Source organism: Maribacter sp. 4G9, from assembly GCF_002742265.1.
Taxonomy (GTDB): Bacteria; Bacteroidota; Bacteroidia; order Flavobacteriales; family Flavobacteriaceae; genus Maribacter.
In genome coordinates, this window is the sequence record NZ_MDGL01000035.1 from 173,014 (window position 1) to 230,684 (window position 57,671).

Below are 57,671 nucleotides of genomic sequence, written 5' to 3' on the forward strand. Positions count from 1 at the left end.
ACTTGCTTCCTTGGGAAGCTACAAATATGTGAATATTCAATATACGGAGTTGGATACCACCATGACCGATGGCGATTACGGTTCCCTAGCGGCAGAAATCTATTTGGCACCGTTGACCAAACGTTCCCTTCGGGCAGAGGTACAGGCCGTTACAAAATCCAACGGATTTACAGGGCCCGGTGTGCAACTGACCTATAGCAATAGAAATTTGTTCAAAGGCGGAGAAACCTTGAGCCTATCCACCCATTTCTCCTATGAGTCACAGCTCTCCTCCGGGAATAATTCCAATTTAAGCAGCATTGCTTATGGTATAAAGGGCGATTTGATTTTTCCAAGAACCATCCCTTTTTCACCCAGAAATTTTAGGTATTCCGTCCCTAAAACCAAGATTTCCACGGGAATTGACTTCCTACGACGTAGTCAGCTTTTCACCTTGAGTTCCATTAACGGTTCCTTTGGATATACCTGGAAAGAGAATAAGTACGTATACCATCAACTGGATCCCATCAGCATCAACTACTCTCGTTTATCCAATGTAACCGATGAATTTCAAACCATTTTAGATGACAATCCGTTTCTAAGAAGAAGTTTTGAACAACGCTTTATAGCCGGACTTATGTATGGATTTACATACGATGAAGTATCCGATTTGGATAAGGATTATCCTATTTTCTTCTCCACGAACATGGATATTGCCGGTAACCTTTTTAGTTTGCTCGATGGTGGTTCTGGAACCATAATAGGTTCGGAATACGCACAATATGCCAAGGTAGATGCAGACTTTAGGTTTTATCTGCGTTGGGGCAAGGAACAGTCCTTGGTAACCAGGGTTTATGCCGGGTGGGGCGTGCCTTATGGAAATAGTGAGACCATGCCCTTTATAAAGCAGTTTTTTTCCGGCGGGCCTTATAGCGTCAGGGCTTTTGACATACGCTCCTTGGGTCCAGGTAATTTCAATGCCCAAGAAAATGAGTCCACTACAGACTATTTTGACCGTTCCGGTAATCTAAAACTGGAAGCCAACTTGGAATACCGATTTCCAATTTATTCCTATTTAAAAGGGGCCCTTTTTGTGGATGCGGGTAACGTTTGGCTTACGGGAAATTACGATGAATTGGAGGCCGACCAACAAAACAGTAATTTCTCCAATACCTTGTTCACCGACGGTAAGTTTGAATCGGATTGGATTCGTGAAGTTGCTGCTGGATTTGGTTTCGGTGCGCGTGTGGACATTCAAAATTTTGTGATTCGGTTGGACTTGGCCTCTCCGTTCCGTATTCCCTATCGCCCAGTAAATGACCGATGGAACATTCCGTTTTTTGGGGACAAAGCGAACAAAATGACCCTGAATTTTGCCATAGGCTATCCATTCTAATGGTACGGCAACTACCGCTCAAACATTGAATGAATCAAAATATTATTGGCTAACAACTTCAGGTCGTCTAATTTTCTGCTCCCAGTCCCATGCGGATTTCATAGCTTCATCCAGCGTAGATTGGGCCTTCCATCCCAAAACTTCATTTGCTTTGGTGGTATCTGCATAGGCCGTGATCACATCACCAGGGCGCCGATCTACCAATTTATAGTTCAACTTTTCCCCGGAAACCCTTTCAAAGCTTTCAATAACCTCCAAAACGGTACTTCCGGTTCCCGTGCCCAGGTTGAAAACATCAAAATTGGATTCATGACCCTCTTTCAACAGTCTTTGCAGGGCCACAACATGGGCCTTTGCAACGTCCACTACGTGAATGTAATCGCGGATGCAGGTACCATCTGAAGTAGGATAATCGCTACCAAAGACAGAAAGTTCCTTTCTAAGTCCTACGCCGGTTTGTGTAATAAAGGGCACCAAATTTTGGGGTACACCAAGTGGCAATTCACCAATATTGGCGGATGGGTGTGCACCCATAGGATTAAAATAGCGTAAGGCTATGGCCTGGAGATTAGGGGTAACCTTGCAGGTATCCCTGATGATTTCCTCTCCAATTTGCTTGGTATTGCCATAGGGCGATTCGGCAGCTTTTACAGGAGCGGATTCTGTAATCGGCATTTTATCGGCTTGCCCATAGACCGTACAGGAACTACTAAAAATAAAGCGGGCCCTTTGCATGGCACTCAGCTCCTGCAGCATGTATACGAGTGTATTCAGATTGTTTTCATAGTAATCCAACGGTTTGGCCACACTCTCACCAACCGCCTTGTAGGCCGCAAAGTGGATTACACCATCCAAATCTTTGTTTTGTGCAAAAAAACTTGAAACAGCGTTTCTGTCCCGAAGATCTAAACGAACAAATTCAGGTTTTTTGCCCGTTATAGATACAATACCTTCCAAGACATCTTCCGAGGAATTACTAAGGTCATCGATGATGACTACTTCAAAACCTTCATTTTGAAGTTCTACTACAGTGTGGGACCCTATAAAACCGAGTCCGCCGGTTACCAATACTTTCATGTACTATTATTTTTAGAGGTGCCCCGACTCCCTTTTTAAAATTTCAGAGACGGATACCAGACTTTCCCGCCAATGGGGAATGTCCATTTTTAATACCTGTTTAATTTTTGCCTTGTCCAACACACTATAGGACGGACGTTCTGCGGGCGTTGGATATTCTTTGGAGCGAATGGGACTTAAATCAACCTCAATTTGGTTGATTTCAAAGATGGCCGCTGCAAAGTCGTACCAACTGGCCACGCCTTCATTGCTAAAGTGATAGATTCCATAATTATCTATTTCCTCCGAAATGATTTTTAGGATTACTTTGGATAGATCATGTGCCGATGTGGGCGTGCCCACTTGATCGTATACCACCGATAATTGGTCCCGTTCCCTACCATATTTGAGCATGGACTTAAAGAAGTTATGACCGTATGCCGAATACAACCAAGAAGTACGTATGATGAAATATTGATCCATATTCCGTACCACCTCCTGTTCGCCCTTGAATTTGGAATGGCCGTAAATACCCAAGGGACTGGGTCTATCGGTTTCCTTATATGGCGAACTTTGGGTACCATCGAAAACAAAATCTGTGGAAATATGTATTAATTTTGCATTGGAACCGTGACAGGCCTTGGCCAGATTTTTTGCTCCTTGTTGGTTAATGAGCAATGCAGTTTCTGAATCCTCCTCGGCCTTGTCCACCTGGGTATAAGCTGCACAATTGACACAATAATCAAAGTTGCCCTTATTAAAAAATTCTGTGACCGCCCCTGGGTTCGTGATATCCATATCCTTTGAATTGGCGAATTCAAATTCAATGCTTTCTTCAATGGAGTGAACCGTTCTTTGCAAGGTAGTTGCCAATTGACCTGCGCCTCCGGTCACCAATACTCTTTTTTTACGCTGCATGAAAATTGCTTAATGAAGTATCAAATCCTTGAACCGTGGTAATACTTGGTCCTTCTCGGAAATGATGAGTTCGCTTTCATTTATTTCCCAATCGATGTTCAAATTGTGGTCGTTGTATATAATTCCCGCTTCTGCCTTGGGGTCGTAATAATTATCACATTTGTAGAAAAAGGTAGCCGTTTCGCTGAGGGTCACAAAGCCATGAGCACATCCCCTAGGGATAAAAAGTTGTCTATGGTTATCCGAGGATAAAATCGTTTTGAACACATTGCCATAGGTTGGGGAATCCTTTCGGATATCGACCGCAACGTCCAACACTTTGCCTTGAAGCACCCTAACCAATTTGGCCTGGGCACTTTCCCCTTCTTGATAATGAAGTCCCCGCAAAACACCTTTGGTGGAAAATGACTGGTTATCCTGAACAAAATTCACGTCCAAGCCCGTAAGTTCCTTAAACCGCTGCTCGTTAAAACTCTCAAAGAAATATCCCCTTTGGTCCTTGAAAACCTTTGGTTCAATCTCAAAACAATCCTTGATATTCGTTTTTGCAATCTCCATTTTTCTATGATATCACGGACCATAAGGTTTTACTGTAACCACTTTTTAGCAATGGCTCCGTAATCTTTTTAAATTGATTTTTAGTAATGTAACCCATTTTATAGGCGGCCGACTCTATAGAACCTATTTTCAAACCTTGTCTTTCCTCAATTACCTGTACAAACTGGGAAGCTTGCATCAAGGAATTGAAGGTTCCTGTGTCCAACCAGGCCGTTCCGGTATCCAAGATACTCACTTTTAATTTACCCCGTTTTAGATATTCTTTATTTACATCCGTAATTTCCAACTCGCCCCGTTTACTGGGCTTTATATTTTTCGCAATGGAAACCACCTCGTTATCATAAAAATAAATGCCAGGAACCGCATAATTTGATTTTGGTTTTGCCGGTTTTTCCTCAATGGAGAGTACGTTTCGTTTCTCATCAAAATGAACGACCCCATAACGCTCCGGATCGCTCACGTGATAGGCATAAATGATACCACCATCCGGATCATTATTGGCCTGAAGTAATTTTTCAAGGCCAGTTCCATAAAAGATGTTATCCCCCAAGATAAGGGCTACTTTGTCCAGGCCTATGAATTTCTCCCCAATGATAAAGGCTTCGGCCAAACCGTTGGGAGCTTCCTGCACCGCATATTCGAATTTACAGCCCAACTTACTGCCATCACCCAATAGTTTTTTGAAATGGGGCAAATCATGGGGCGTACTAATGATCAGAATTTCCCAGATTCCCGCTTCCATGAGCGTTGACAATGGGTAATAGATCATTGGTTTATCATACACCGGCATCAACTGTTTGCTTACGGCCAGCGTACATGGGTGCAGTCTAGTTCCGGATCCACCGGCCAATATTATTCCTTTCATCGGTTTATATGTTATGAGTTAATGGTGTCAAGCCCTAGACCAAGGTTTTTTCATATTTTTCAATATACCAGGAAATGGTCTTTTCAATGCCCGTTTCAAAGTTTTCATCGGCCTTCCAACCCAATTCCTTTTCTATTTTGGTTGCGTCAATCGCATACCTAAAGTCGTGCCCCGCCCTGTCCTTCACATACGTAATCAGCGAACGATAGGGGGTACCGTTGGCAGCGGGCCTGAATTGATCCAGCAGGTCACAAATGCGCTGTGCGATGTATAGATTGTTACGTTCGTTTCTACCCCCTATATTATACGTTTCTCCAGACCTGCCGTTTTCATAAGCTAAGGCGATTCCCTTACAGTGGTCCAAAACATATAACCAATCACGGATGTTGCTCCCATCGCCATAAATAGGAATGGGCTCTTGGTTAAAAGCCTTTCGTATAATGGTAGGAATCAGTTTTTCATTGTGTTGTTTGGGTCCATAGTTATTGGAACAGTTGGTAGTAACCACATCCATGCCATAGGTATGGTGGTAGCTTCGCACGATAAAATCCGATGAAGCCTTGGAAGCACTGTAGGGACTATTAGGCGCATAGGGCGTTGTTTCCATAAACAGGCCTTCCTTGCCCAAGGTTCCATATACCTCGTCTGTGGATACATGGTGAAACCTACAATCTTTATAAGCTTCCTTATATATTCCAGGTGCCACCATCCAATGCTTTTTGGCCACATCGATCAGGTTAAAGGTACCTATGATATTGGTCTGCATGAAGGCATCTGGGTTGGTAATGCTATTATCTACATGAGACTCTGCCGCAAAATGGACGACCCCCATAAAATCATATTCTTCAAACAAGGATTCGATCAGTTCGCGATTACATATATCCCCCTTTACAAAGGTATATCTGGTGTGGTTCTCCACTTCCTTTAGGTTATTCGAATCCCCTGCATAGGTTAAGGCATCCAAATTTACGATGTGTATCGAAGATCGCTCCCCAAGATAGTAGGGAATAAAATTGGAGCCTATGAATCCTGCCCCACCAGTAACCAAAATTGTTTTTTTCATGAATATCGGTTTATCCTATATTTTAACTTTTGTAAATATAATCCTACATTTATTTTTTTATCAACTATTTGTTGTGAAACGCAAAAAGCCTGTGGTAGAGAACCATTTTGTATAGACTAGCTACTTTTTATGAGTCTTAAACCAGGTTCAAGCACAAAGGCCCTATTACAGGCATAGGATATATTTTCCTACTTTTGAACGCCAAAACAGCCCAAAATATGACAGTAAAACCGGAAACAGCCCAGATCAACATCGCCATAATTGACGATGAATTGATGAACCTAGAAATGCTGGGCTTCCTCATCAGGCAGTTGGGTTTTGGCACTACGGCCATCCAGCATAGCTTAGAGGCCATGGAAATTTTGGAAAAATCGGTCCCCGACCTACTTCTTTTGGACGTAAAAATGCCCAAAATGGACGGTTTTGAACTATGTTCCAAAATTAAGGAACATAGAAAATTGAAGGAAGTGCCAATTATTTTTATTACCGGACTGGACCAAACGGAAAACAAGATCAAGGGATTGGAACTTGGCGGAGTGGATTATATTACCAAACCGTTCAACCCCTTGGAGTTAAAGGCGCGGGTAAAGACCCACATTGAACTTTCCTTGGCGAAACGAAAAGTAGATGAACAGGCAAAAAAGCTCCAAGAAGATATTGCCATAAAGAACAGGATGTTTTCCATTATAGGCCACGACCTCCGCTCCCCATTAAGTGCCGCCAAGCTTAAAATGGACTTTATACAGCGAGGAATAATAGACCATACCTCCCCAAATTTTATTAACGGAACCGTTTATGAAATTTCAAGGACCATGGACGAGGCCTTAAACCTATTACAAAACCTATTGGGGTGGGGAAGATCGGAAAGTGGGCAAATTGAAATTATACCAGAGAAATTGGTACTGCACGATATGGTAGAAGAGACTTTTAGGCTTCTTAAGCTGCCCAGCGAACATAAAGAGATAACACTTATCAATGAAATACCCGAGGACACTTATGCGCAGGCCGATATGAATACCACCAAAACGGTCCTGAGAAATCTAATCTCGAATGCCATAAAATTCACGCCCAAACAGGGGACCATCAAGGTTGAAGTCGAGAACAAAGGAAAGTCGGTCTATATATCGGTTACCGATAACGGCCAAGGAATCGCCAAGGAGGACATAAAAAAAATACTGAATCCCAAGAAGCATTTTAGCCAACTGGGCACCGAAAAAGAGCCCGGAACGGGATTGGGGCTTATCCTATGTCAAATCTTCATCAAAAAGAACGGAGGAAAACTCACCATTGATAGCGAACCTGGGAAAGGCAGCTCCTTTACCTTTAACCTCCCCTTGGACCAAAACCTGACCTAAGCTACGGGTTCTGCAGCGACACCGCCACGCTTGGCACGTTCCCAATTCACGGATTGACTACCTTTAAGATATCTTCCCAAACCGAGATACACCGAAAGGTTCATGATAAAGAAGTAATAGGGCACGAACAAAACCTTGACCTTGATCTGTCGGTTTTCCAAAAACCAGCCCAATAGGGCGGCAGCATAGAAAAGCACCTGCCCCCAAAATAAAAGGGAATAGATGCCCAAGGAAAAAATACCTTCATTCAACGCCAAAACCAAATTTATTGGAATTAACAATAAAAGAAAAAAGGGCGTCAAGGTCCATCGCAATACCCTGTGGGATATGTATTGAAACGATAACGTCCCGTATTTAAAAATATTCAATAAGGGCGCCAACCGCACGACGGACTGCAACCCACCCGCAGAAATTCGCACTTTCCGTTTCAATTCTTCCTTTACGTTGGCGGAAGCCTCTTCAATGGCGTACGCTTCCGGGTTGTATTGAATGGTGTAGCCGGACATAGCCACGCGTAACGAGATCATAAAATCATCCAACAAGGTATCCTTTTCAACCTCCTGCCAAAGTTCCGTTCTAATGGCAAAAAGCTCGCCCGCCGCACCTACAACGGAATATAGTTCGGCATCCCATTTTTTCAATTGCGATTCGTATTTCCAGTACAAGCCTTCACCCGCACCCGCGGCGGCATCGGCCTCTTTGGAGTATATCCGTTTTTCCCCGGAAACACATCCAACCTTAGGATTTCTGAACAACCTTATGATCTCCTTAATGGCATCCTTTCCCAAGGTGGTATTCCCATCGGAAAAAATTACAATGGGCGTGTCCACAAAGGCCATCCCCCGATTCATAGCAGCAATTTTCCCATTCCGTTCCGGCTGATGCAAAACCTGCACCCCGTCATATTTTTTCAATAATCCAGGTGTACCATCATCGGAACCATCGGTCACCCAGAGTTGTTTTATTTTGTTTTGTGGATAGTTCAAGCTTTTGGAATTGTTGACCTTGGCATCCAGATACTCCTTTTCATTATAGGCCGCCACGAACAAAGTCACCTCGGGCTCATAGTCCTCGTTCTCCTCAAACTTTTTGTCCATGCCCAAAAGTCGCCTTACCTTAATCATGGCGAACAGTAGGATACCGTACCCCAAGTAGGAATAGAAAATGACGAATAATGCAATCCAAAAAAGAACCTCCAATGCTAACATGTTCATAAACTTTAAATGGCTATAGATTGTTTTTTCACTACCGATTCCCACTCCCCGGTGAGATGGTTGTATTGTTTGATGACCCGTGCCGGGTTGCCCACAGCTACGGAAAAGGGAGGGATGTCCTTGGTGACCACGCTTCCTCCGGCGATGATACAGTGCCTTCCTACCGTTACGCCGGCCACTATAGTCACGTTCGCACCGATCCAGGAGGCCTCTTCTATGCGGATCAGCGAGGTGGAAACCCCCTGTTCATGAATGGGCCGTGTAACATCCTCATAATTATGGTTCAATCCGGAAAGCACCACATTCTGCGCCAATCGAACATCGTTGGCAATATTAACCGGACCAATAAGGGTATTCCCCAACCCGATACGGGTGTTGTCCCCAATGATAACATGCCCTACACCGTTGTTTATGGTGGTAAAATCCTCAACAGTGGAGTTTCTGCCCAACTCAAAACGGTTCCAGGGAAGTACGTCCATACGAGTTCGCCGTCGGATTTTGGCTTCCCTTCCCTTTTTGTGGTAAAAGGGGTTTACGAACCACTGCACCCATAATCGAGGTCTTGCCTGTCCCCTGGGCACAAGGGCCCAGTGCACTAATTTCTTCAATGATGTACTTTGTTTTATGCTGTCTTTTAGTCCCATAATCAAGCCGATTTTTGAATGGCCTCGTAGATGGCCCCTACATTATTTTCCCATGTATGGCTTTTGGCAAATTCTATTCTAGACTTCTCCAATTCCGATGAATTTTCCTTCAGAGCCCTTTGGGCCAAGGTGATATATTCCTCTTTTGATTCCGCCAGATAGACATGGTCCTGGAACATTTCCATCGCCTTGGTGCGGGTAGCCAATACCGGTTTCCCCATGGCCAGGTACTCATCAATCTTTCTAGGGTAGTTTCCAATAGTCCAATCGTTGACCACCTGTGGGTTCATGGCAATATCGAAACCTTTCACGTATGCAGGTAGTTCCTTGGAGTCCTTACTTCCCAGAAAATATACATTGTCCATTTCATGCAAGGCACTATTACGAAAGGCATCGTCCTCAGGCCCCACCAATACAATGCTCCAATCCTTTTTCTTTTGGGCCATATATTCCAACAAACCAATATCCAAGCGCATTCCAGTCAAATAGCCCACATAGCCAATAATAGGTCCGGGGATATTGGTGAACTCCGTTGGGATAGGTATGTTGTTTTCTTCATCGTTGAAGAGGGACACATCACACCCTTGTCCCACCATAAAACTGTTTTTGTTGAACTTGGCCCCATATTCCGCATAAAGCGTAGAATTGTTCACGACAACATCGGCCTTTGTTATCAGCTGGGGTTCAATACGCTCGCCATGCCTTTTCCAATAGGGTACTTTTATCAGATAATCGCGAATATAGTACGTATAGGAACTTATTGGCAATAGCTCCTTAAGGTGAAAGCCCAAGAACATGGAGCTGTCGTTGAAAAGCAAAACATCCTTAAAGTCGAGGCGTTCCATGGCGGAACGTATGTCCTCTGCAAACAATCTGTTGTTCCTCTTGTTCAAGACTTTGAACAGGGAATGAGAGGGTACCCAGTTTATGGATTCGACCAAATTTTTTGGGTAAAGGTTCCAAAGATTTTTTCCTAATGGGACCAAATCCTCTTGCAACCCTTTTCGTACCTGAATCCTTTTTAATATCCTTTCTGAATTGGCCTCCCTATTTAGAGTGGCACGGTCCAAGGGAGGATTTACATACAACACCCTATTAAATCGGGAAAACTCGCTCGCAATGTTCTTGCAATTACTACCGATTTCGATATCCCAGGCCTGTATGCCTATCACTACAATATCCCTTCCCTTGATCATTGCGCAATCACGTTTTTATTTTCTTGATATACTTCCTGATATACTTCGTGGTAAATGGCCAATACCTCCGCTGCCATGGTACGCCACGAGAATTTTGCGGCACGCTCAATGCCTTTTTCGGCCAACATTGCCGCCAACTGCCTATCTTGAACCAGCATTTCCATGGCTTCGGTAATTTCCCATGGATGCAAGGGGTTGACTATCATGGCCGCATCCTCCCCGGCAATTTCCGGCATGGATGAGGTATTGGAGGTAATTACGGGCACTCCGCAGGCCATCCCCTCCAAAATGGGAATTCCAAAACTCTCCCGTAACGACGGATATAAAAACACGGTACATTGGCTGATAAGTGCCGGTAATTTGTCGTTGGGAACATAACCGGTCAAATGGATTCTTTTGCGAAGTTCCGGCCTGCCAAGGGTATCCAATATTTTTTGCAAGGCACGCTCCTCGTAGTCCAACATTACCAAGGTATAGGTATTGGGGTATTGATCGTTAAAGTCGGAAAAAGCCTCAATAACCCCCGGCGTATTTTTTTTGGGGTCCGTATTGCCCAAAAAGAAAAAGAATCTATCGGGTAAACCGTAATCCATCTTTACCTGCTGCAGTTCCGAACCGTTGGTTATCTTTTTAAAATGTTGCCCTACCCCATTGTAAACGGCGCATAGCTTTCCGTCCTTAAATCCGAAATATTGCTGAATCCGTTTTTTTTCATAGTTGGAAACAGTTATGACTTTTTTGCTTTGTCTCACTACGGATGGCACCACAAAACGCCTATACATATTCCCCAACTTTTGATACCAGGTACCATCCTTTTTAAAGAGACTGATACTCTCCAAGTAGATGATATCATGCAGGGTAGTCACTACTGGAATAGTGCTGTTAATGGGCCCTGTATTGCTGGTGCAATGGAGGATATCACAGCCTTCTCGTTCCGCCGCTTTGCGCAATTCAATCTGTTCCCATCCTGGGTATCCAAACGGGGATTTGAGTTCCACGACCTTAAAATTGGGAGTTTCCGGAATACAGGTATGGTCCACATCAGGTTTTACGAAAATGACATATTCGTTCTCACTATCTATCCTCTGGAGATTTTTGATCAATTCCAAAGCCACCATGTCCATGCCATGTTTCTTTTCCCTAAAAAGTCGTTGGCCTTCAATACCTATTTTCATCTTTTCTTAATTACTTTTTATAGTCCCATGCTGGGTATGGATAAATTTCTTGTTGGCACCCTTTAGCTTAAAAAGCGAAAGGAACATAACCCCAAATGCCTTTGGCAAGGTCCAAATGGCCCGCAATGTGGCCCCGTTATAAAATTTTTGGGGTACGGCCAACAAAAATGAAAGAACCGTAATCCCAAAAATCAGGTACCACGCCAAGGGTGAGACCAACAATATTAAAGCCTCTGAAAACACATCGAATAACAAATAACCCATAGAGATGAGCACCACCATGCCCAATAAAAGAATACGTGGCGGGGAAACCATTTGATAAACCTTATCGGCAAAATCGACATTCCCCCTTAAGAACAATTCCTTTAGCCCCGAGGCGGCGAAACGCCCGAAATACACAAATTGTGCGGAAAGCCATCGCTTTCTTTGATTTGAGAAAACATCGGTCTTTTGGACTTTTTCGTCCAATACGTAGGCATCCGCCAAATATTCAATGGTATTTCTGTTCTTAAGTAACTTCAATTCCAGCTCCTTATCAAACCCGCCCACGGCATTTACCTGTGCCATGGTCCTTTTGAAAAAATGATAATCAAAGGCCATCCCTGACCCGATCAAGGCCGAGGAAAGTCCCATCACCCTATGCCCTTTTCGAAAAATGTGGTTGTTCACTTCCTCACTTATGGCGTCCAAAATGGCAAAGGCCGTGTTGGTGTTTTTGGCCACACGATGTCCTTGCACAACCTTAAATCCTTTATTGAAGGCATCGTTCACTTTAGCGATGAAATCCCTTGCCATGATGTTATCCGCATCCAATACAAGGGCCACCTGATAATCGTCTCCCAAGAGCTCCATGGCCTTGTTGAGTGCCTTGGACTTGGTGCTTTTGTCAAAAGATACTTCCAAAACGGTCAAGGGCAGTTTTCTTAGGGATTCCAAGGTGGACCTCTCAAAGGAATCCGCAATGACAACAACCTCGAACAAATCCTTTGGATACTCCTGTTCCAACGCCCTTTGTGCCACTTCTACGATGACATTGTCCTCCTTATACCCAGGAATGAGCACGGCAAACTTACGTTCCCTGTTCATGATTCTTGCCCGATTTGGCGCCTTAAAGACTCCGGCCAGGGCAAAGATGAACACGTAGAAGGCAGCAAAGCCGAAATAGGCGATCAAGAGCACCTCCAAAATGTACGCTATGATTCTAAGAACATCCATATTGAGGGGCTACTTAGGAATTCACCAATGCCTTTATGGATTGGTCCTGCAACATATTATCGAAATACTCGATCGTTTTGATCAAACCGGATTTTAGGTCGACAGAAGGTTCCCAGTCCTTTAGTTTTTCTTTGGCCAGGGAAATGTCTGGTTTGCGTTGCATGGGATCGTCCGATGGTAATGGCAGGTGAATGATCTTTGATTTTGAACCCGTAATTTCAATGATATTTTGGGCGAGTTCCAGCATGGTGAACTCACCGGGATTCCCAATGTTTATGGGCCCGATAAAATCGTCATCGGTATCCATCATTTTTATCATTCCATCAACCAGATCGCTTACATATTGAAAACTTCGGGTCTGGGTTCCCTCCCCAAATACGGTAATATCCTTTCCTTGAAGGGCTTGCATAATAAAGTTGGAAACAACCCTACCATCGTCCGGTTCCATTCTAGGTCCGTAGGTATTGAAGATGCGAATGATCTTTACCAAGACGTCATTGGAATGGTGGTAATTGATGAACAGGGACTCCGCACATCGTTTCCCTTCATCATAGCAGGAACGGATCCCTATTGGATTTACATGGCCCCAGTAGTTTTCTGGCTGCGGATGTATTTCCGGATCGCCATATACCTCACTAGTAGAAGCCTGTAATATTTTGGCATTGATACGTTTGGCCAAGCCCAACATATTGATAGCGCCCAATACCGAAGTTTTTATAGTCTTTATAGGATTATGCTGGTAATGGACCGGAGAAGCCGGACACGCCAAATTATAGATTTCATCCACCTCGATAAAATAGGGCAAGGTTACATCATGCCTTATAAGCTCAAAGTATGGATTGTCCATAAGGTGCACTATTTTACTCTTTCTACCCGTAAAATAGTTGTCCATACAGACTACTTCGTTGCCTTCGCTCAACAGACGTTCGCAAAGGTGTGAGCCTACAAAACCTGCACCACCGGTTACCAATATTCTTTTCATGTCTTTATGTTTAAATTATTATGGCCGCTTATATCGCCTTTTTTACCGGAACCCTGTTAGCATTTTCGACGTTGACAGCTTCCCTTCCAATACTGAAATATTGAAAACCAAGTTCCCGCATTTCCTCTGGGTCGTATACGTTTCTTCCGTCAAAAATGAGCTTTTGGTTCATGATCTTCTCCAAGATCCTAAAATTGGGCATCCTAAATTCTGACCATTCGGTCACCAAAATCAATGCATCCACTTCGATACAGGCATCGTATTCGTCCTTGGCATACACAACGGTTTCGCCCAAACTATGTTTGGCCTCCTCCATAGCAACCGGATCGTATACACGTACCTGGGCACCCATGGCCTTTAACTGTTCTATGATTACCAAGGATGGTGCTTCGCGCATATCATCCGTTTTTGGCTTAAAGGAAAGACCCCAAATTCCAAATTGCTTACCATTCAAATCGCTTCCAAAATGCCCTTTTATTTTTTCCACCAATTTGGATTTTTGTCTGTAGTTGACATTTTCAACGGCTTTTAGGACCTCTAGGGAATGCCCATGTTCATCGGCCGTTCTAATCAAAGCCTGAACATCCTTGGGGAAACAGCTACCGCCATATCCAGTACCCGGATAAATGAATTTATTGCCAATTCTGGCATCTGAACCAATTCCTTTGCGAACCAAGTCCACATTGGCCCCGACCAGTTCGCAAAGGTTGGCAATATCGTTCATGAAACTGATTTTGGTGGCCAGCATGGAGTTTGCGGCGTACTTTGTCATCTCCGATGAAAAAATATCCATAAACAACAAGGGGTGACCGTTCATCAAGAATGGTTTATATAACCTTTTCATGGTCTTTTGAGCGCGTTCGTTTTCTATTCCCACGACAATTCTGTCCGGTTTAAGGAAATCATCCACAGCGCTACCCTCTTTTAAGAATTCTGGATTGGAGGCCACATCAAAGGGTATGTCCACTTTACGCTTGTCCAATTCCTCCTTTACCGCTTTTTTCACTTTAAAGGAAGTTCCAACTGGAACGGTACTTTTTGTAATGATCACTTTGTAGTCGTCCATGTGCTGGCCAATTTCCCTGGCGACGCCAAGGACATATTTTAAGTCGGCACTTCCATCCTCATCCGGTGGTGTTCCCACCGCAATAAAAACGGCATCACTGCCCTGTATACCCTTAGCCAAATTGGTAGTAAAGGTTATCCTACCCTTTTCCAAGTTTCTTGCCAAAAAATTATCCAGACCCGGTTCATAAATGGGAACTTCTCCATTTAAAAGCATCTGTACTTTTCTTTTGTCGATGTCCACACAGGTAACATCGATTCCGGTTTCTGCAAAACAGGTACCCGTAACCAAACCTACGTACCCTGTACCAACTACTGTTATTTTCATTTTGTTTGAATTGATTATTTTTGTAAATATATTCTTACATTTATTGAGGAAATAAATTATGTTGTATAACTGCCACAATATGTGGTGTATACTTTTTTATTATCTATTAAGGATTTCAGGATTTTTATACCACCCAATGACTCCTATTTTGTTAACTTGAAATGTGTCAGATTCCAAAAAATAGCATTAGAAAATGCCTTCAAATGTTCAAATTGACCTTTTAAAAGAAATGTGATAAGATTTTTGGGTATGGACACCACGGTCTGAAACAGCATGCTGAACCATAGATATTTGAAAGAAAAATTTCTTCTGGCAAAGACTATCCTATTCCTTGCGATATAGTATGTTTTAAGTGGACTGTTCTTACCCGTGGACAATGACTCCTTGTGAAGGATATATGACTTTGGTTGATAATAAATGGAATATCCCGCCCTTTTTATCATTTCGGCCCAGTCATGTTCCTCATAGTACAGGAAATACATTTCGTTCATCATGCCTACTTCTTCGATCACGTGTCCGGGCACCATCATGGCCGCTCCGTGAATGGAGGCTGTCACTCCTTCGGTATCATAACTTCCGTCATCCATTTTATGGTACCCGATACTTTGGTTCCTAATGGTCCATTTGTTCATGGGCGTATATCCGGCATATTGTATCTTGCTGGGGTCCCAATGAAATTTTATTTTGGGACTGACCATACCAATGCCGGTATCCTTTTGTAACGTTTCCACCAAAGGCTCCAAAAAGTGTTCCGGTACAATAGTATCATTGTTGATGAACAAAAGATAGTCTCCTTTCGCCACTTTCACCCCTAGGTTATTTCCGCCCGCAAAACCTAGGTTTTCTTCGCTCGTGATCAACATAATTTCTGGGAAGGTCTCCTTGATTATGGACGGGTCATCATTGGGCGAAGCATTGTCCACCACAATCACCTCAACATTTTTGTAAGTAAGGTGCCTGAGTGAAGTCAAAAGATCGATGGTTACCTGTGATTCATTATAATTCACGGTAATAATAGATACGAGTGGTAGGTTATTGTTCATGGGGAAATTAGATTTGGTACATCCCTTTCTTTCCGGTATCGAAAATAAAGGGCTTTAGTTATTTTTTTAATTCACTGTCGACGAATGGTCGTTTGCCATATTTGAGCAATTCGTTTTACTGGTTAAGCCGCAAGGGCCTTTTTCTCTATATGTTCCTCGTTCTCCAACAACCCCTTCTCCTCCAGGATTTTTCTATCCAGTTTGGGGGCTATGAACATAAATACCATGCCCGTATACATCAGGATACATGTTGGAAACTGACCAAATACTCCGTTTCCATAAGATGCCAACATAATACCCGCCATTCCGCAGACCAAGGCCGTAATTTGACCTTTTAGCCAGACATCCCTAATCTTGTACATAACATTGTAGGCTCCGGTGACCAATATGAAAAATAATATGAAAAGATGGAGATAAAGCCCCACAATACCGGTATCCGCCCAAACAGCCACGAACCAGCTATCCGTTGCCGTGTTGGCCAAAAAGGTATTTGGGGAAAAGCGCTTGCCCCAATTTCCGGTGGAGCCAATACCCCCGCCCAAGGGTCTTGTGGCCAAATAGCCCCTGAGCTTTTCCTGATTTATCCTTCGCATTTCAAGGGATGCGTCATTGGGGTCGAAGGCCGTGCGCATACGTCTTATCTGATCATTGTCATTTCCTATGGTGGTATACTTAAAGAACACGAATATCCCAATCCCCATGAGCACCCCCATGATGATGCTGGGCATATGTTTTCGGACCAAAATGAACATGACGCCCCCCATGGCAGGAACTGCAATGGCACCCCTGGTTCCAGAAATCATCATTCCCAAGAGTCCGGCCATGGCCACGAGTCCACAAAAGACCTGAAACTTTCTATTTTTTGCGAACAGGGCCAAAATACCAAACACCACACCGGTATGACCTTGGGAGGCCCCAAATTGGCCAGCATCGGAATAAAAGGAAAAGATGCGCAATTTCCCGAAAAGGATATGGGTCACATCGCCACCGGCATCCAACCAGGCCTGTTCCCACTTATCCACCCCAAAGATGAGCTGTTGCATCCCTTTTAGGGTGGCCATAAATGAAAGTACGCCCCAGATGATAAAGAACAGATGCAAGTCCTTATGCTTGTTGAACAATATAAAGACCAAGGGAACGAACAACCATTGGTAAAGGGCCAAACCTCGCATGGCATAGAACCAGGCAGCCACACTTACGGCTTCGGGATTTACGATCTGTAGTACCGCGTAACCGAACCAAACAGAAACCAACAACGTCAGTTGTGAACTTGCCCTACTCCAAGGAACCTTGATTTTAAAGGCCTTAAAGAACAAGGAAAGGTACATGAGCACCATGATGCCATCCATGAGCAATCCCCAGGTCATGGGAATATACCTGCCGATACCCAATACAAAAAAGTTGAAAATAAGTATGGTAATAATGCCGATTCTAGGATTTATAAAAAGCGCACCCACATACATGGCGACCAAAGGAAGTACCAGAACGGCCAAAGCGGCCACGATACCCTTTGTTGCCGTAAGGTAGGAGGTTATCAATATCACGGACAGTAGCAATGCCACGGGCAAAGGCTTCCGTAAGTGATCGGGACCATGTGTAGTTAAAAACGGATTCATGGGGCCCAATTGGATTTTAAATTTTTTAGGAAAAGGATGCTTTCCAGAAACATTTCCCTGATTTGAATCTGAAGTTCCTTTCGTACATAAAAGAACCCGAGAAAGATTCCCAAGAGCGTAAAAAACACCGTGCCAATGGCAACAGCTATCAAGCTTTTGAAAACGAAAACGGCCAACAAATCCACCAAAATATTGGCCGAAGCCATGAACAATACTTTATAAAGGTTGTATTTGGGTTTGTTCAAACTGTCCAACAAAACCCCCGTAAAACGGTCAATGGGCAATAACAGGACATACACGGTAAATACCCTAAAAATAGCGGCCAATAAGGGAAGTGATTCCCGGTATTCCGTACCTCCCAGTAGCAAGATCAATTCTTCCGCGAATACGAAACTGACAAGTGCCACGGGAAGGAACAACAAGGTCACCGCCCCGGAATAGGTGTAAAAAATACTTCGGGCACCTAAAATATCGCCTTCCAAACATTTTTTGGACATCCTTGGATAGGCCGTCATGGAAAAACTATGCAGGGGAATACCCAGTAAATCTGTCAATTTAAGCGGGATGGCATACATGGCGATTCCGGCGGAGCCCAAAAAAGGACTAAGGCCGATAATAAAAGTATCCGCACTTTTTAATAGACTGGAACTGATCAGGGTTCCCATGGAATATTTACCAAAATTCACCAAGCGTCTTTCAACATCCCTCCGAGCATAGCCCAAGAAAAAGAGTCCATCCCACTTTTTTAGGGTACACGCCACGCCGGAAATAAAGTTCACCGCTATGTTCACCACAATAATGGCGGTAAGTCCATAATGGAAAAACCAATAGTTGAAAACAAGGAATATCAAGAACAGAACCACATTGGACAGACGTACGTACATCATCCTTCTAAAATTCTGTTCTGCCTGAAAAAGGGCCAAGGCATTGTTCCAACTTAAATTTGCCAAGGCCAATAAGGGATACCAAACAAGAAATAGATAGTAGCCCCGGGCAAGTTGAATTTGCCCTGTTTTCACAAGAAAAAGAAAGCCCCAGCATAGCACCGAAATACCGAGTACAAGTGCAAGATTTATCCTGAAGGTAGCGCCCAACAGCCGTTTTCTCAATAGTTCATCGGCACCGGAAAGCTCCCTAACCGCAGCGGTTCTGGTTAGACCAAACCGCAATAGATCCACGAAAGTCGCCAGGGTGATAAAAAGTACCCAATCCCCAAAGGACTCCTTAGGCAATTGCCGTGTCAACAATACAAAACTCAGAAGACCTGAAAAGGCCACGCTAACGTTGGACAACAACGAAGCAAGGTTTTTTTCCCTTCCCAATTTTAATAGTTTACGTATCATTAGGCAATGGATCTTTTATTGAAAAACCGGAATTGAACTACCTGTTTCATAAATTTTCTGAACAAGGACCGTTTTTTGGGCAGCTCCCCAAGGACGGTCTCCATTTCCAAGACCTTGACTCCGTTTAGAATGATGGTAGGCTCCGGCCCCGTGGTGGCCTCATTAAAGAGCCTAAGCGCATTTTTATCCGCTTCGCTCCATGCGCGGTTTGCGCGAGTAACCAAAAAAGTATAGTCCATGGTGGAAGCAAGCTTCACTGGAAACGGGTTCTTGATGATACCCGGAATCTCCAACACCACAAAATCGAACAGGGAATAATCCTGAATGGAATCACCGCTATCGAATTCATGGATTTCAGAAATCTTGTATAACCTGTCATTCACCGGATAGATGATTTTTTGGTAGTATTCGCTTTGAATTCCCAAGTCCTGTACATCGTACGTGATGTGCAACACCTTATAATCCAGTTCACAGAGCTTGGTAATCAAATTCTTGCAGATAAAGGACTTGCCTTCATTTTCTTGGGTGGAGAACAACATATTGACCACCGGCTTCTCCATATCGGATTTTTTGTACTGGTTCAATAAAACGTTCCGGGATATCGCATTTACGGCCTTGTTTTGAATAAACCCATAGTCAATACCTTTATCCTCCAAGTTGATGACCGGAAAGATGGAGGATACACTAAGTTCTATCTTATCCTCCGCCCTGGCCGCCGTATTGATATTGCTGTCCAAAAATTCCAACAGGAAGATGACGATAACGACCAGTAAAAAGCCCACAATTCCTGCAACCGCTACCAGCATCATTCGCTTGCTTGGTTTTGGGTTTATGGGATAGTAGGGAACTTCGGTAAGTTTTATATTGGATTTTAGTTCCACGTTCTGCTGTTTCAATTTGGCCAATCCCAAACTGTGCAACAAGCTTAGGTATTCCCGCTCCGCAATGTCGATTTTTCGCTCCAGGCGCTTCATGGTCGCTCCAAGGGGTGAAAATTTCTTGTAAAGCTCCTCAAACTCAAGGCGCTTTTGCTCCATTACCTGTAATTGTGCGTTATACCCTTCATATTCGATGGTATTCTGTAGCCAGGTTGCCAGAATGTTTGTGGATGCCACACTTTTATTATCGTAATCGGTTTGATAGAGATCTTCAACTTGCGTGGCTAGTTTTGCCTCAATTTCCGCAACCTCCTTCATTTTTTGAGTTATCCTATTGGAATCTGATGTAGCCAAGGTGGAATCCTTTTTCATGCCCAAACTTCCCATGGATATCTCAAAATTTAAAAGGGAGAGTTTCTTGCGGAGTTCCATGATGTTCTCACTGGCGATCCGCTTTTTTTCATGGGTGGCCAACTTCGACTCCAATTCATCCAAAATAGCCTTGGATGCATGGAACTTTCGATATATTTCAAAATACTTTATCTCAAATTCCTCCTTCTCCGCGGCTATATGCTTTGTCTGTTCGTTATAGTTGAAAATATTATGAGTCCTATTGAAATCCAGCAACTCATCCTCGGCTTCCTTTAAATGGGCGGTCGAATTGTTGAGTTGTCCCTCAAAGTATTTCACCACGGCATCGGATTGGTTTACCTTGATATCGGCATTTAGCTTAACGAACACCTCACATAGTATCAATAATGTGTTTTGACAAATTGCGGCATCATCGGATTCATATTGGATATCCACAAAATCGCTATTAGAAATTCTGTTGAGACCTATTTTCGCCGATATTTTTTCGATACTATAATCCGGATGGTCCAAATTTATTAGCTTGTAGATATAGTTGGAATGGCCGGAATCCTTCATGGCAACAAAGTTCTCCAAGGTCTTTTCCACGTCGCCCTTTACCACCAAGTCCTTTACTTGCTGCGGAACTTCCTCCAAAAGGGATTCATATTTTTCCGCGGAAATAATTTTGGGATTGGATTCACCCAAGGCCATATGCTGGGCAAAAAGATGGAGTCCTACCACTTCTATCGTGGTCCTTGCCTTGATGAGGTTCAACAAGTTGTCATAGGCGGTATTGGCCGCCCTAAAATCTATTTTGGTGTCCTCCAATTCTATGGTGGAACCCGATGCGATTCCCGTATATACCCTTGCCTTGGTATTATAGGTCTTGGGTTGGTCCATGGTCAAATAGAATACCATGGCCGCCAAAATAATGGGCATGCCGATCAGGAGGCCTATGTGCCTCATTAAAAGACGGACGAAAAAAAGTAGGTTAAACTTCATTATATATCAAAATCCGCGCCCGTAATATTTTCCAATGCCATGACCGCGGCCACAAAATCCGAGCGTTGTAGTTCGTAATTCATGGATGCCTGGTTCATCATCTGCTGTAAACGGGTGTACTCCGTAACCGAAATGACCCCGTTGGTAAAGTCTTTTTCCGCCCTTAGAGACTGTACCCTAAAAGTGTCCACAATTGCATTGGCCAAAAAGAACATGCGATGAACTTTCAACAGATCGTTATAAAGTATGGTGACCTGTTGTTCCAGTTCCATTTCTGCCACTTCGGTTTCATAGCGTGCTTTTTCAGCCTCGCCTTTGGCACTTAAGATTTTTGCCCTTCTGTTGATGATGGCCGATAGGGGTAAACGAACCGATACACCAAGCTGATACCTGCTCTGTTCCGTAGAGAACAAAGCCTGACTTTGGGGATCACCCGCAATTTGGGAATTGCTCAGGTTGTCAAAAATGCCGTAGTTGTATCCGGCCTCCAGATTGATATACTGTAACCAGGCACGTTGTTCAAAGGAAACAACGCCATCCCTATATTGCTGTTCGTTGAGAGTTACCTTTAAAAAAGGGGAATGCTCCTTGGCCATCACGACCAAAGAATCCAAAGGTGGCAGTTTTTTGCTGATATCGTTGACCTCAAGACCATTGGCAATGAAGTCGTTGATATCCTGGGCCATTGCCATCCTCGCGATCAATAAAAACATATAGGGAAGGGTACGGCGCAGAAACTGCGCGGTACACTTCCTATCAAAATCAGCAATTATATTATTATAGGGTATTTTCAATTTCCAACGCTTTTAGAGTGGTCTTTACTGTTTCGTCTTGGGGGTAAAATCTATCGTTACAAAATGGAAAGGGCCTACCCGGTTCCCTGGCCGGTGGTAAGGCCGTGTGGACCGATATGGGTACATATTTGAATTTTCCGGAGTTGTTCAGGGCGATGGCTACCATACCATCATCGCAACCGGATACTACTTTTAAATCTGTATTGTAGCCAAATTTTAGCATTGCTTCCCTTCGATACGCCATGGCCACCGCACGTATATGCTTTATCCGTGAGGAAAATCCAAGGGACAGTTTGGTCCTGAAATAGTGCACTTTTGCCCAATTCCTTAGCCGCATCTTCAAAGGGAGCTGGAAATCCTGTTGGTAGCTTTGTGATATGGAATAGCACAGTACCAACTTGGGATCTTTGTAAAAGGGCAATACCATCTTGTCAATATAATATGGATCATAAATACTATCCGGGTCCATGGTACAGACAATTTCTCCCTTCGCTTCCTCCAAACCCTTTTGTCTAGAATGCGTTATTCCCTGATTTTCTTCGTGGACTACCTTGGCCCCCACCATTTTCAAAATGTCCTTTGTGGCCACATCCGCATTGTTATCTATAAAAATGACCTCGTACGGCAAAATGGTCTTTAGGTTGGAAAGGGAAAACATATGGGCCAATATGGTTTCCTTGGCCCTAAAAACCGGTATCAAAAGACTGGCCATGGGTTGCTCCACCTTGCCCAAAAGCTCAAAGTAGCGGGTAATGTGATTCAAATCCGCTGGGGAAAGATCTTCTGGAAGCTTTCCAAAATATTTTTTATAATCCGTAACGTTCATGGGAATGACGGTTTTTAAACCCTATCCGTACTAAGAATATAGTCCGTTTTGGTGGCATGCATGATTTTTGAGATATTGGGATTATGCCGACCGATAATGTGTATCACCTTGTTATCACCGGCCACTTCCCTATAAAAACGCTCAAAGAAGTGTGCAGCGGAAGAATCCATTTCCGTTACCCTTTCGATACTTACAAAAAGGCTTTCGGTTTTCTCCAAAACAACTTGAAAGTAGGTTCTTAAAATGCCCAGATTTTGGGAAGTTACGCGACCGCTTATTTCAAAAAGTCCGTTTTTGTCTTCTATTCGTAATGCCATGGTTCTTTATTTTTGATTCATTTTGTTTGATTCCCATTTTTTGTAATAGGAAGTAAGCTTGTGGTCCGTTAATTATTTACACGTTTTCCTTTTGGAATACGGCCCTGAACGTTCTAAGTATGATCCACATATCATACAAGAATGCGCGCTTGCTATTGGCATATTCTACGTACTTAACATCCAGTTGTTTTCGTTCCTCCGGGGACATTTTAGAAGTTCTTCCCCGGGCCTCTACTTGCCATAGACCTGTAATTCCCGCTGGGCCATTGAAACGTTCCGTCCATTCGTCCGTAGTCAACATTTCTGCTTCGTACAGGGGCAAAGGCCTATTCCCAACAATGGACATATCGCCCTTGAGTACATTGATCAATTGGGGAAGTTCATCGATACTCAATTTCCTGATAACCTTTCCTACTTTGGTAATTCTGGGATCGTTATCGAACTTGACAAAAGCACTTTCCGTTTCCTTTCTTTTCTTCTCGTTAAAGGCAAGCTCTTCTATTTCAGTATCATCGCCATAAAGCTTGATGCCGTTGGAAAGGGTAATTTCCTCCAAGTAGGCATCTTCGCCCTTTGCATCCTCGTGTACATATTGGTTTAGGTGCTGGAATTCCTTCAAGCGCTTATCGGCATCCGGATACATAGACCTCAATTTTAGGAAATTGAAAATTCGATATCCTGTTCCCACCCGTTTTGAAATGTAGTATACCCTTCCTTTGGATTCCAACCGTATGGCCAAAATGACCAAAAGAAGAAATGGGGCCGCGATCAAGAGTACACCTCCGGCCAATACGATATCAAAACTGCGTTTCCAAAAGCCTATTTTATATCTTTTGGAGCTTTTATTGGTGGATATTTTATTTTGTAACAGATTTGACTTTAATTCCCTCAGGAAAGAAACCCTTTCCAAAATCTGTTGCATACCCACGGGATAGACGAAAAAATCATCGAAGCCATGTTCTATGGCCAACTGTTTTTCCTTTTTGCCCAGTGCCCTACCCAAAAGGATAAAGGGTATTTTCTGTTCAGGATCAAAAGTATCCGTAACGTATTCCTTAAAGGCGACCATACCATCGTCGTACAATCCAAAATCACAAAGAATGGCATCTAAGGCGTTATGGGAAAGGTTCCACTTTTTGTCCTTGTAGCTCCCTTGGCCATGGATCCACTTTATGGCCTTTTCAACATTATCTACCATATGTATGGAGGTACTTTCTTCCTTCTTATGGATTTCCTTCATCAACACCTCATAACTTCCTATGTATAGTAAAACCGTAGTCTTTTCCGTAGTCACCTCCATTCTTACTGCATTATGAGTTTGTCCACACGTATCAACAATTCCTCGGGATTAAAAGGTTTTACCATATAATCCTGAGCGCCCAGTTTAAGGCATTTTATTCTATCGGCACTGCTTTCACGACAACTGAGCACGATGATAGGAATGTCTGAAAATAACCCTGAGCCCTTTACCTTTTCAATAAACACGAAACCATCCATTTCTGGCATCTCCAGGTCCGTAATAATAAGGTCCGGCAAATTTCCCTTTTGCAACCAGGTAAGGGCTTCCAATCCATTTTCTTTGGTGGTAACTTGGTAGGATTGCCCCAAGAATTGTGCTACAAGCTCACTTAGAGACTGCTTGTCGTCTATGACTAAAATTTCCATAACATTACATTTGTAGGTTTATTAAATAACGAAATGTAGGATTTATATTACCTTTTAATTTTGGATTTGTTGTAAACCCATGGCATATAGTTGCCATTACCTATAAAGTAGTTGACAGTATTTTCCTACTTATGCGATTCGAATCGATTTTTGAAGGTTATCCCGTCTCAAGAGGAATAGAGAAAAAGCCGATACGCATATCGGCTTTTAAAGACTCGGGGGAAACTACCTGTTGTAGTTTTCTTTTAAGGGGCTACGGGCGTTCTTGTACTAACGATTATTTCCTTTCCGTTGATGACCACATCACAGATCTGATATATTTTTAGCGTTTTTGAGACTTCCAAATAGCCAAGGGATTTTCTAATTTTATTGCCTTTTTTCATTATAGTAGTGGTTTGATTTGACAACAAATGTAGCACCCGTTCCCAGTTTTATGGGGCCGTTAAGGATGAATGGTCTAAATACTGTAGATGAATGGGAATAAACTATGGATAAATAAAAGTTCCGTGCCAAAATTGCGATATGGAATTCGTCTATCCTATAATAAGTACGCTATTCTTTGATGATGTCCATTTTTCGCAATAGGAAGGATGCGTTCATATTTTGACAAATGCCCTTCTTAAAAGTATAGTCAAAATAAAGCTCATTATCAACTATCTCTGCATCAAAATAGTAGTTCTTAATTTGGGACAGTTCCTTGGCCACTTCGCACAGGCTTAGATCATGGGTGGCAATGATGCCCGAAGCACCGGAGGACACCAAACGCTCCACGAATTTTCTGGATCCAATTGCCTTATCCGTACTATTCGTTCCTTTGAGGATTTCATCCAAAACGACAAAATAGGTATCCTTCTGTATTTCGTCCACTATAAACTTGAGCCTCTTCAGTTCTGAAAAGAAATAGGAGGCGTCATCCGTCAAGGAATCTGAGGTGCGCATGCTGGTTATCAGTTTCATAGGACTATACTCCATGGATTCGGCACAAACAGGCAGCCCAATGTTGGCCATTACGATTTGCAAGGAAACGGTTCTCAAGAAGGTACTTTTTCCCGCCATATTGGCGCCCGTGATGATAAAGAAATCGGTCTTACCTATTTCATAATCGTTCAACACACATTTTTTGGGGTCCAACAAAGGATGCCCAGCCTGCCGAGATTTTATACAAATCCCGTTTTCCCTTAGAATAGGAAAGGTATATGCAGGATGGTTAAAAACGAAGTTCCCCATGCTGTTATAGGCATCGAAAAAAGCAATACAGTTGAACCACCTCCCAACAGACCCGCCATGATCGTCCATCCACTTTTCTACCTTAAAGGCCGTATGCAGTCCCCTTAGAAATAATCCGTTTCCAAAAATGAGATATAGCAGATTGTTGTTTTGGTCCAAATCTGCCAATAACCCGGCAAACGCTTTCAATACTACCGATGTCCTCTTGCCATGGCTTCGTATCTCCGATTGCTTTTCAATCAATAGGCCCGCTTTAAATTCTTGGAATTCTATAGCTCGCAACAAGTGGTTGTACTGTTCAAATAGCGATTGGACTTTTCCCGTGCCGGAAACGAGCTTGGTCATTTTTTTGGTGTATACACCCGTAATGACCAACCCCAACATCAACCAATAGAACAAAACCGATGCAGGGAGATATCCCAGAAGTAACAAGACAAAGAACAAGACACTTAGACCGGAAAATACCCAAGGTAACACCCGCATGATTCCAGGAACAAAGGGTGTATAATTTAAAATCCAATGCAACGCTGTTTGGGTGGTCACCTCCGGACTTGTCAGGGAGGCGGTGGCGGAAAAGTCCTGACGCCAATCGGGAATTTGGGCCAATTCCTTGAGGGCTTCCTGTTTTCCTACGATACGGTCCGTAGTATTCTCCTTTAAAATGGACGCCAGGAGTTGACCGCCCTCTAAAAGACTGGTCCTGTTCAAATACTGATAAAAAGAACCTTTTCCAAAAAGGTCTATATCCTGACTGTAAAAATGGGTGTCGTCCCTAAATTCCCATCCGGCCGGGAGGTCTTTAAAATCCCTATTTAGCACCTTGATTTCGGTTTCGTTAAGGGAAATCAGCTTTTTAAGCTTGTCCCTTTTGTACTGTAAATCTGTATGCCTAGAGACCAAATAAAGAAAAATAGCAATGGCTACGACCATCACTACAAGGACCATCCTGGTATTCCCATATAAAAAATAAACACCAACTACCGCAAGCATGAAAACGACCAAACGGACGGTGCTTGAGGCGAGCAATTTCTTCTTCACCATTTCCAACTGCCCCTGGTACGATTTTATTTCTTCCTGATAAAAAGATAGAGGATCCCTCATGCCATTGCTTACTTCTGGAGTTTCAACAAAAGTAGCGTTTCAATTCGTATGCATGGAAACCAGCATGGAAATTTGGCCCAAATGATATATGACATGTTGTGATATACTGGTTATTATGGGCCCAAACGTATACTTTTTACCAGGCACCCTTTTATGTAAAACCGCCTCATCCTGCAAAGCCAATTTTTCCAGAAGTTGGGTTTGGCTTTGGCGTAAATCGTTCATTAGGTTTTCCCATTCCTTTTTACTTTCTATATGGATAGGTGTCCAATCCTCATTACTATCTATTATCAAGTCATAAGCTGCATCGCCATCCAACTTTTTAACGACAAAAATTCGCCAATTGATAATGTGTTGTACCAAAACCGCTATGGATTTATTTCCATAGACTTGGTCATTGACTATTTCCCAAGGCACTTGCCCAAGCTTTTCCATTAATGAAACTCCGTACCAAGGTTTCCCATCAAAGCAGGTACAAAGGTTCTGCACGATATGTTCGAATACCATGGCCATTATTTAAAGCGAAGCAAACTCCGCCCGAAGCTTTTTTGGGAACTTCGCTACCACCAGATCATAGGAATGGTCCGTAAGCTCCAGTAACAGTTGTGGTGGTAAGTTTTCTAGAAAGAGGGTATTCCAATGGATCTTGCTCATATGGTAGCCGGGAATGATCTGGCCGTCATACTGTTCCCTTAATTGCTCGCCACGATCTGGGTCACACTTAAGGTTCACTTGTGAGGGTACCCGTTCCAAGCCGCACAACGCAAACATTTTTCCCATGACCTTGAAAACGAGGGTCTTTTCGTCAAAAGGAAATCCTTCCGTTACGCCCTTTTTAGATAAGCAGTATTCCCGAAATCCCTCAATGTTCATCTTGAATGGGTTGATGGTTGATGGTTGATGGTTGATGGTTGATGGTTGATGGTTGATGGTTGATGGTTGATGGTTGATGGTTGATGGTTGATGGTTGATGGTTGATGGTTGATGGTTGATGGTTGATGTTAAAATAATCATTCAAAAATAAAAACCAAAGGTATTTGGTTCTCCGTTTTCAAAAAGTTCTTAATTGAATACCCTGACCGACTTTGCTAGGCCTTTTCTGCCGAAGTTATCTGCCGAACCATTACTGAGGTTTCTTGCTTTATTGAACAGATTGCTTGGTCGTAACGTCGCTCAAAGACATAGTTTTTGTCACCTCTGACTCCTTGCTCCTTGCTCCTTGCTCCTTGCTCCTTGTTTCTAATAAAAACTATCCCCTATTTTTTGACGCAACTAGCTTTAAAAAGGCATCCATATCACTCCATACGTATCGGGTTTTGGAAAAGATTTTATCCCCAATATCATTCGCTTCCACACTTTCAAATCGTTGGCCACCAATACGATCATAAAAAGTAACGGCCGCATAGTTGACATCCAACACCCATAAATAAAAACCTTTTGCGTGGTTTCGTACCTTTATCTCCTCTGCCAATCGCTGCATTAATAGTGTACCAATGCCCTTGCCCTTAGCATTGGCACTTACATGTAAATTATCAAGATATGCACCGAAAACGGGATTTTCCTCAAAGTAAGAACATATGAAACCTACTAGTTCTCCGTGCTCCTCGGCAATGATAACAAACTGATTTTCTTTTGGATGTGCGAAACGTTCTTTCCAAACCGTGAGCCTATCCTTAACGACCTCATAATCCAAAAAATGGGCGCTGAACGCTTCCCTGTAGTTTTGCTGCCAACTTAGCGCATGCAATTGGGCAATGCGCTGTGCATCTTCGGCTGATGCTAGTTTAAAAACCACCTTTTAAATACTATATACCGACCGAATCGTAAACAGTCACTTTTTCCCAAAGATGTTCTGATTCCTCAATGAAAAGTTTGTGAGGGGCCTCATCTTGATAGGCCTGTTGCGCCTCGGCGGATTCAAAGGAAACCATTAGGGAAAAGGTGAAGGAACCGTCCACAACATCCCTGCTTGCCTTTGGCGGGGTTCCTATGAACTTGGTCTTGGCATACCCGGAATTGTCCAAAAATTTGGATAGGGATTTTACAAAGGCATCCCTATCGGCCTGACTATCTGGGTTTTTTAACCAAAAAAATACGGTGTGGTTAAAATTGGGGTCGAATTCTTTCATGTTTTCTTTTGTTTGGCTTAAGGCCATGGTTGTAAATGCCAAAAATACTAAAGTTGTTATTGTTTTCATAGGTTAGAATTTATAGGTTGCCCGGAGTATTAACCCAATAGTTTTTTGTCCTTCTCCGAAATTTGCAAGGCAGAATAATCCAGTTTCCATCCAATGGTCTCCACGATCTTTTCAATGAGCAAAACCGATTGTAAAGCTTCCTTTTTGGCGGTCTCCATGAGTCCGCTTTCAGGTATCTTCTCCCTGATATGCTTTTTTGCCTCGGTATTAAGACTGGTCAAATCATCTGGGGTAAAGGTATTGAATAGTCCGTTTTTAATATCATAAAATTCCAAATCGGGCTCAATCGACAAAACCTCCGGTTCCGGAAAATTGGATAGGATAATCTTCCTTTTGCCAGTATCGGCATGCATCAAAATTTTATTGAGGTCATAACCTATTTGGGCTTTCGCCTTAATGACGATGAGCGCCTTTTTTTTGCTGCTCAACAGGCTCATAAAACGTTCACGGGTGTTTTCATATTTGTACACCTCGGCAAAATCCCCCTCTACGGAAATCAACTTGCAGACACTCCGGATCTTTTCCAATAAAACGGTGGATTGATGGGTGGTAATCTCCTTGCTCTGTTTTTTTCGGAACAGGGAAAATAACCAGTACATGCTGATCCCACCCAAAATAAGGCCTAAAAAAACATCGAGTATATTATCCATTCTTTTTTCCTATCTCCCCTAAATGGGTGAATTTAAAACCTTTATCATATTTTAGGCCGTATCCAAAAATCCGGTCCATGGAACTATGTGCAAAAAGAATCACCCCAACCATTTGAACCACCGGATAGGACAAATACATCCCCATGAAATATAAAAAAATAGCCACACCTTTATGATGAAAAATGTTATAGCCCAAGGCACCGACCCTTTCATTGACCAAATAACCCAACATTCCAATATCCGGGGTTAAAATCAATACGAAAAAGAGCCACCACGGATAGCCCAATAGTCCGTATATAAAGACACCTAGCACAAACATGGCCAATTCCTCCAATTTCAATATATTCCTCATACTTCGGTAATTTTAAACAAAACAGGTCTGCTAGGGCTCGCATCGTTTACGAACGGTGCTACCTGTAGGTTCAACAAATAGGTGCCGTCGGCCACATCGTTGGGTACGAAAACAAATTCCGTAATGGTGGCATCCTTTCGTATATCACCGTGCAAATTCCAAAAAGCCTTATGTGCTCGCAGTTCTCCCCCATCCCGTTCCTTATCCACGGATGGTAGGTCCACCAACAAATGGTCCACGTCGTTAGCTACCAAGAACGCCATGGCTTCCTCCATAAAGTAAGGGGGATTGCTGTTGGAATACTGCTTTGATAATTTTTCCTTGGTATTTGGCAAAGTTCTTACCACAAGAGCATCCGGTTTTGTGCCTTTTAGGGCATTGCTCAGCTGTTGCTTGGAAATCACGAAGTCGTCGCCAAGCTTACCGGGAGCAATCGTAATGACTTCGGCCAAAAAGAAATACTTCTTTAATTTTTCGTTCACAGAATACACTTCCCGGGTAATATGTCCGTAACATTCCGTATGGGTGCCATGGGCATGGGGATTGAACCAGATATCATTGAAATTGGTACTTGCGCCTTGCTTTACACTGCCCGTAAAACCATGTTCCGCATGCGGTTCTATCCTGGGATGGTCCACGTACCAGGCATTCACATTAGAAATATCACCGGTCATGGGTATGGATATATCCAAGGGTTTGGAAAGGTCCACTTGATACGTTCTTTTTTTATGGGTTATGGTCGCTTTCACTATACGAAATGTGTCCTTTTTGCTGAAACTTTTATTAGGACAAGTTAATCATAAACAAATCAGCAGCAATTCCATCGGCCAAAAACTTACCATTTTTGGTCGTTGAAAGTATGGTGTCCTGCAAGGTCAACAGGCCCTCTTCCCTAAATTTTTTGGATTGCCATAGGATGTACTCCCTATATTTTTCACCGTATTCCTTTTGAATCCTGGCCAAGTCCACACCCCAAATTGTCCTTAGCCCGGTCATGACATACTCATTGTATTTGTCCTTTGTGGATAGCACTTCGATTTCCATGGGAAGTTCTCCCTTTTCAAGGGCCTTTATGTATTTAGGATTGTTGCCTATGTTCCATCCCCTACGCTCGCCGTCAAAAGAGTGAGCCGAAGGACCAACACCAATATATTTCTTCTGCTGCCAGTAGGCCGAATTGTTCTGGGAAAAATAGCCCGGCTTGCCAAAATTGGAGATTTCATAGCAAACAAATCCTTCCTGCAGTAATGTTTCGTACAAGAGGTGAAAGTGCTCTTCGGCCACTTCATCACTAGCGGGCCGAATCAATCCCTTGTTTACAAAGTTGGCCAATGCCGTCTTGGGTTCTATGGTGAGCGCATAGCTTGAAATATGGGGCACCCCAAAGGATAGGGCCTTTTCGATGTTTTTCTTCCATCGGTCCAAAGACATATCGGGTATGCCGTAGATAAGGTCGATAGAAATATTGTCGAAATAGCGTATCGCATTCTTTAAGGATTCCGATGCCTGATCGGCAGAATGGGCACGGTTCATCAGTTTTAAATCGGTGTCAAAAAAAGATTGTATGCCGATGCTCAATCGGTTAACAGGGCTTTTGGCCAATGCTTGGATTTTTTGGAGCGACAAGTCATCCGGATTGGCTTCCAGGGTGATTTCAGGCTTATCTTCCACATCGTAGTGCTCAAAAACGGTTGCCACCAAATCATCGATTTCCTCCAATTCCAAAACCGAAGGTGTGCCGCCCCCAAAATAGATGGTTGCCACTTTTTCATGGGTAAATTCGGCCTTCCTTAAACGCAATTCCTCCTTCAAAGCGGTTATCATGGCTTCCTTTTTTCTAAAGGATGTGGAAAAATGAAAATCGCAATAATGACAGGCCTGTTTGCAGAAGGGGATGTGGATGTACAAGCCCCCCCCGTCCCCAAAGGGGGAGCTATTTTCAGTATTCATACGAAACAGATTTTCCAAGCATAATTTAACAGTTTCCAGTGGCAGTTAGCAGTTTCCAGTGGAAGTTGGCAGTTTCCAGATGGCAAGTTTTATTTGTTGGTTATTCCGACCCAAATTTAGAAGGATTGTTGATCATGTAATTTATAAGTTTACCGACCTCCTCACTTTCTTTAATAAATTCATCAAAATGACCTTGTTCAATGTATTTACATGCCAATGCAAATTCTAACCAGGTTTGTGTTTCAGAATTTTCCGCGTCACTGTCAGTCAATTTGCTGATAAAATTCTTTGGATATCTTCTTTTGCGATAGGCCTCTGCAATATTGGCGCTCACGCTTCTAGAAGAACGCCTTATCTGGTCAGTCAACGAATATTTCTCTTCCGCTGGAAACGACTTGGAAATGTGAAAAATTTTCATCGCTAAAGCAAAAGATCTTCTATAAGCTAGTAAATCTTGAAACTGCATTTATTTTAATTTTATCCTTACTAAGCCTTATTACTGCAAACTAAAATTGCGAACTGTTCACTGATAACTGTTTACTGTTCATTGATTAAGTACCTCCAACCTTTCCCGGATTATTTTTAATATAAGATTCCCACCCCGAATAGGACTTCCCTACTTCAACCCTACCCTCATTATAGAAATGGCATACCGCTGCGGCAAGTCCGTCCGTGCTATCCAAGTTCTTTGGCAGTGATTTTAGGGACAGAACGCTTTGTAGCATTTTTGCCACCTGTTCCTTACTGGCATTTCCATTGCCCGTAATGGCCATTTTTATTTTTTTGGGAAGGTATTCCGTGATGGGGATCTGTCTGGAAAGACCTGCCGCCATGGCTACGCCCTGGGCACGGCCCAATTTGAGCATAGACTGAACGTTTTTTCCAAAAAACGGGGCTTCGATCGCGATTTCATCGGGATGGTACGTATCGATGAGTTCAATGGTCCGGTCAAAGATGAGTTTAAGTATGGTATAGGGATCCTCGTACTTTTTTAGTTGCAGTTCGTTCATTTGAAGGAACTCCATTTTTTTGCCTACTACCTTAATCAGGCCGAAGCCCATGATGGTCGTTCCCGGGTCTATCCCTAAAATGATTTTTTCTGTTGCCAATCCCTATTTTGTATTTAATTGTACCGGTAACTTAAATTTTGCCTTTACCGGAATGCCCCTTTTTAATGCCGGGGCGATGGGAGGCATATTTTTTAGGCTCTGGGTAATAATGCCGTCAAACTCTGGCATTTGTTTAAGGATAGTCGCGTCCTTAATAATATCCACAACATGTATTTTACCTTCCTCATCAATAACAAAGATAACATCTACAATGGCGTTTTTGTCGGAATCGACGGTAAATTCAAATTCGTTCAGGGTAGTTTCGAAGTGACGTGTTATTTTTTGCTCAAAACACTGTTTTTGAACTTGTTTGGTAGCGGTTTCATCACAATCCAAGAAAAGCGGATAGGAATCAATGGAATTCCAATCCATCTCCCTCAATTCCTGATTGATCATTTCTTGGGTTCTTTTTTCCTTGGATTCAAGGAAATTACAAGAAACCAATCCCAGAAAAACCAAAAAGACCAAAATGCGTTGCATGACACCAAATCTATGGTGGAAATTACAATTTTTTGGGCATTTTGGTCTTTGAAAGCCTTGATATAATGATAGGAAACTAAATATTACTGAAGTTTGAAATTTACAGGAATGGAGTAGGCGACCGCTACAGCATCTCCTTCATGCTTTCCAGGGGCCATCACGGGCAAACGATTCAAGATGCGCTCAACCTCATCCTCTAAAAGCTTGTCCGGACCTCTTAGTTCAATGTTTTCAACCAAACCCTGTTCTGAAATTGTAAACAAGGCACTCACCCTACCTTCTATACCTTTTTCTTGGGCATCTTCCGGATATCTGAAATTTTTGCTGATGTGCCGCATTATTTTTTCGTTGAAACAGGCTCGGGTATCTGTAGCATCTTCACAACCCGGAAACATTGGGATTTCATCGACAGTAGCAAAGGGTATAAAATCCGTTTCCCCCTTAACACTTGATTTAAAAGCTTGCGCCGAAGTACCGTCCAGTTTAAAAACTACAGGAATAGAATACGGCACATTCACAGCTTTTCCTTCCGATTTACCTGGTTTCATTTGGGGCAAACGAGAAATAATACGTTCTACCTCAGCTTCCAAAAGCTGATGTGACCCACGTTTTTTGATATCTACAATGTTTCCATCAGAAGCTATGGTAAACATGACGCTGACCTTTCCTTCGATACCTTGTTCAAGTGCTTCTTTAGGGTAGTTAAAATTTTTACTAATATGTGACTGCATTTTTTCGTTGAAGCAGGCTCTTTTATCTTCGGTATTTTCACAACCTGGAAAGATGGGCACCTCATCTAATTCAGCAAAAGGTATTATATTGGTTTTTAAAGAAGTAGCTTCTAAATTTTCTTTGGAATTTGGCTCAGTACCACACGATGTATAGAACAACATCCCAAGAACCAAGGGTACCAATACCAAATACTTTAATTGCCAGATTTTTTTTGATCTTGATTTTTGTAACATGACTATTCGTTTTTTGATTAATGATGATTTAAAAAATGGATTGACAAAGGAGATATGCTGCACCTCAAACATTTGGGACAGCAACATTTCATAATGTGTACTTATTTCATTTTTGGGAATGTGGGCGTCCGCAATAAACTCATGTAGTTCCGTGATTCTTTGCTGATAGACATATACCAAGGGGTTGAACCAGGAAACAATGCGCATCACCTCAAAGAACAGTAGGTCCAAGGTATGCCATTGACGTATGTGTACCAGTTCGTGTTCTACTATCGCTTTGGCTTCATTTTGGCGTATATTTTCGCCCAGAAATATGGATCTGAAGAATGAAAAGGCTACATGACTTTTGGGAACTAGAATACGAATATGATCTTGAAAATAGCGCACCTTGCCAGTGGAACGTATTGCATGCAAGCGTCCTAATTTAAGAACAAACCAAATGGCGGCAAGAAGCACACCTGTCCAAAAAACACCTTCTTCCCAAGACATGTTTACCCAACTTGCATCGTTCGATACGACCGAAACTTCTGGTTGGACCATGTTCCATATAAATTCCGAGTACCCAGAAAAAACTTGGGTTTCGGTTCTAAAGGCCTCTATCTTAACCCAAGGCAAAACGAGTGACAGAATATGGGTTCCCAATAAATAAACCCGGTTCCACTGAAAGAAGGTCTCACGTTTTAGAAAAAAATCGTAAATGATGAGGAACACCAATTGAAAGGCGATACACTCCAGAATATACTGTATCATTTTTTATCCTTTTTTATTTCGTTTAGGATGGACTCCAATTCAGAAAGGCTCATCTCGTTTTTCTTCATAAAGAAGGAAACCATACTTTTAAAAGAGCCTTGAAAATATCCTTCCACCAGCTTGTTGATGCTTTGGTTGCTGTAATCCGATTTCTTGACCACCGGAAAATACAGGTAACCCTTTCCCTCCTTTTCATGGTCTACAAAGCCCTTGCTCTCCAAAATCCGAATGATGGTGGAAACCGTGTTGTAGGCAGGCTTAGGTTCGGGCAATTCATCAATGACACCGGCTACGTTGGACTTTTCCAATTTCCACAATACCTGCATTACCTCCTCTTCGGCCTTTGTTAATTGCTTCATTACTTTAGGTGTTATTATTCTTATAAATACAAATTCCAGTTATAGCACCCCTCTACTCCGCTCAGGGTAGCGGTTCAATTCCTAAATCTCATCGCTAATATAACTAAATATTTAGTTAAAACTAATTTTTTAGTTAAAAAATAAAGGATAGTAAGTAATGATGTAACAATTTCTCGCTATTTTAGTCTTATCGATATATGGATATAGCGCTATTAATTATTGGATTTGTTTTTATGCTGCTGGGAATCTTGGGCAGCTTTCTGCCCGTTCTCCCCGGACCTCCCATCAGTTGGATCGGACTTTTGCTTTTATACCTTACCAAGGCCATTCCCAACAATTGGTGGATTTTGGGCATCACCCTTGCCATTGCGTTGATCGTATTTGCGCTGGATTATATCATTCCCGCTATGGGCGCCAAGAAATTTGGCGGAACGCGAGCCGGGATGATAGGTACGACCATAGGCCTCATTATTGGTTTACTTGCACCAATACCAGGAGGAATAATAATAGGACCTTTTGTGGGAGCTTTTCTAGGGGAACTATCGGCGAAAGCAGATAACAAAACTGCCCTAAAAGCTGCTTTTGGATCCTTTTTGGGTTTCCTTACCGGTACTTTTATGAAATTCGTGGTTGCAGTCGTTTATTTGGGATTGTTCATCTCCACTGCTTGGGAATACAGAGCGGCCTTATTTCCGTATTTCGACTATTCCATCCAAACTGTTTTATCCGAAATTGGATTTCTTGTAGATGTCGGCATATCGCCTTCATAATAGCCCATATACAAGAACCCGAGGCACTTTTCCCCTTCGGCCATATTGAAAAATTCATCCATGTATTTAATGATTCCCGGGGAACTCCAATAACACCCGATTCCCAATTCCGTGCAGCACAACCACATGTTCTGTACCGCCATGGAAACCGCGGCCACCTCCTCCCACTCGGGTAGGCTCTCCTTTGGGTCACGTTGCATACAGATAGCGATGACCGCTGCGGATTGATCGGCATTGGCCCGTAACTTTTTGATCTTGATCTGTTGGGGCCGTGCATCGGTATTCTCATATTTCTTGGACAGGAATTCACCCAAGGCTTCCTTGGACTTTCCCCGTAAGACCTTAAATCGCCATGGTTCCGTTTTTTTATGCGTCGGTGCCCAATTGGCAGCTTCCAATATTCTTTCCAGATCCGCTTTGCTTATCTTTTTATCATTGTATTGTGGCGGAAAAACCGACCTTCTTTTTTGGATTAAATCGAATATCATAGTTTACCATTTTATCTTAATAACGTAAGGAAAAAGTTTCGCTAGTATTAACCCCGAAACATTCCTATAAATTCTCAATGTACCTTCGTTTCATTACGATTCAAACAAAAGATCGATACAGTTTTGTAGCACAGGGTTCCTATGCTCTTTTTTCCAAATGGCAGATAGCAGTGCCCTTTGCTGAACATCCCGAAGTTCTATAAACTTCACACGCATTTGAAAACCGTATTGCAAGGCCGTAGGTACAATGGCAATACCCAAATTGTTCTCCACCAATTTAAATATGGTCTGCGCATGTACGGATTTGTGGGAAACCTTGGGTACGAATCCTGCATCGGAACAAATGCCCATAATGGTTTCGTAATAATAAGGACTGTACTCCTGACCGAACAGGATAAAGTTATCCTCGGAAAAACGTTCCATACCTGTGTATTCCCTGGTCAACATGGGGTAACTTTCCGGCAGTACCAATGAGAACGTGTCCTCATAAACAGTGCGCATGTGCAACTCCGCGGGCACCTTGGCCAATCGCACAAATCCAACATCCAATTCACCCTTTAATACGGCATCCACCTGGTTCAAGTTGGACAACTCTTCTAGGGAGGTCTTTATCTTGGGGAATTTATTCTTTAATTTCAACAGGAGGTTGGGGATGACATCCTGCATGGCGGAACCCAAAAACCCGATCCTGATTTCCCCGGTATCGCCCTCCCCTATCAACTGCAATTGACGTTTGGTCTCTTTTAACTTTTTAAAAAGCTCTTCGGCCTGGTTCTTCAAATAATGTCCAGCCGGGGTCAAGGCCACTTTCTTTTTGTCCCTAACAAACAGTTCTGCCTGTAGGATCTCCTCCATCTGCTTTATTTGGCGCGACAATCCCGGTTGTGAAATGAACAATTTTTCTGCGGCCTTTCTAAAATGCAATTCATCGGCCACGGCCAAAAAATAGGTTAAATGACGAAACTCTATCTGAGAACCCATAGTTATTAATTGTTCAAATAATTGGTATTGGTGATTATCAAACTTAAACAATATCTTTATAAAACTAATATTCAAAATGCAAATTTTGGCCATAAACACATTTAAATTTGGAGAAGACCGGCTTACTGTAGGTAAGGTCTTAGATATCGTAAAAGGAGAGACTACAAGTGTCCTGTCCAAAACAATCCAAAAACGGATTGAAGCCAGCTCTCGTGTAGTTGAAAACATTGTGGAAAAGGGGGAGCCCGTGTATGGCATCAATACGGGCTTCGGTCCCCTGTGTACCACAAAAATATCCAAGGAGGAGACCCGTATCCTACAGACCAACATCCTTAAAAGTCACAGTGTAGGCGTGGGGAAACCTATATCCAATGAATTGGCCAAAATTATGCTGGTTTTGAAGGCCCATTCCCTGGCCAAGGGCTATTCCGGAATAGCCTTACATACCTTAAATCGTATTCTCTGGCATATTGAAAATGATGTGATACCTATAGTGCCCTCCCAAGGTTCCGTTGGGGCATCGGGAGATTTGGCCCCTTTGTCCCATTTGTTCCTTCCCCTCATAGGGCTGGGCAAGGTGGTTTATCAAGGAAACACTATGCAGACTCAGGAGATGTTCGATAAAACAGCCCTTCAACCAATACATTTGGGACCTAAAGAAGGACTGGCCCTTATAAACGGCACCCAGTTCATTGCGGCCCATGCGGTCAAAGTCGTTGAAAAACTGCATTCGGTACTGTCCCAAGCGGATATAATTGGCGCTATGATGATCGAAGGGCTACAAGGTTCCGTAAAACCCTTTTACAAGGAACTGCACGAACTACGTCCCTTCAAGGGCAATATCCATGTCGCCCGAAGGGTCAAGCGACTGCTCAAAGGCTCCGAAATCATGGAGGACCATATCGATTGCGATCGGGTCCAAGACCCCTATTCCCTGCGTTGTATCCCACAGGTACACGGAGCCTCTAGAAATGCCTGGTTACATCTCAAGGAATTATTGGAAACAGAACTAAACTCGGTCACGGATAACCCCGTAATCATTGACGAGGAACTGACCATTAGCGGGGGTAATTTTCACGGCCAGCCGCTCGCAATGGCCTTGGACTATGCCTGTTTGGCCGCCTCGGAAATAGGTAACATCTCGGATAGAAGAATTTATTTGGCTTTGGAAGGGAATAGTCCGGGTGTTCCAAAATTATTGATGAAGGACACAGGCATCAATTCCGGCTATATGATCTTGCAATATACCAGCGCAGCTTTGGCCAGCGAGAACAAGGGCATGTGTTTTCCCTCCAGTGCGGATAGCATACCCACCTCCTTGGGGCAGGAAGACCACGTAAGCATGGGGTCCATCAGTGGAAGAAAAGCACTTAGGGTCATTCAAAATGTGGAAAAGATATTGGCCATTGAATTACTGACGGCGGCGCAGGCCTTTGAATACAGAAAACCCTTAAAATCGGGTATCTTTTTGGATGAAGTCCATAAAGCCGTTCGGAAAAAGGTATCCTTTGCGGATCGGGACCGCGTTTTTTCCGACGATATCGAAAAGGGGATTGAAATGATCCGGAACAAAACGATCATATCGGTCATTGAAAAAGTGGAAAAAAACAAAAATATATCGCTCAATACAAAGTATTCGGCAGAATTTGAAAGCTATTAATTTATGGATGCATTGCAATTAATCGGACCCTTCAAACAACTATTGACCATGGAGGCACTGCCTTTAAAAGGTGCCCTGACGGATAGTCAACTTTGGATTATAGAGAATGCAGGTATCTTGGTTTCTGATGGAAAAGTGATGGCCACGGGAAAATATGTTACCCTAAAGAAAGAACATCCTTCTGCCGAGTGCCAAGAATTAACTGGCGACCATGTTTGTCTTCCAGGTTTTATCGATGCCCATACCCATATTTGTTTCGGGGGGAGTCGGGCGAACGACTACGCGCTCAGAAATTCGGGAAAAACCTATTTGGAAATCGCCAAAGCGGGCGGTGGTATTTGGGATACGGTTACCCAAACCAGAAAAGCGGACAAAGGAACCTTGATAAAAAAGACGGCAAAATTGGCCAATCGGCATCTTAAGACAGGTGTAACAACCTTGGAGGTGAAAAGCGGTTACGGGCTTTCCTTGGATGAAGAATTAAAAATATTGGAGGCGATACAGGAAGCCAACAAAGAAGTTCCATCGGACCTAATCCCGACCTGTCTAGCCGCGCACATGTTTCCAAAAGATTATGATGGCACGAAAACCTCATATTTACAGGAACTAGCCCAAAAACTGTTGCCTAAATTGAAAGCCGAAAACCTCACCAACAGAATCGATGCATTTATTGAGGAGAGTGCCTTTTCACCGGAAGAAATCGCTCCTTATTTTAAAACCGCCAAGAACCTAGGGTTTAACATCACGGTGCATGCCGACCAATTTTCCACCGGTGGGAGCAAAGTGGCCGTGGAATACGGTGCTATTAGTGCGGACCACCTGGAGGCGAGTACGGATACCGAAATTGAGCTTTTGGCTAAAAGCAATACCATTGCCACGGCCCTACCGGGAGCCTCTTTGGGACTTGGCTGCAATTTTACCCCCGCAAGAAAATTGTTGGATGCAGGAGCGACCTTGGCCATTGCAAGCGACCATAACCCAGGTTCAGCACCCATGGGAGATTTGTTGACCCAAGCAGCCATATTGGGGGCTTTTGAAAAATTGACCAATGCGGAAGTCCTCGCCGGAATCACGGTTAGGGCGGCGGCGGCCTTGGGCCTTACGGACCGGGGGAAATTGGCAAAAGGATACTTGGCTGATTTTAGCCTTTTCCATACCAATAACTACCAGGAAATCCTGTACAACCAAGGCAACCTGAAACCCTGCATGGTCTGGAAAAATGGAAGTTTGGTGTACAACAAACATAAAGCCTAAATCATGAGCATGGATTTTAAAGCACAGATTCTCGCAGGTATTCCCACCGAATTGCCAAAGAAAAAAGAACGTTCTTCCCTAGTTTCGCACGCTCCAAAAAGAAAGGATATCCTTTCAACCGAGGAGAAAAAACTGGCCATACGCAATGCACTGCGCTATTTCCCCGAGAAATGGCATCAAGAACTTGCGGAAGAATTTGCCAAAGAACTCATGGAATACGGTCGCATTTATATGTACAGATTCATGCCAGATTATGAAATGTATGCCCGACCCATTTCCCACTATCCGGCCAAAACAGCTCAAGCGGCCGCAATCATGCTGATGATACAAAACAATTTGAATCCCGATGTGGCGCAACATCCGGAAGAATTGATTACCTACGGGGGCAATGGTGCCGTTTTTCAGAATTGGGCACAATATCTCATTACCATGCGCTATTTGGCTACCATGACCGAAGATCAAACACTTCATATCTATTCCGGGCATCCCATGGGTTTGTTCCCGTCTTCCAAGGAAGCTCCAAGGGTGGTCGTGACCAACGGTATAATGACCCCCAATTATTCCAAACCGGATGATTGGGAAAAGTTTAATGCCTTAGGGGTTACCCAATACGGCCAGATGACAGCCGGTTCATACATGTATATTGGACCCCAAGGTATCGTTCACGGCACTACGATTACGGTCATGAACGCCTTTAGAAAAGTGTTGAAACCCGGTGAGACCTCAGCGGGAAAAATCTTCCTTACGGCCGGGCTGGGAGGCATGAGCGGCGCCCAGCCCAAGGCAGGAAATATTGCAGGCTGCATTACCGTCTGCGCCGAAGTGAATCCGGCGGCCGCCCGAAAACGCTTTGAACAGGGATGGGTAGATGAACTTTTGGAAGATATTGACAGCCTAGTTGAACGAACCAAAACGGCCATCGAGCAAAAAGAAATTGTTTCCTTAGCCTATATAGGCAATGTTGTAACGGTTTGGGAACGATTTTATACTGAAAACATATTTGTACATCTAGGTTCTGACCAGACCTCCTTGCACAATCCATGGGCCGGGGGCTATTACCCGGTGGGACTCAGTTATGATGAGTCTAATGAATTGATGAGCGCAAATCCCGAACTTTTCAAAGCCAAGGTCCAGGATTCGCTAAGGAGACATGCCAATGCCATCAATAAGCACACCGAAAAAGGTTGCTATTTCTTTGATTACGGTAATGCCTTTTTGTTGGAGGCCTCCAGGGCAGGGGCGGCTATCTACAAGGATTCTAAGGGCAATTTTAGTAACACCCCTTCCCTTGGGGAAGGGGCCGGGGGTTGGGCCTATCCTTCCTATGTACAGGATATTTTAGGGCCCATGTGTTTCGATTATGGTTTTGGACCGTTCCGATGGGTCTGCACCTCTGGAAAACCTGAGGATTTAAGAAAAACGGACGAGATAGCCCTTGAGGTGATGTTACGTATAAAAGTGACCGCTCCAGTTGAGATTCGGCAGCAAATGGAAGATAACATCAAATGGATCCATGAGGCCGAAGAAAACAAATTGGTAGTTGGTTCCCAGGCAAGGATTTTATATGCCGATGCAGAAGGTAGGGCAGCCATCGCCGAAGCCTTTAACCAGGCGGTGAAGTCGGGCGAAATTTCCGCCCCCGTTGTTTTGGGCAGGGACCATCATGACGTGAGCGGCACGGACAGTCCCTATCGGGAAACCAGTAATATTTACGACGGTAGTAAGTTCACTGCGGATATGGCCATACACAACGTGATCGGCGACAGCTTTAGGGGCGCCACCTGGGTATCCATTCACAACGGCGGTGGCGTAGGTTGGGGCGAGGTCATAAATGGAGGTTTTGGTATGGTGCTCGACGGGACAAAGGAAGCTTCGAACCGATTAAGAAACATGTTGTTCTTTGATGTAAACAATGGCATCGCCCGAAGAAGTTGGGCCCGAAACAAGGAAGCCATTTTCGCCTTACAAAGGGAAATGGAGCGCACACCCAACTTACGCGTTAATTTGCCTAACTTCGTGGAGGACCACGTTTTGGAAAAATTATTCCTTTAGCAGGAATTAATCGGATAGTTTTTTTGTCTCCTCGAGCGCAGTCGAGAGGTCATCAAAAGTCTGTTACTAGGAAAGAAGGTTACGCATCTCGACTTTTGTTTATATTCATCATTGGGTGAAAAGAAAATATGTTTTCTTTGAACGTCCCTTGCAAAGCAAAACGAAAGACTCGATATGGCAGCTCGACCGTACAAATACATATTTTTAGGGCGACCCTAGCATTAAAAAAAATATATGAGCAACTATTCAGAAACTTTTTCGAACATATACACCGGAAGACCTTCGGGCCAGCAGCTGTATTTACATGAAAAGATTTCTTGTTTGCCTATTTCCAACGTATCCACGGTTGCTTCCGAAAAATGCTTTTCACTTTTGGGCTATGCCTGTGATGAAGGTGTGAAAAGGAATATGGGGCGATGTGGAGCTATTAATGGACCGGATGCGATCCGGAAACAGTTGGGGAAACTCCCAAATCATCTAACAACGGATACCTTTGTTTGTGACGTTGGGACCTTACTTTGCTTGGATGGTAATATGGAAAAAACCCAATTGGACCTTTCGGGATCTGTTTCTCAACTACTACAAAAAAACCATTTTCCCATTGTGCTGGGTGGGGGTCATGATATGGCCTATGGAACGTACGGCGGACTCAAAAAATACGTGGGAAACTCTGGCACCATCGGCATTATAAATTTTGATGCCCATTTTGACCTAAGAAACAATAAACGGAACAACACTTCAACCGTTAACAATTCTGGCACCCCATTTTATCAGATAGCCCAGGATTGTAAAGAAAACGGCTCACCCTTCAAATATCTTTGCCTAGGTATACGAAAGGACGCCAACGACCGGACCCTGTTCGAAACGGCAAAGGGATTGGATGTGCAATATATCATGCGGGACACTTTTAGAATTCAATTCCACAATGAAATAAATGCTTGGATAAACGCCTTTACCAGCAGTGTAGACCATATCTATGTGACCATTGACCTTGATGGGTTTTCCTCGGCATATGCCCCGGGGGTAAGTGCCCCTTCACCCATGGGTTTCACCCCAGATGTTGTTTTGCAATCCCTAAAGACCATAATGGGCTCCGGAAAACTAAGGGTTTTGGATATTGCGGAATTAAATCCAGATTTTGACGTGGACGACCAAACGGCGAAATTGGCCGCATCCATGGTGCATTACCTCCTTCACGACCTTCCTTAAATAGGCCCATAAACAAAAAAAGCCTCCCAAATGGAAAGCCTTTCATTGGTTTAAAATAGGCTAAAACCTATTCACACCATTGTCCCAAAATTGCTTTTGAGACACAACACAACGAAACAAAGATAAGAAAGGAATTTTAATATTTTGTAGGGTTTAAAAAAATAGGAAAAGATGAAAGGTCAATTTCTTCCTTGAAAAGGGATATATACACATTGGGCACATTCGATTAAAACCCATTAAATCAGGTTAAAAACAAAGAACAGGAGCAATGGCGAAGATACTTTCGCTTGGTCGATAGTTTCCCTCTTCCACCACACCACAACGTATCTTGCAGTTCCAAATCTGTATTGACCTACCCTATGAACCTACGCTTAATTGCATCCATCTTTTGGTTTTTGTTCCTTTTTATCTCCTGCACCAAAGAGGACGTAACCACCATACAGGAAGATTTGATGGTTTCCTTGGACGAGGATATTGCCTCCGAATCCGAAAAAACAAATCAAAAATCCCAAATTTTTGATGAGGCTTTTGTGAACTGGGTCGTAGGAAGACAACAGACTACAGGTTTAATGGAAAGTACGGAAATTTCAAGCTTTACCTCCTTATATGATAATGCGCTTGCCGCCATATTTTTCATACAGGAGGATAAAAAGGAAAATACGGAAAAGATATTCGATTACTATGAATCCTTAGCCGATAGCGAGCTATCCCAGAACAGCGGTTTTTATCAATTTAGAAATTCCGATGGTTCCGAGCCAGAAAGGGTCTGGATGGGCGACAATGCCTGGTTGCTGATTGCCTTGAACCAATACGCGAACAAATATCAATCCACAAAATATGAAGCCCTTGCCCTTAAACTGGATAGCTGGTTACGGTCCCTTCAAATGGAAAATGGCGCCCTGAAAGGCGGTACGAATGCGGACGGGACAGAAATCCCAAATGTTACGGAAGGTATGATCACGGCATTTCATGCCGTAAAAGGATATGACGATTTCCACACAAATATCCTACAGTTCCTAAGGAACAATAGGTGGGACGAGGAATTGGGACTCTTGATGGCCTGGCCAGAAAATCCGGAGTATGCCTTTGCTTTGGACGTGCTTTCCCTAAGCAAACTAATTTTCAAAGATCTCTCTGATGACGTGTTATTTCAGGCGAACAAATTCCTAAATGACCAAACTGCCACCTTGAGCGGGGCAATGATTACAGGATATTGCTTTGACCAGGACAAAGACGTAATTTGGTTGGAAGGTACCGCACAAATGGCAGTGGCCTTTAACAGCATTGAGCGATACGACCTTTCCGAAAAAATAATGTTGGACATTGAAAGGACAAGGATTCAGAGCACGATTTCAGAAAATGCCGCAGGTATACCGTATGCCGCAAACTATGGAACTTCCTATGGCGCGAGCGCTTTATGGGACCATGCCGATATCACCCCCGCATTGTCCTCAACCTTATGGTATTACTTTGCAAAAACCAATTTTAACCCTTTTGATGCTGGCAAAAAATCGGTAATTCCAGAGGCCGATAAATTTTGGCAACACGATTTTTAGTCCAAGTTTTAGAAATACTTTAACGCAATTACCAGTCCCTAAACACTATCTTTCTGTTAAAAATGAAAGATTCAGTCTACGTTTGGGTGCTGATTACCACTTTAGCCCTAGTCACGGTTACCATCATGTCCGTAATGGATTTCCCTTTTAATTGGGTATTTTACTGCACCGTTTTGGGTCAGGCCCTGATTGTCCTAATGGTCTATAAAGTACTGACCGATAACTATAAGACGGACAAAACATTCAAGGATTTTTACGAGGACAATCCCATTGGAAATCGCCTTAATTAGGGACGACTACCTTTTCCTTTTTACTGGATTCCCTTAAGTGGGAGGTCATGCCCAATTCCGGTATGACCAAAAGCGGGATTTGGGTATGAAAGGCCACCCGTTTTACCACAGGCTCCCGTACCAATTGTTCCATATAGCTGTGTTGGTAGTTCAACATGGCCAGTAAGTGAATGTCCATTTCCCTGGAAAAGACCTCCAAAGTCTTGGATACTGAATTCAATTCAGACACGGTGTGCACGTAGTGTTCCACTTCGCCAAGATATTTGCGCAACATCCCTAAATTGAACAGTTGCAGTTCGGAAAGGGTTTTGATTTCATATTGCACATGCACGATACGTACGGTGGCATCAAAAATCCCCGCCAATTCTACCAAAGGCCTTAGCTCGGATTTGGTGTAAAAACGGTTAAAATCCGTGGCAAAAGCGATTTCCGTAGGTTTTTCAAACTCAAAATTTTGAGGAATGGCCAATACCGGACAATCCTTGACAGATTTGATGACCCGTACCGCATTACTTCCCATAAAGACCTCTTCCATACCGGTCGCCCCGGTAGTTCCCATAATGACCAATTCAATATCATAGGCCGTAATGCTTTCAATGACCTCATCCACCAACAAACTAAAGGAAGAAATGGTCTCAAAATGATGCCTATCGTTATTGAAGTCCTTCTGAACCCTTGCCACGAGATCCTCAAGTCCCTTTTGTGAATACTTTGAGGCACTGTTGGTCAACATGCTTTCTTCAAAGGTCGCTGCCATAAACCTACTTCCCGCAATGGCTGGCGTGTAGGTATTCAACAAATAAAAGGTACATTCCTGATCCCAGAACATGGAAATGGCATACTTGATGGCATTACAGGAATTATCCGAAAAGTCCGTAGGAATTAAAATATTCTTCATCTAATTTCAACTTTGAATCGGCGATAAAATTAGACCGTACGCTACGGTGAAACTATGACAATTATCAGGTTTAGATGAAAAGACATTAGATACCCAACAATAGTGCTTTTTGGATTTTGAATGTTAGTGAGGGCGATGTAGTGACATCCCATTGAACCCATCAAGTTAAATAAGCACTCAAATTTGCTTTAATCCGATAGAAAACAAAGTACTTGAGGCGATTGCACTATGTGATTGCGATAAATAATAAGAAATTAAGACTTAAAATCCTTCCACCAAATTTTTTAGGGCCTTCTCGTCCTTGATTCCGATTCTTTTTCCAGAGGTCCTCAGATACCCCTTTTTCTTGAATTCTGAAATGATGCGAATACAAGATTCTATGGCGGTTCCAACAACATTGGAGATATCCTCCCTGGATAGGACGAGTCTCAGGTAGCCTTCCTCATCCTCCCCAAAATTATTTTTCAAATACAAAAAGGCTTCGGCCATTCGCTGCTTTACGCTTTTTTGGCTCATGTTCACGATAACGTCGTCGGCCTCCTTAAGGTCGTGCGCCATATGCCTCAATACCTCCAAGGTAAAATTTGGGTTGGTATGTAACGTAGAGACTATTCCCTCCTTGGGAATAAAACAAACCTCCATGTCGCTCACGGCCACGGCACTCAGGTTTACGCTTTCTTCCGCCACTACGGATCGCTGGCCAATGACCTCACCCTTGCTGGCAAGTTTTACAATTTGATCCTTTCCGTTCTCGCTTAATTTGGATAGTTTGGATACCCCATCACGAACACAAAACACACCGTCAAGCTTTTCGCCCTCTTTAAAGATGGCTTCACCTTTCTTGATTAAACGCGTAGTTTTGGAATCCGATACCCGCTTTAATTCCTCCTTGGACATCGCACGTAAGGAATTGAATTGTCGCACGATACAATTTTCACATCTGCTTTCCATTTTATAAACTTTAACTGACCACTCAAAAGTAACACCTACAAGTTACGCAAAACCTGATAAATATCATATTTAAACACGGCCTCATTTCCAACCTTTGCCCAAGGTATTAGCAAATGAATTATGGAAAAGCAACATTGTTATCACTGTGGTGACGATTGCGATTCCGATAGTATCGAATACGACCAAAAATGCTTCTGTTGCAACGGATGCAAGACAGTCTACGAGATTTTTTCGGAAAACAATCTTTCCTATTATTACGATTTACAGGCTTCGGCGGGTTCTACACCCACGGCTATCGAAGGTACCTATGACTTTCTGGAAACGGATAGTTTAGTTGAAAAATTAACGGAATTCAATGATGGCAACCTCCAAATCGTCAATCTCTATGTTCCTTTAATACATTGTAGTTCCTGTATCTGGGTTTTGGAAAACATGAACAAGCTGAACCCGTTCATTACCTCATCACAAGTAAACTTTTCCAAGAAAACGGTACGGATATCCTATAACAGCAAAAAGACCAACCTAAAGGAGGTAGTGGTGCTATTGGCCAGAATAGGGTATGAACCCTATATATCCTTGGAAGATATAGATGGAACCAAAAAAAAGGTAGACCGAAGCCTTATCTACAAGTTGGGAGTCGCGGGGTTTGCCTTTGGCAATGTAATGTTTCTTTCCTTCCCGGATTATTTTGATATAAGCTCCAGCAAAACTTCCGGTGGCGAATTTTGGTTGAACCAATATGAAGTGGTTTTCAGATGGCTGATGTTCGCATTTTCCCTTCCGGTCGTTTTTTATGCGGGAGCCGATTACTTCATTTCGGCATACAAAGGGCTGCGATCCAAAATACTGAATATAGACGTTCCCATTTCCTTGGGGATACTGGTTTTGTTCGTTCGTAGCACGGTCGAAATCATGTTCGATTGGGGAAGCGGTTTTTTTGACTCCCTAACCGGCTTGGTTTTTTTCCTACTACTTGGGAAATTTTTTCAGCAAAAGACCTATTCCTTTCTCTCTTTTGAAAGGGATTACAAATCCTATTTCCCCATTGCGGTCACCAAAATCAATGATGATGGCACCGAGGTGAGTACACAGGTACACGAAATCAAGCAAGGTGACCTGTTGTTGATCAGAAATGGGGAACTGATTCCCGTAGACGGCCTTCTTTACAAGGGCAAAGCGCAGATTGATTACAGTTTTGTAACGGGGGAATCGGTTCCCGTGGAAAGGGAATTTGGCGATAAAGTATTCGCAGGGGGCAGACAAATGAACGGGCCAATTGAGGTGGAGGCCTTAAAATCCGTTTCCCAAAGTTACCTTACCCAGCTTTGGAGCAACTCGGTCTTTAAAACGGACAAGTCTACCCGATTCCAAAACATCACGGATAGTATTGGAAAACGCTTTACCATTGGGGTGCTCACCATCGCATTTTTGGCTACTTCCTATTGGTTGTATTTTGACGCGTCCTTGGCCATGAACGTTTTTACGGCCGTGTTGATCATCGCCTGCCCGTGTGCCATTGCATTGGCCTCCCCTTTTACCTTGGGCAACATGCTCAGAATATTTGGTCAGAAGAAATTCTATCTACGGGACACAGCTGCCATTGAGCAATTGGCCCAGGTAGACACGGCCATATTTGACAAGACCGGCACGATTACCACATCCAAAAGAAGCTGGGCCACTTATGAAGGGATGCCGTTGACACGGGAAGAAGAATCCCTTTTAAAAAATACCTTAAGGGCCTCGAACCATCCCTTGAGCAGAACCTTATACGATATTCTGTCAGACCACAATATTTATACCTTGGATGAGTACGAGGAACACGTGGGCAAAGGCCTCGAGGGTAGTAAAGGCGGCAAGCATATTAGGGTTGGATCATCAGAATTTGTGGGCAACCGGGAAGTATCGGATAGTTTGAATACGGCGGTGCATGTTGCGAGCAATAATGCGTACAAGGGCAAATACGTCTTCCATAATCAGTATAGGGAAGGTGTTTCGGAGGTTTTTAGGCAAATGTCGGAACAATTACAATTGGCCATTCTATCCGGGGATAACGAAGGGGAAAAGAAAAACTTGGAAAAACTCCTGCCAAAACTCACCCCACTGTACTTTAATCAAAAACCAGAGGATAAACTGGCCTTTATTACATCCCTGCAGGAACAGGGAAAAAAGGTGCTGATGGTGGGTGACGGTCTCAACGATGCCGGTGCACTTGTCCAAGCGGAGGTAGGCATCGCAATTTCAGAAAACATCAATGTATTTTCTCCTGCCTGTGATGGCATTATGGATGCCTCAAAATTCCAATACCTATACCAGTATATCATCGCCTCAAAGAAGGCCATGAAGATTATAAAACTGAGCTTTTTATTGTCGCTCCTTTACAATGTCGTGGGACTTTATTTTGCGGTTACCGGGCAGTTGCAGCCCGTAATCGCGGCCATTTTAATGCCCTTGAGCTCCATTAGCGTGGTCGCCTTTACAACGGTACGGACCAACCTTTTGGGCAGAAAATTGGACTAAGGAACGATAAGGAATAAGCATTTTAATAAAATTTTTAAAACTGATAAATGTCATATTTAAAAGGAATCAACAACGGTAATTTTACCCCGAAATTCAGGTAGGTATGAGTGTTATATATGTGTTATTGGCCATTAGTATCATCGTTGCCATTGTCTTTTTTACAGCGTTTATTTTATCCGTAAAAAATGGGCAATATGACGATTCCTATACGCCATCGGTCCGAATGCTCTTCGAGGACGAACTGGTAAAAGAAAAAAAGAGTTTACAAAAATCCAACATGGATACATCAATAGAATCAAATAACTAATCAACTATGGAAGTACAGCAGTTTTATTACGATAACAAAATCGTAAAAAAGTTTATCTACGCCACAATGCTTTGGGGAATTGTGGGTATGTCCGTGGGCCTATTGTTGGCCTTTATGTTCCTGTTCCCTAATGTAACGGACGGGATTTCTTGGCTAAGTTTTGGCCGTTTAAGACCCTTGCATACCAATGCGGTCATTTTTGCCTTTGTGGGTAACGCCATTTTCGCCGGTGTTTATTACTCTACCCAGCGTCTCTTAAAGGCAAGGATGTTCAGTGATGTCCTGAGCAACATCAACTTTTGGGGCTGGCAATTGATTATCGTGGCCGCGGCCATAACACTCCCTTTAGGATACTCGACCTCTAAGGAATATGCAGAACTTGAGTGGCCCATCGATATCGCAATAGCCCTAGTTTGGGTAGCATTTGGGGTGAACCTGATCGGTACCATGATCAAGAGAAGACAACGTCATTTATACGTTGCCATTTGGTTCTATTTGGCCACATTTGTTACCGTTGCGGTACTCCATATCTTCAATAGTTTGGAATTACCGGTAAGTGCCTTAAAAAGTTACTCCGTATACGCTGGAGTGCAAGATGCCTTGGTACAATGGTGGTACGGCCACAATGCGGTGGCATTCTTTTTAACGACACCGTTCTTGGGGCTGATGTACTATTTTGTTCCCAAAGCGGCAAACAGACCTGTATACTCCTATAGACTTTCCATTGTACACTTCTGGTCCCTGATATTCATATATATTTGGGCGGGACCTCACCATTTGTTATACTCTGCATTGCCGGATTGGGCCCAAAACCTTGGTGTTGCTTTCTCGGTCATGTTGATAGCTCCCTCCTGGGGTGGTATGATCAACGGTCTGTTGACCTTAAGGGGTGCCTGGGACAAAGTTCGTACAGATCCTACCCTAAAATTTATGGTGGTAGCGATTACCGGTTATGGTATGGCCACTTTTGAGGGGCCTATGCTATCCTTAAAGAACGTAAACGCCATAGCGCATTTTAGTGATTGGATCATTGCCCACGTACATGTTGGGGCCTTGGCCTGGAACGGTTTCTTGACCTTTGGTATGATCTATTGGTTGGTTCCGAAAATGTTCAAGACGCGTTTGGCTTCCGTTGGGCTTGCAAACTTCCACTTCTGGATCGGCACCCTAGGTATTATCCTATATGCTTTGCCTATGTACGTTGCAGGGTTTACTCAGGCACTGATGTGGAAAGATTTTAACCCAGATGGTACTTTGGTATACGGTAACTTCTTGGAAACCGTAAACGAGATCATCCCTATGTATTGGATGCGAGCCATTGGCGGTAGCCTTTTCATCGTAGGTGCCATCGTAATGGTGTACAACATCGTTGTAACCATCAAATCCGGACAAAAAGTAGAGGATGAATTGGCCGAAGCCGCTGCACTGACCCGGGTATCCAAAAACAGGACCGCAGGGGAAACCTTCCACACTTGGTTGGAACGTAAACCCATTCAATTGACCATTTTGGCAACGGTTGCCATTCTTATTGGTGGTATCGTTCAAATTGTACCTACCATCATGGTGAAATCCAATATTCCTACCATCACCAGTGTAAAACCCTATACACCATTGGAATTGGAAGGACGGGACCTGTATATCCGTGAGGGGTGTGTGGGATGCCATTCCCAGATGATCAGGCCTTTTAGAAGTGAGGTAGAACGCTATGGGGAATATGCCAAGGCCGGGGAGTTCGTATACGACCACCCATTCCTATGGGGTAGTAAAAGAACAGGGCCGGACTTGTTAAGGGTTGGTGGAAAGTATTCCGATAACTGGCACCTCAACCACATGTACGATCCGCAGACGACCTCTTCCGGGTCCATAATGCCGTCCTACTCTTGGTTGGTACGCAACAAACATGACAGAAGCGGGGTTCAGGATAAAATGGAGGCTATGGTTACCTTGGGAGTACCATATACTGATGAGGATATTGCCAATGCCGAAGCCAGTATGAGCACTCAAGCCGTTCAAATAGAGAAAAACCTTTATAGCGACCCGGATTTTGCGAAGACTTATGAAGCCGATAAAAAATATGCCGCTGAAAATGGGGAAGAATTCATAGAAATGCGCGACAGGGAAATTGTTGCCATGATTGCCTACCTGCAACGTTTGGGTACGGACATAAAAATTAAGGAAACAAACGAACTAATCTCAGAAAATAAATAGCCATGCTAAAGTTTGTAAAAGGATATATGGAAAACATTGAGGGGGTAGCCACCTACCCAATGATTTCGTTGATGATCTTCTTCGTCTTCTTTATAGTTCTGTTTTGGTGGGTCTTTACGGCATCCAAGGATTATGTAAGAGAAGTAAGTGAAATACCCCTAGACAATAACAACCAACAAAATATTGAATTATGAAAAACCTAGGACCTTGGTGGATCAGACTTCCACTACTATTTTTCGCCATATTTGGCTTGACGGAGTTTTTTGTGGACTCCGGGGACAAACCCGCCTTTCTTGACCAACCCATTGTTGCCCTTTTTCTAGGCTTCATTCTCCTTTTGCTTGTGGGTATTGAGCTTATTCTGGCCTCCATTGAGAATGTCATGTTCCAGACCCTTTCAGAGGAAGCAAAGGAACGTTACCTGGCTTCCAAGCAACAGGGCTTTGAATGGGCTTGGGGCAAAAGAATGTACGAAAAGCTATTGGGCTCCAAACCTATTGAAGCGGAAGGTGAAATTATTTTGGATCACAATTATGATGGTATCAGGGAGTTGGACAACAAACTTCCGCCATGGTGGGTATATATGTTTTATGCCACTATCATTTTTGGTGTCGTTTACTTGGTTCGCTTCCATGTTTTCCATGACTATGATCAAGATACCGAATACCTAACGGAAATGACCTTGGCAGAAGCCGAAATAGCGGAATACAAGAAAAATGCAAAGGATTTGGTAGATGTAAATACCGTGGAAGTTTTAACCGATGCATCGGACATTGCCGCAGGTAAAAACATTTTTGAAACGAATTGTGTAGCATGTCACATGGCCGACGGTGGTGGGGGAATCGGCCCTAACCTTACAGACCAGAACTGGATATTGGGAGGCGATATCAAATCGGTCTTTAATACCATTTCAGAAGGTGGTAGGGACGGTAAGGGTATGATCGCCTGGAAGCAGAGCCTGAAACCTTTGGAGATGGCACAAGTGTCCAGTTACGTATTGAAATTTCAGGGAACCACACCAGCCAATCCTAAGGCACCTGAAGGGGATATCATCGTAAACCCCCATATGGACGTAGAAGGAGCGCCTGCTGTTGATTCAGTGCTAATAGAAGTTGAAGTAGATACTTTGGAATTTACCAAGACCATTGACGAAGAAGGTAGCGTAATAGAGTAGCGATTCCTTATTGGATTACCACATGCTATTATTAATTGGCATGTGGTGGTTCAAAAAAACATCGACCATAGAATAGAACATAAAAAATCAACTATCCCTATTTTAAAGCAAGACAAACTAAACCGTAATGGCACAAGATCAAGATAACTTTAGGGATTCTATTGGCACGATAAACGAGGAAGGAAAAAGAGCTTGGGTTTTTCCCAAAAAACCCAGTGGTAAGTTCTATGAATACAGAAAATACGTGAGTTATTTTCTGCTTGCATTCTTGTTTGCCGCGCCCTTTATAAAAATTAATGGCAACCAATTTTTGATGTTCAATGTATTGGAACGCCGTTTCAATATTTTTGGATTTCCATTTTGGCCCCAGGATTTTCATTTGTTCGTTATTTCCATGATCATCGGTGTGATTTTTGTCGCGCTTTTTACCGTTGCTTTTGGACGTATTTTCTGTGGATGGATGTGCCCCCAGACCATTTTTATGGAAATGGTCTTCAGGAGGATCGAGTACTGGATCGATGGTGACCGTGGGGCCCAAATAAAATTGGACCGACAAGCTTGGGATGCCGAGAAAATTAGGAAAAGGGTATTAAAGTGGTTCATTTTCTTTGTCATTTCATTTTTGATCGCCAATATATTCTTGGCCTATCTGATCGGCAGCGACCGTCTAATACGCTATATAACAGACGGTCCTTGGGAGCATGTAAGCACTATTGTATCCTTATTGATTTTTACGGCAGTCTTTTATTTTGTTTTTGCCTGGTTTAGGGAGCAGGTTTGCATAATTGCCTGTCCCTATGGTAGAATGCAGGGGGTACTATTGGATAATAAGTCCATAGTTGTAGCTTATGACCATAAACGCGGAGAGGCGGAAAACGGTCGTAAAAAATGGCGTAAAAATGAAGATCGGGAAGCCTTGGGCTATGGGGATTGTATCGATTGCTTTCAGTGTGTGAACGTGTGCCCTACCGGAATCGATATTAGAAACGGAACCCAGCTAGAATGTGTAAACTGTACCGCCTGTATCGATGAGTGCGATACCATCATGGAAAAGGTAAACCTACCAAAAGGTCTTATTAGGTATGCGAGTGAGGATGAAATCACCAAAAAGGAGAAATTCAAATTTACGCCCAGGTTAAAGGGCTATTCGGCCGTACTTATCATACTCATAGGGGTGCTAGTAGGTATGATGTTTCTACGCAATGATTTGGAAGCCAATATTCTTCGGTTACCAGGCCAACTTTACGAGCACAAGGAAGGAAATATCATTAGTAATGTGTACACCTATAAACTGGTGAACAAGACCACAAAGCCCGTAGAGGATGTAAGCTTTAGGCTGCTTTCGCACAAAGGCACGGTGAAGTTGGTCAGAAATGAAAATTTCGAAGTACCTGCACAGGATTTGGCCGAAGGAACGCTCTTTATAGAGATTGACAATGCTGCCATAAAAAGCGATAAGGAAAAAGTAAAAGTGGGGGTATATAGTGGAGATGAATTGGTCGAGACGACCCTATGCTCCTTTATGGCGCCTAGAAGTTATAAATAACTAAAAAATAAGAGATGAAAATCAATTGGGGAACTGGAATCGTATTGGCCTTTATAGGTTTTATTGGCTTTATTATGTTTTTTGTAGTACGAATGAGTACGGACACACGCGCCAACCACGACCTTGTCACAGAAGATTACTATAGGCAGGAACTGGCCTATCAGAAAGAAATCGATGCCCAGAACAATGCTAACAAGGACATCAACCAAGTAGAGGTGAATAAAAGTGCAAACGGACTTGAAATAGTATTCCCCATAAAATTGAACCCAAAAGAAATAGAAGGAACAGTGTCCCTATACAGACCATCTAATAAGCAATTGGATTTTGACTTACCCATAAGTTTGTCCAATAACCATTTGCTCATACCTGACAACCGCTTGTTGGATGGTCGCTGGGACATTAAAATACGTTGGAACTACAATGGCACCGAATATTTACATAAAGAAAAAATAACTTATTAGACCACATGCTTTTGTCCGCACTCATTTTAGGATTTATGGGAAGTCTCCACTGCGTGGGTATGTGCGGACCCATTGCCTTTATGTTGCCCGTTGATCGCAAAAGCAACCTCAAAAAATTTGGGCAGATCAGCCTTTATCATCTGGGAAGGCTTCTTGCCTATGGCATTATCGGTTTGGTTTTTGGGCTTTTGGGAAAAGGGCTTTATGTCTTTGGAATGCAGCAAAGACTTTCCATTGCCGTAGGGATTGTAATGATCCTCTTGGTTCTAATTCCCGCGAAGACCCTTAACAGGTTTCAATTGGGACGCCCGGTTTATAAAATCATATCAAAAATTAAAAGTAGGTTGGGCCAGGAATTCAAAAAGAAAACGGCCGACACCTTTTTGACAATAGGTTTCCTTAATGGTTTTCTTCCCTGCGGCTTGGTTTATATGGCACTTTTTGGGGCCATAGCCATGGGAGATGTGGCACAAGGTAGCCTTTATATGATGTTATTTGGCCTGGGAACAGTTCCCCTAATGACAACTGCCGTATACTTTAGTGCTTTGCTAAAAGGGAACGCAAAGAAACGGATCCAAAAACTGATTCCGGTATTCGTCGTCCTTATGGGAGCGCTTTTCATTTTACGCGGACTTGGATTGGGCATACCCTACGTATCTCCAAAACCGGTAACCCAAATGGTATCGGCAGAAATAGAATGTCACCCATGAACGACCTATGAAAAATCTGTCCAATGAAATCGTTCTTAGACCTAGGTTTCAACTTGAGATTTTAGGCAATAGGGAAATATTGTTGCGAAAATTCTTGGACTCAAAAAAAGACCCATTTCTCATCAAGTGCCTGGACAACCATATTTTTATCGGATACAATAAGGCAACCACCCATTTTGGCTCCCCCCAACTGCACTTGGAAATAGATGCATTGGATGAAAAAACCTCCAAGATCTACGGTTTTTTCGGGCCAAACCCCACCCTATGGACCTTTTTCATGTTCTTACACTTTGTGGTAGCTACCCTATTTATCATAATTGGCATTTGGGCCTATGTAAGCGCATCACTGAACAAACCATACGGACCTCAAGTTGGATTTATGGTAATTCTGGTGGTAGTTTGGTTCGCACTCTATACCTTTGGACAGATGGGAAAAAGAAAAGGCAAGCCCCAGATGCAAGAACTGTATGCCTTTATGATGGAAACCTTGGGATAGATTCACCCGCCCTCCTTCCAATTAAATGTCCGCCATTGTAGTTATGAGCACCAAAGCTGAAATAAAGAGCCGAAAAGATATAGCGCTGCTTGTAAACACTTTTTATGAAAAAGTGCGGAAAGAGAATACCCTAGGACCCATTTTCAATGGAATAATTT

The 57,671-nt window shown here is 43.1% G+C and carries 59 protein-coding genes (2 of these 59 only partly in view); 19 read left to right on the forward strand and 40 right to left on the reverse strand.

From position 1 onward, the window contains the following. Positions 1-1,375 carry the 3' portion of a BamA/TamA family outer membrane protein gene (locus tag BFP75_RS04895; protein ID WP_099543859.1) on the forward strand. 950 nt of this gene lie to the left of the window's left edge, so the window shows 1,375 of its 2,325 coding nt (coding positions 951-2,325); its start codon lies off the left edge, out of view; the stop codon is at positions 1,373-1,375. 42 nt (positions 1,376-1,417) lie between these two features. Here the strand turns inward: BFP75_RS04895 and galE are convergent, their stop codons facing one another. Genes galE through rfbB form a run of 5 tightly spaced genes read right to left on the reverse strand, consistent with a single transcriptional unit; the run spans position 1,418 to position 5,835 of the window. Further along, positions 1,418-2,452, reverse strand: coding sequence for a UDP-glucose 4-epimerase GalE (galE, locus tag BFP75_RS04900; protein WP_099543861.1), 1,035 nt, complete (start codon positions 2,450-2,452; stop codon positions 1,418-1,420). Between the two features lie 12 nt (positions 2,453-2,464). After that, entirely contained in the window at positions 2,465-3,349 is an 885-nt protein-coding gene (rfbD, locus tag BFP75_RS04905) for a dTDP-4-dehydrorhamnose reductase (RefSeq protein ID WP_099543862.1), read from the reverse strand. A 9-nt stretch (positions 3,350-3,358) separates the two neighbouring features. Continuing rightward, positions 3,359-3,907: a dTDP-4-dehydrorhamnose 3,5-epimerase gene (gene rfbC / locus BFP75_RS04910; RefSeq protein ID WP_099543864.1), complete on the reverse strand. Its 549-nt coding sequence runs from the start codon at positions 3,905-3,907 to the stop codon at positions 3,359-3,361. 4 nt (positions 3,908-3,911) lie between these two features. After that, positions 3,912-4,772 carry a glucose-1-phosphate thymidylyltransferase RfbA gene (rfbA, locus tag BFP75_RS04915; protein ID WP_099543866.1) on the reverse strand — a complete coding sequence of 287 codons (861 nt, stop codon included), beginning with the start codon at positions 4,770-4,772 and terminating at the stop codon, positions 3,912-3,914. A gap of 34 nt (positions 4,773-4,806) precedes the next feature. Further along, a complete protein-coding gene (gene rfbB, locus BFP75_RS04920) occupies positions 4,807-5,835 on the reverse strand; it encodes a dTDP-glucose 4,6-dehydratase (RefSeq protein ID WP_099543869.1) in 1,029 nt (342 codons plus the stop codon). Between the two features lie 218 nt (positions 5,836-6,053). Between rfbB and BFP75_RS04925 the strand changes: the two genes are divergently transcribed. Continuing rightward, positions 6,054-7,190 (forward strand): hybrid sensor histidine kinase/response regulator, encoded by a 1,137-nt coding sequence (locus BFP75_RS04925; protein ID WP_099543871.1) that lies wholly within the window; start codon positions 6,054-6,056, stop codon positions 7,188-7,190. On the opposite strand, the gene BFP75_RS04930 is transcribed toward BFP75_RS04925, so the two are convergent. The 31 genes from BFP75_RS04930 to BFP75_RS05075 form a co-directional block, all read right to left on the reverse strand. After that, positions 7,187-8,398, reverse strand: a complete 1,212-nt coding sequence (locus tag BFP75_RS04930) for a glycosyltransferase family 2 protein (RefSeq protein ID WP_240531698.1) — start codon at positions 8,396-8,398, stop codon at positions 7,187-7,189. The two genes, BFP75_RS04925 and BFP75_RS04930, sit on opposite strands and share 4 nt — an antisense overlap. A gap of 11 nt (positions 8,399-8,409) precedes the next feature. Beyond that, positions 8,410-9,048 carry an acyltransferase gene (locus BFP75_RS04935; protein ID WP_099543875.1) on the reverse strand — a complete coding sequence of 213 codons (639 nt, stop codon included), beginning with the start codon at positions 9,046-9,048 and terminating at the stop codon, positions 8,410-8,412. Positions 9,049-9,050: 2 nt separating this feature from the next. Beyond that, positions 9,051-10,244: a glycosyltransferase gene (locus tag BFP75_RS04940; protein ID WP_099543877.1), complete on the reverse strand. Its 1,194-nt coding sequence runs from the start codon at positions 10,242-10,244 to the stop codon at positions 9,051-9,053. After that, entirely contained in the window at positions 10,241-11,419 is a 1,179-nt protein-coding gene (locus tag BFP75_RS04945; protein WP_206073486.1) for a glycosyltransferase family 4 protein, read from the reverse strand. Before BFP75_RS04945 ends, BFP75_RS04940 begins: the two co-directional genes overlap by 4 nt. Positions 11,420-11,425: 6 nt before the next feature. Continuing rightward, positions 11,426-12,634, reverse strand: a complete 1,209-nt coding sequence (locus BFP75_RS04950) for a glycosyltransferase (RefSeq protein WP_099543879.1) — start codon at positions 12,632-12,634, stop codon at positions 11,426-11,428. 13 nt (positions 12,635-12,647) lie between these two features. Beyond that, positions 12,648-13,616: a UDP-glucuronic acid decarboxylase family protein gene (locus tag BFP75_RS04955; protein WP_099543881.1), complete on the reverse strand. Its 969-nt coding sequence runs from the start codon at positions 13,614-13,616 to the stop codon at positions 12,648-12,650. Positions 13,617-13,644: 28 nt separating this feature from the next. Beyond that, entirely contained in the window at positions 13,645-15,009 is a 1,365-nt protein-coding gene (locus tag BFP75_RS04960; RefSeq protein ID WP_099543882.1) for a UDP-glucose dehydrogenase family protein, read from the reverse strand. Positions 15,010-15,152: 143 nt separating this feature from the next. After that, on the reverse strand, positions 15,153-16,052 hold the full coding sequence (locus BFP75_RS04965; RefSeq protein WP_099543885.1) for a glycosyltransferase family 2 protein: 900 nt from the start codon (positions 16,050-16,052) through the stop codon (positions 15,153-15,155). A 122-nt stretch (positions 16,053-16,174) separates the two neighbouring features. Further along, positions 16,175-17,668, reverse strand: coding sequence for an O-antigen ligase family protein (locus BFP75_RS04970; RefSeq protein ID WP_099543887.1), 1,494 nt, complete (start codon positions 17,666-17,668; stop codon positions 16,175-16,177). Further along, a complete protein-coding gene (locus tag BFP75_RS04975; protein ID WP_099543889.1) occupies positions 17,665-19,011 on the reverse strand; it encodes an oligosaccharide flippase family protein in 1,347 nt (448 codons plus the stop codon). The genes BFP75_RS04970 and BFP75_RS04975 overlap by 4 nt, the downstream gene beginning before the upstream one ends. Then, positions 19,011-21,206, reverse strand: a complete 2,196-nt coding sequence (locus tag BFP75_RS04980; RefSeq protein WP_123803324.1) for a GumC family protein — start codon at positions 21,204-21,206, stop codon at positions 19,011-19,013. The genes BFP75_RS04975 and BFP75_RS04980 overlap by 1 nt, the downstream gene beginning before the upstream one ends. A 35-nt stretch (positions 21,207-21,241) precedes the next feature. Continuing rightward, a complete protein-coding gene (locus tag BFP75_RS04985) occupies positions 21,242-22,036 on the reverse strand; it encodes a TolC family protein (protein WP_099543893.1) in 795 nt (264 codons plus the stop codon). Beyond that, entirely contained in the window at positions 22,020-22,862 is an 843-nt protein-coding gene (locus BFP75_RS04990; RefSeq protein ID WP_099543895.1) for a glycosyltransferase family 2 protein, read from the reverse strand. Before BFP75_RS04990 ends, BFP75_RS04985 begins: the two co-directional genes overlap by 17 nt. 14 nt (positions 22,863-22,876) lie before the next feature. Then, positions 22,877-23,179, reverse strand: a complete 303-nt coding sequence (locus tag BFP75_RS04995) for an STAS domain-containing protein (protein WP_099543897.1) — start codon at positions 23,177-23,179, stop codon at positions 22,877-22,879. Positions 23,180-23,255: 76 nt separating this feature from the next. Beyond that, the gene (locus BFP75_RS05000; RefSeq protein ID WP_206073488.1) at positions 23,256-24,479 is read right to left on the reverse strand and encodes a sugar transferase; all 1,224 of its coding nucleotides are present in this window, start codon (positions 24,477-24,479) and stop codon (positions 23,256-23,258) included. Between the two features lie 2 nt (positions 24,480-24,481). Then, positions 24,482-24,844 carry a PleD family two-component system response regulator gene (locus BFP75_RS05005; RefSeq protein WP_099543899.1) on the reverse strand — a complete coding sequence of 121 codons (363 nt, stop codon included), beginning with the start codon at positions 24,842-24,844 and terminating at the stop codon, positions 24,482-24,484. Positions 24,845-25,089: 245 nt separating this feature from the next. After that, positions 25,090-25,227 carry a hypothetical protein gene (locus BFP75_RS21720; protein ID WP_165776546.1) on the reverse strand — a complete coding sequence of 46 codons (138 nt, stop codon included), beginning with the start codon at positions 25,225-25,227 and terminating at the stop codon, positions 25,090-25,092. Positions 25,228-25,396: 169 nt separating this feature from the next. Beyond that, complete coding sequence (locus tag BFP75_RS05010) at positions 25,397-27,172, reverse strand: MutS-related protein (protein WP_099543901.1); 1,776 nt, start codon at positions 27,170-27,172, stop codon at positions 25,397-25,399. A 39-nt stretch (positions 27,173-27,211) separates the two neighbouring features. After that, positions 27,212-27,679: a DinB family protein gene (locus BFP75_RS05015; protein WP_165776547.1), complete on the reverse strand. Its 468-nt coding sequence runs from the start codon at positions 27,677-27,679 to the stop codon at positions 27,212-27,214. Between the two features lie 9 nt (positions 27,680-27,688). Next, positions 27,689-28,045, reverse strand: a complete 357-nt coding sequence (locus BFP75_RS05020) for an MmcQ/YjbR family DNA-binding protein (protein ID WP_099543987.1) — start codon at positions 28,043-28,045, stop codon at positions 27,689-27,691. A 376-nt stretch (positions 28,046-28,421) separates the two neighbouring features. Then, positions 28,422-28,967 carry a GNAT family N-acetyltransferase gene (locus BFP75_RS05025; RefSeq protein ID WP_099543905.1) on the reverse strand — a complete coding sequence of 182 codons (546 nt, stop codon included), beginning with the start codon at positions 28,965-28,967 and terminating at the stop codon, positions 28,422-28,424. Positions 28,968-28,977: 10 nt separating this feature from the next. Continuing rightward, the gene (locus tag BFP75_RS05030; RefSeq protein ID WP_099543907.1) at positions 28,978-29,370 is read right to left on the reverse strand and encodes a Dabb family protein; all 393 of its coding nucleotides are present in this window, start codon (positions 29,368-29,370) and stop codon (positions 28,978-28,980) included. 29 nt (positions 29,371-29,399) lie between these two features. Next, positions 29,400-30,020 carry a DUF4230 domain-containing protein gene (locus tag BFP75_RS05035; protein WP_099543908.1) on the reverse strand — a complete coding sequence of 207 codons (621 nt, stop codon included), beginning with the start codon at positions 30,018-30,020 and terminating at the stop codon, positions 29,400-29,402. Next, positions 30,013-30,372 (reverse strand): DUF4260 domain-containing protein, encoded by a 360-nt coding sequence (locus BFP75_RS05040; protein ID WP_099543910.1) that lies wholly within the window; start codon positions 30,370-30,372, stop codon positions 30,013-30,015. The genes BFP75_RS05035 and BFP75_RS05040 overlap by 8 nt, the downstream gene beginning before the upstream one ends. Next, positions 30,369-31,121 (reverse strand): cyclase family protein, encoded by a 753-nt coding sequence (locus BFP75_RS05045; RefSeq protein ID WP_099543912.1) that lies wholly within the window; start codon positions 31,119-31,121, stop codon positions 30,369-30,371. Before BFP75_RS05045 ends, BFP75_RS05040 begins: the two co-directional genes overlap by 4 nt. A 34-nt stretch (positions 31,122-31,155) precedes the next feature. Then, positions 31,156-32,322 (reverse strand): radical SAM family heme chaperone HemW, encoded by a 1,167-nt coding sequence (gene hemW, locus BFP75_RS05050; RefSeq protein ID WP_099543914.1) that lies wholly within the window; start codon positions 32,320-32,322, stop codon positions 31,156-31,158. 100 nt (positions 32,323-32,422) lie between these two features. Next, positions 32,423-32,788 carry a four helix bundle protein gene (locus BFP75_RS05055; RefSeq protein ID WP_099543915.1) on the reverse strand — a complete coding sequence of 122 codons (366 nt, stop codon included), beginning with the start codon at positions 32,786-32,788 and terminating at the stop codon, positions 32,423-32,425. Positions 32,789-32,873: 85 nt separating this feature from the next. Then, entirely contained in the window at positions 32,874-33,431 is a 558-nt protein-coding gene (gene ruvC / locus BFP75_RS05060; RefSeq protein WP_099543916.1) for a crossover junction endodeoxyribonuclease RuvC, read from the reverse strand. A 3-nt stretch (positions 33,432-33,434) separates the two neighbouring features. Then, complete coding sequence (locus tag BFP75_RS05065) at positions 33,435-33,911, reverse strand: hypothetical protein (protein WP_099543918.1); 477 nt, start codon at positions 33,909-33,911, stop codon at positions 33,435-33,437. An 83-nt stretch (positions 33,912-33,994) separates the two neighbouring features. Continuing rightward, positions 33,995-35,626 carry a M56 family metallopeptidase gene (locus BFP75_RS05070; RefSeq protein WP_099543920.1) on the reverse strand — a complete coding sequence of 544 codons (1,632 nt, stop codon included), beginning with the start codon at positions 35,624-35,626 and terminating at the stop codon, positions 33,995-33,997. After that, a complete protein-coding gene (locus BFP75_RS05075) occupies positions 35,623-35,985 on the reverse strand; it encodes a BlaI/MecI/CopY family transcriptional regulator (protein WP_099543922.1) in 363 nt (120 codons plus the stop codon). The genes BFP75_RS05070 and BFP75_RS05075 overlap by 4 nt, the downstream gene beginning before the upstream one ends. Before the next feature lie 197 nt (positions 35,986-36,182). Here BFP75_RS05075 and BFP75_RS05080 point away from each other — a divergent pair, with 197 nt between their 5' ends. Beyond that, complete coding sequence (locus BFP75_RS05080; RefSeq protein WP_099543924.1) at positions 36,183-36,755, forward strand: DUF456 domain-containing protein; 573 nt, start codon at positions 36,183-36,185, stop codon at positions 36,753-36,755. Here BFP75_RS05080 and BFP75_RS05085 read toward each other — a convergent pair. Continuing rightward, entirely contained in the window at positions 36,689-37,243 is a 555-nt protein-coding gene (locus tag BFP75_RS05085) for a nitroreductase (protein WP_099543926.1), read from the reverse strand. The genes BFP75_RS05080 and BFP75_RS05085 overlap by 67 nt on opposite strands. Positions 37,244-37,336: 93 nt before the next feature. Continuing rightward, positions 37,337-38,224 (reverse strand): LysR family transcriptional regulator, encoded by an 888-nt coding sequence (locus BFP75_RS05090; RefSeq protein WP_099543988.1) that lies wholly within the window; start codon positions 38,222-38,224, stop codon positions 37,337-37,339. A gap of 85 nt (positions 38,225-38,309) precedes the next feature. Between BFP75_RS05090 and hutH the strand changes: the two genes are divergently transcribed. From hutH to BFP75_RS05120, 6 genes are all read left to right on the forward strand, one after another. After that, positions 38,310-39,884 carry a histidine ammonia-lyase gene (hutH, locus tag BFP75_RS05095; RefSeq protein ID WP_240531699.1) on the forward strand — a complete coding sequence of 525 codons (1,575 nt, stop codon included), beginning with the start codon at positions 38,310-38,312 and terminating at the stop codon, positions 39,882-39,884. 3 nt (positions 39,885-39,887) lie between these two features. Beyond that, complete coding sequence (gene hutI, locus BFP75_RS05100; protein ID WP_099543930.1) at positions 39,888-41,138, forward strand: imidazolonepropionase; 1,251 nt, start codon at positions 39,888-39,890, stop codon at positions 41,136-41,138. A gap of 9 nt (positions 41,139-41,147) precedes the next feature. After that, a complete protein-coding gene (locus BFP75_RS05105; protein ID WP_099543990.1) occupies positions 41,148-43,190 on the forward strand; it encodes a urocanate hydratase in 2,043 nt (680 codons plus the stop codon). A 234-nt stretch (positions 43,191-43,424) separates the two neighbouring features. After that, a complete protein-coding gene (gene hutG / locus BFP75_RS05110) occupies positions 43,425-44,399 on the forward strand; it encodes a formimidoylglutamase (protein ID WP_099543932.1) in 975 nt (324 codons plus the stop codon). Between the two features lie 359 nt (positions 44,400-44,758). Further along, positions 44,759-45,955 (forward strand): hypothetical protein, encoded by a 1,197-nt coding sequence (locus tag BFP75_RS05115; protein WP_240531700.1) that lies wholly within the window; start codon positions 44,759-44,761, stop codon positions 45,953-45,955. 62 nt (positions 45,956-46,017) lie between these two features. Then, entirely contained in the window at positions 46,018-46,245 is a 228-nt protein-coding gene (locus tag BFP75_RS05120) for a hypothetical protein (protein WP_099543933.1), read from the forward strand. On the opposite strand, the gene BFP75_RS05125 is transcribed toward BFP75_RS05120, so the two are convergent. Both BFP75_RS05125 and BFP75_RS05130 read right to left on the reverse strand, forming a co-directional pair. Next, positions 46,238-47,143 carry a universal stress protein gene (locus BFP75_RS05125; protein WP_099543935.1) on the reverse strand — a complete coding sequence of 302 codons (906 nt, stop codon included), beginning with the start codon at positions 47,141-47,143 and terminating at the stop codon, positions 46,238-46,240. The genes BFP75_RS05120 and BFP75_RS05125 overlap by 8 nt on opposite strands. 261 nt (positions 47,144-47,404) lie before the next feature. Further along, on the reverse strand, positions 47,405-48,094 hold the full coding sequence (locus BFP75_RS05130) for a Crp/Fnr family transcriptional regulator (protein ID WP_099543937.1): 690 nt from the start codon (positions 48,092-48,094) through the stop codon (positions 47,405-47,407). 120 nt (positions 48,095-48,214) lie between these two features. On the opposite strand from BFP75_RS05130, the gene BFP75_RS05135 reads away from it, so the two are divergent. The 10 genes from BFP75_RS05135 to BFP75_RS05180 all read left to right on the forward strand — a co-directional run. Further along, positions 48,215-50,611 (forward strand): heavy metal translocating P-type ATPase, encoded by a 2,397-nt coding sequence (locus BFP75_RS05135; protein ID WP_099543939.1) that lies wholly within the window; start codon positions 48,215-48,217, stop codon positions 50,609-50,611. A 103-nt stretch (positions 50,612-50,714) separates the two neighbouring features. Further along, positions 50,715-50,918 (forward strand): cbb3-type cytochrome oxidase assembly protein CcoS, encoded by a 204-nt coding sequence (gene ccoS, locus BFP75_RS05140; protein ID WP_099543940.1) that lies wholly within the window; start codon positions 50,715-50,717, stop codon positions 50,916-50,918. A 6-nt stretch (positions 50,919-50,924) separates the two neighbouring features. After that, entirely contained in the window at positions 50,925-53,126 is a 2,202-nt protein-coding gene (gene ccoN, locus BFP75_RS05145) for a cytochrome-c oxidase, cbb3-type subunit I (protein ID WP_099543941.1), read from the forward strand. Positions 53,127-53,128: 2 nt separating this feature from the next. Further along, positions 53,129-53,320, forward strand: coding sequence for a CcoQ/FixQ family Cbb3-type cytochrome c oxidase assembly chaperone (locus BFP75_RS05150; RefSeq protein WP_099543943.1), 192 nt, complete (start codon positions 53,129-53,131; stop codon positions 53,318-53,320). Continuing rightward, the gene (locus BFP75_RS05155; RefSeq protein WP_099543945.1) at positions 53,317-54,300 is read left to right on the forward strand and encodes a cbb3-type cytochrome c oxidase N-terminal domain-containing protein; all 984 of its coding nucleotides are present in this window, start codon (positions 53,317-53,319) and stop codon (positions 54,298-54,300) included. The genes BFP75_RS05150 and BFP75_RS05155 overlap by 4 nt, the downstream gene beginning before the upstream one ends. A 127-nt stretch (positions 54,301-54,427) precedes the next feature. Beyond that, positions 54,428-55,846, forward strand: a complete 1,419-nt coding sequence (gene ccoG / locus BFP75_RS05160; RefSeq protein WP_099543947.1) for a cytochrome c oxidase accessory protein CcoG — start codon at positions 54,428-54,430, stop codon at positions 55,844-55,846. 14 nt (positions 55,847-55,860) lie between these two features. Then, on the forward strand, positions 55,861-56,307 hold the full coding sequence (locus tag BFP75_RS05165; protein WP_099543949.1) for a FixH family protein: 447 nt from the start codon (positions 55,861-55,863) through the stop codon (positions 56,305-56,307). Between the two features lie 5 nt (positions 56,308-56,312). Further along, positions 56,313-57,017, forward strand: a complete 705-nt coding sequence (locus BFP75_RS05170) for a sulfite exporter TauE/SafE family protein (protein WP_099543951.1) — start codon at positions 56,313-56,315, stop codon at positions 57,015-57,017. 7 nt (positions 57,018-57,024) lie between these two features. Further along, the gene (locus tag BFP75_RS05175; RefSeq protein ID WP_099543953.1) at positions 57,025-57,513 is read left to right on the forward strand and encodes a GTP-binding protein; all 489 of its coding nucleotides are present in this window, start codon (positions 57,025-57,027) and stop codon (positions 57,511-57,513) included. Positions 57,514-57,538: 25 nt separating this feature from the next. Beyond that, on the forward strand, positions 57,539-57,671 hold the 5' end (the start) of the coding sequence (locus BFP75_RS05180; RefSeq protein ID WP_240531701.1) for a group III truncated hemoglobin. It continues 281 nt past the right edge of the window; the window shows 133 of its 414 coding nt (coding positions 1-133); it begins with the start codon at positions 57,539-57,541; its stop codon lies beyond the right edge, outside the window.

Bases quoted from the DNA above. Each gene is read 5' to 3' on its own strand.
- BFP75_RS05015 (WP_165776547.1), bottom strand. From the start codon at position 27,679: ATGGTATTCGAACATATCGTGCAGAACCTTTGTACCTGCTTTGATGGG.
- hemW (WP_099543914.1), bottom strand. From the start codon at position 32,322: ATGAATACTGAAAATAGCTCCCCCTTTGGGGACGGGGGGGGCTTGTAC.
- BFP75_RS05075 (WP_099543922.1), bottom strand. From the start codon at position 35,985: ATGAAGCAATTAACAAAGGCCGAAGAGGAGGTAATGCAGGTATTGTGG.
- BFP75_RS05135 (WP_099543939.1), top strand. From the start codon at position 48,215: ATGGAAAAGCAACATTGTTATCACTGTGGTGACGATTGCGATTCCGAT.
- BFP75_RS05170 (WP_099543951.1), top strand. From the start codon at position 56,313: ATGCTTTTGTCCGCACTCATTTTAGGATTTATGGGAAGTCTCCACTGC.
- BFP75_RS05130 (WP_099543937.1), bottom strand. From the start codon at position 48,094: ATGGAAAGCAGATGTGAAAATTGTATCGTGCGACAATTCAATTCCTTA.
- BFP75_RS04995 (WP_099543897.1), bottom strand. From the start codon at position 23,179: ATGGCATTACGAATAGAAGACAAAAACGGACTTTTTGAAATAAGCGGT.
- BFP75_RS05150 (WP_099543943.1), top strand. From the start codon at position 53,129: ATGCTAAAGTTTGTAAAAGGATATATGGAAAACATTGAGGGGGTAGCC.
- rfbA (WP_099543866.1), bottom strand. From the start codon at position 4,772: ATGAAAGGAATAATATTGGCCGGTGGATCCGGAACTAGACTGCACCCA.
- BFP75_RS05005 (WP_099543899.1), bottom strand. From the start codon at position 24,844: ATGGAAATTTTAGTCATAGACGACAAGCAGTCTCTAAGTGAGCTTGTA.
- BFP75_RS05030 (WP_099543907.1), bottom strand. From the start codon at position 29,370: ATGAAAACAATAACAACTTTAGTATTTTTGGCATTTACAACCATGGCC.
- BFP75_RS05020 (WP_099543987.1), bottom strand. From the start codon at position 28,045: ATGAACATTGAGGGATTTCGGGAATACTGCTTATCTAAAAAGGGCGTA.
- BFP75_RS04980 (WP_123803324.1), bottom strand. From the start codon at position 21,206: ATGAGGCACATAGGCCTCCTGATCGGCATGCCCATTATTTTGGCGGCC.
- BFP75_RS05080 (WP_099543924.1), top strand. From the start codon at position 36,183: ATGGATATAGCGCTATTAATTATTGGATTTGTTTTTATGCTGCTGGGA.
- BFP75_RS05090 (WP_099543988.1), bottom strand. From the start codon at position 38,224: ATGGGTTCTCAGATAGAGTTTCGTCATTTAACCTATTTTTTGGCCGTG.
- ccoS (WP_099543940.1), top strand. From the start codon at position 50,715: ATGAGTGTTATATATGTGTTATTGGCCATTAGTATCATCGTTGCCATT.
- BFP75_RS04930 (WP_240531698.1), bottom strand. From the start codon at position 8,398: ATGTTAGCATTGGAGGTTCTTTTTTGGATTGCATTATTCGTCATTTTC.
- BFP75_RS05120 (WP_099543933.1), top strand. From the start codon at position 46,018: ATGAAAGATTCAGTCTACGTTTGGGTGCTGATTACCACTTTAGCCCTA.
- BFP75_RS04970 (WP_099543887.1), bottom strand. From the start codon at position 17,668: ATGAATCCGTTTTTAACTACACATGGTCCCGATCACTTACGGAAGCCT.
- hutI (WP_099543930.1), top strand. From the start codon at position 39,888: ATGGATGCATTGCAATTAATCGGACCCTTCAAACAACTATTGACCATG.
- BFP75_RS04960 (WP_099543882.1), bottom strand. From the start codon at position 15,009: ATGAAAATAACAGTAGTTGGTACAGGGTACGTAGGTTTGGTTACGGGT.
- galE (WP_099543861.1), bottom strand. From the start codon at position 2,452: ATGAAAGTATTGGTAACCGGCGGACTCGGTTTTATAGGGTCCCACACT.
- BFP75_RS04950 (WP_099543879.1), bottom strand. From the start codon at position 12,634: ATGGATGTTCTTAGAATCATAGCGTACATTTTGGAGGTGCTCTTGATC.
- BFP75_RS04955 (WP_099543881.1), bottom strand. From the start codon at position 13,616: ATGAAAAGAATATTGGTAACCGGTGGTGCAGGTTTTGTAGGCTCACAC.
- BFP75_RS05175 (WP_099543953.1), top strand. From the start codon at position 57,025: ATGAAAAATCTGTCCAATGAAATCGTTCTTAGACCTAGGTTTCAACTT.
- BFP75_RS04975 (WP_099543889.1), bottom strand. From the start codon at position 19,011: ATGATACGTAAACTATTAAAATTGGGAAGGGAAAAAAACCTTGCTTCG.
- rfbB (WP_099543869.1), bottom strand. From the start codon at position 5,835: ATGAAAAAAACAATTTTGGTTACTGGTGGGGCAGGATTCATAGGCTCC.
- BFP75_RS05070 (WP_099543920.1), bottom strand. From the start codon at position 35,626: ATGATACAGTATATTCTGGAGTGTATCGCCTTTCAATTGGTGTTCCTC.
- BFP75_RS05125 (WP_099543935.1), bottom strand. From the start codon at position 47,143: ATGAAGAATATTTTAATTCCTACGGACTTTTCGGATAATTCCTGTAAT.
- rfbD (WP_099543862.1), bottom strand. From the start codon at position 3,349: ATGCAGCGTAAAAAAAGAGTATTGGTGACCGGAGGCGCAGGTCAATTG.
- BFP75_RS05085 (WP_099543926.1), bottom strand. From the start codon at position 37,243: ATGATATTCGATTTAATCCAAAAAAGAAGGTCGGTTTTTCCGCCACAA.
- BFP75_RS04935 (WP_099543875.1), bottom strand. From the start codon at position 9,048: ATGGGACTAAAAGACAGCATAAAACAAAGTACATCATTGAAGAAATTA.
- BFP75_RS04965 (WP_099543885.1), bottom strand. From the start codon at position 16,052: ATGAACAATAACCTACCACTCGTATCTATTATTACCGTGAATTATAAT.
- ccoG (WP_099543947.1), top strand. From the start codon at position 54,428: ATGGCACAAGATCAAGATAACTTTAGGGATTCTATTGGCACGATAAAC.
- BFP75_RS04945 (WP_206073486.1), bottom strand. From the start codon at position 11,419: ATGAAAATAGGTATTGAAGGCCAACGACTTTTTAGGGAAAAGAAACAT.
- hutG (WP_099543932.1), top strand. From the start codon at position 43,425: ATGAGCAACTATTCAGAAACTTTTTCGAACATATACACCGGAAGACCT.
- BFP75_RS05105 (WP_099543990.1), top strand. From the start codon at position 41,148: ATGGATTTTAAAGCACAGATTCTCGCAGGTATTCCCACCGAATTGCCA.
- BFP75_RS05055 (WP_099543915.1), bottom strand. From the start codon at position 32,788: ATGCAGTTTCAAGATTTACTAGCTTATAGAAGATCTTTTGCTTTAGCG.
- BFP75_RS04990 (WP_099543895.1), bottom strand. From the start codon at position 22,862: ATGAACGTTACGGATTATAAAAAATATTTTGGAAAGCTTCCAGAAGAT.
- BFP75_RS05065 (WP_099543918.1), bottom strand. From the start codon at position 33,911: ATGCAACGCATTTTGGTCTTTTTGGTTTTTCTGGGATTGGTTTCTTGT.
- BFP75_RS05035 (WP_099543908.1), bottom strand. From the start codon at position 30,020: ATGGATAATATACTCGATGTTTTTTTAGGCCTTATTTTGGGTGGGATC.
- BFP75_RS05000 (WP_206073488.1), bottom strand. From the start codon at position 24,479: ATGGAGGTGACTACGGAAAAGACTACGGTTTTACTATACATAGGAAGT.
- BFP75_RS05165 (WP_099543949.1), top strand. From the start codon at position 55,861: ATGAAAATCAATTGGGGAACTGGAATCGTATTGGCCTTTATAGGTTTT.
- BFP75_RS05010 (WP_099543901.1), bottom strand. From the start codon at position 27,172: ATGAGGGATCCTCTATCTTTTTATCAGGAAGAAATAAAATCGTACCAG.
- BFP75_RS05040 (WP_099543910.1), bottom strand. From the start codon at position 30,372: ATGAGGAATATATTGAAATTGGAGGAATTGGCCATGTTTGTGCTAGGT.
- BFP75_RS05115 (WP_240531700.1), top strand. From the start codon at position 44,759: ATGAACCTACGCTTAATTGCATCCATCTTTTGGTTTTTGTTCCTTTTT.
- BFP75_RS21720 (WP_165776546.1), bottom strand. From the start codon at position 25,227: ATGAAAAAAGGCAATAAAATTAGAAAATCCCTTGGCTATTTGGAAGTC.
- BFP75_RS04925 (WP_099543871.1), top strand. From the start codon at position 6,054: ATGACAGTAAAACCGGAAACAGCCCAGATCAACATCGCCATAATTGAC.
- ccoN (WP_099543941.1), top strand. From the start codon at position 50,925: ATGGAAGTACAGCAGTTTTATTACGATAACAAAATCGTAAAAAAGTTT.
- BFP75_RS05155 (WP_099543945.1), top strand. From the start codon at position 53,317: ATGAAAAACCTAGGACCTTGGTGGATCAGACTTCCACTACTATTTTTC.
- BFP75_RS04940 (WP_099543877.1), bottom strand. From the start codon at position 10,244: ATGATCAAGGGAAGGGATATTGTAGTGATAGGCATACAGGCCTGGGAT.
- rfbC (WP_099543864.1), bottom strand. From the start codon at position 3,907: ATGGAGATTGCAAAAACGAATATCAAGGATTGTTTTGAGATTGAACCA.